General features: G+C 67.2%; 51 protein-coding genes and 2 tRNA genes (1 of these 53 cut by a window edge). 29 read left to right on the plus strand and 24 right to left on the minus strand.

Annotated features, from left to right (window positions below):
• Window positions 1-148 precede the first annotated feature (148 nt).
• From VGR67_13135 to VGR67_13145, 3 genes are all read right to left on the minus strand, one after another.
• Window positions 149-598, minus strand: a complete 450-nt coding sequence (locus tag VGR67_13135; protein HEV8337355.1) for a response regulator — start codon at window positions 596-598, stop codon at window positions 149-151.
• Window positions 599-854: 256 nt separating this feature from the next.
• Window positions 855-930, minus strand: a tRNA-Ala gene (locus tag VGR67_13140).
• Between the two features lie 56 nt (window positions 931-986).
• Entirely contained in the window at window positions 987-2345 is a 1359-nt protein-coding gene (locus VGR67_13145; GenBank protein HEV8337356.1) for an alkaline phosphatase family protein, read from the minus strand.
• Window positions 2346-2411: 66 nt separating this feature from the next.
• Here VGR67_13145 and VGR67_13150 point away from each other — a divergent pair.
• From VGR67_13150 to VGR67_13185, 8 genes are all read left to right on the plus strand, one after another.
• Window positions 2412-2509 (plus strand) — tRNA-Sec (locus VGR67_13150).
• Between the two features lie 164 nt (window positions 2510-2673).
• Window positions 2674-3063, plus strand: a complete 390-nt coding sequence (locus tag VGR67_13155) for a hypothetical protein (protein ID HEV8337357.1) — start codon at window positions 2674-2676, stop codon at window positions 3061-3063.
• 494 nt (window positions 3064-3557) lie between these two features.
• A complete protein-coding gene (locus tag VGR67_13160; GenBank protein ID HEV8337358.1) occupies window positions 3558-4034 on the plus strand; it encodes a tetratricopeptide repeat protein in 477 nt (158 codons plus the stop codon).
• A gap of 87 nt (window positions 4035-4121) precedes the next feature.
• The gene (locus tag VGR67_13165; GenBank protein ID HEV8337359.1) at window positions 4122-4568 is read left to right on the plus strand and encodes a rhodanese-like domain-containing protein; all 447 of its coding nucleotides are present in this window, start codon (window positions 4122-4124) and stop codon (window positions 4566-4568) included.
• Window positions 4565-5548: a glycosyltransferase family 2 protein gene (locus tag VGR67_13170; GenBank protein HEV8337360.1), complete on the plus strand. Its 984-nt coding sequence runs from the start codon at window positions 4565-4567 to the stop codon at window positions 5546-5548. The genes VGR67_13165 and VGR67_13170 overlap by 4 nt, the downstream gene beginning before the upstream one ends.
• A gap of 25 nt (window positions 5549-5573) precedes the next feature.
• Window positions 5574-6332, plus strand: a complete 759-nt coding sequence (locus VGR67_13175; GenBank protein ID HEV8337361.1) for a class I SAM-dependent methyltransferase — start codon at window positions 5574-5576, stop codon at window positions 6330-6332.
• The gene (locus tag VGR67_13180) at window positions 6329-7747 is read left to right on the plus strand and encodes a glycosyltransferase family 39 protein (protein ID HEV8337362.1); all 1419 of its coding nucleotides are present in this window, start codon (window positions 6329-6331) and stop codon (window positions 7745-7747) included. The genes VGR67_13175 and VGR67_13180 overlap by 4 nt, the downstream gene beginning before the upstream one ends.
• On the plus strand, window positions 7744-8763 hold the full coding sequence (locus VGR67_13185) for a hypothetical protein (GenBank protein ID HEV8337363.1): 1020 nt from the start codon (window positions 7744-7746) through the stop codon (window positions 8761-8763). The genes VGR67_13180 and VGR67_13185 overlap by 4 nt, the downstream gene beginning before the upstream one ends.
• A gap of 94 nt (window positions 8764-8857) precedes the next feature.
• Here VGR67_13185 and VGR67_13190 read toward each other — a convergent pair whose 3' ends face one another.
• A complete protein-coding gene (locus VGR67_13190) occupies window positions 8858-10765 on the minus strand; it encodes a S8 family peptidase (protein HEV8337364.1) in 1908 nt (635 codons plus the stop codon).
• Between the two features lie 452 nt (window positions 10766-11217).
• Here VGR67_13190 and VGR67_13195 point away from each other — a divergent pair, with 452 nt between their 5' ends.
• The gene (locus VGR67_13195; protein HEV8337365.1) at window positions 11218-12333 is read left to right on the plus strand and encodes a DUF3187 family protein; all 1116 of its coding nucleotides are present in this window, start codon (window positions 11218-11220) and stop codon (window positions 12331-12333) included.
• 12 nt (window positions 12334-12345) lie between these two features.
• On the opposite strand, the gene VGR67_13200 is transcribed toward VGR67_13195, so the two are convergent.
• Genes VGR67_13200 through VGR67_13210 form a run of 3 tightly spaced genes read right to left on the minus strand, consistent with a single transcriptional unit; the run spans window position 12346 to window position 15363 of the window.
• Window positions 12346-14067: a CRTAC1 family protein gene (locus tag VGR67_13200; protein ID HEV8337366.1), complete on the minus strand. Its 1722-nt coding sequence runs from the start codon at window positions 14065-14067 to the stop codon at window positions 12346-12348.
• Window positions 14045-15160 carry a tetratricopeptide repeat protein gene (locus VGR67_13205; protein HEV8337367.1) on the minus strand — a complete coding sequence of 372 codons (1116 nt, stop codon included), beginning with the start codon at window positions 15158-15160 and terminating at the stop codon, window positions 14045-14047. The genes VGR67_13200 and VGR67_13205 overlap by 23 nt, the downstream gene beginning before the upstream one ends.
• On the minus strand, window positions 15157-15363 hold the full coding sequence (locus VGR67_13210; protein ID HEV8337368.1) for a hypothetical protein: 207 nt from the start codon (window positions 15361-15363) through the stop codon (window positions 15157-15159). The genes VGR67_13205 and VGR67_13210 overlap by 4 nt, the downstream gene beginning before the upstream one ends.
• 195 nt (window positions 15364-15558) lie before the next feature.
• Between VGR67_13210 and VGR67_13215 the strand changes: the two genes are divergently transcribed.
• The 4 genes from VGR67_13215 (at window position 15559) to VGR67_13230 (ending at window position 21069) form a co-directional block, all read left to right on the plus strand.
• Window positions 15559-17478 carry a multiheme c-type cytochrome gene (locus tag VGR67_13215; protein HEV8337369.1) on the plus strand — a complete coding sequence of 640 codons (1920 nt, stop codon included), beginning with the start codon at window positions 15559-15561 and terminating at the stop codon, window positions 17476-17478.
• Window positions 17462-19768 (plus strand): ammonia-forming cytochrome c nitrite reductase subunit c552, encoded by a 2307-nt coding sequence (locus tag VGR67_13220; GenBank protein HEV8337370.1) that lies wholly within the window; start codon window positions 17462-17464, stop codon window positions 19766-19768. Before VGR67_13215 ends, VGR67_13220 begins: the two co-directional genes overlap by 17 nt.
• Before the next feature lie 149 nt (window positions 19769-19917).
• Complete coding sequence (locus VGR67_13225) at window positions 19918-20598, plus strand: hypothetical protein (protein HEV8337371.1); 681 nt, start codon at window positions 19918-19920, stop codon at window positions 20596-20598.
• A 270-nt stretch (window positions 20599-20868) separates the two neighbouring features.
• On the plus strand, window positions 20869-21069 hold the full coding sequence (locus VGR67_13230) for a cold-shock protein (GenBank protein ID HEV8337372.1): 201 nt from the start codon (window positions 20869-20871) through the stop codon (window positions 21067-21069).
• Window positions 21070-21134: 65 nt separating this feature from the next.
• On the opposite strand, the gene VGR67_13235 is transcribed toward VGR67_13230, so the two are convergent.
• Both VGR67_13235 and VGR67_13240 read right to left on the minus strand, forming a co-directional pair.
• The gene (locus tag VGR67_13235) at window positions 21135-21581 is read right to left on the minus strand and encodes a hypothetical protein (GenBank protein HEV8337373.1); all 447 of its coding nucleotides are present in this window, start codon (window positions 21579-21581) and stop codon (window positions 21135-21137) included.
• A 92-nt stretch (window positions 21582-21673) separates the two neighbouring features.
• Window positions 21674-22306, minus strand: coding sequence for a hypothetical protein (locus tag VGR67_13240; GenBank protein HEV8337374.1), 633 nt, complete (start codon window positions 22304-22306; stop codon window positions 21674-21676).
• Window positions 22307-22452: 146 nt separating this feature from the next.
• Between VGR67_13240 and VGR67_13245 the strand changes: the two genes are divergently transcribed.
• Entirely contained in the window at window positions 22453-23034 is a 582-nt protein-coding gene (locus VGR67_13245; GenBank protein HEV8337375.1) for a hypothetical protein, read from the plus strand.
• A gap of 3 nt (window positions 23035-23037) precedes the next feature.
• Here VGR67_13245 and VGR67_13250 read toward each other — a convergent pair whose 3' ends face one another.
• Window positions 23038-23676, minus strand: coding sequence for a DedA family protein (locus VGR67_13250; GenBank protein ID HEV8337376.1), 639 nt, complete (start codon window positions 23674-23676; stop codon window positions 23038-23040).
• Between the two features lie 112 nt (window positions 23677-23788).
• Here VGR67_13250 and VGR67_13255 point away from each other — a divergent pair, with 112 nt between their 5' ends.
• The 6 genes from VGR67_13255 to VGR67_13280 all read left to right on the plus strand — a co-directional run bounded on the left by VGR67_13255 (window position 23789) and on the right by VGR67_13280 (window position 30068).
• Entirely contained in the window at window positions 23789-24124 is a 336-nt protein-coding gene (locus tag VGR67_13255) for a hypothetical protein (protein HEV8337377.1), read from the plus strand.
• Between the two features lie 142 nt (window positions 24125-24266).
• A complete protein-coding gene (locus tag VGR67_13260; GenBank protein HEV8337378.1) occupies window positions 24267-25511 on the plus strand; it encodes a hypothetical protein in 1245 nt (414 codons plus the stop codon).
• An 8-nt stretch (window positions 25512-25519) separates the two neighbouring features.
• A complete protein-coding gene (locus tag VGR67_13265) occupies window positions 25520-26440 on the plus strand; it encodes a metal ABC transporter substrate-binding protein (protein ID HEV8337379.1) in 921 nt (306 codons plus the stop codon).
• Window positions 26437-27339, plus strand: a complete 903-nt coding sequence (locus VGR67_13270) for a metal ABC transporter permease (protein ID HEV8337380.1) — start codon at window positions 26437-26439, stop codon at window positions 27337-27339. The genes VGR67_13265 and VGR67_13270 overlap by 4 nt, the downstream gene beginning before the upstream one ends.
• A 34-nt stretch (window positions 27340-27373) precedes the next feature.
• Entirely contained in the window at window positions 27374-28285 is a 912-nt protein-coding gene (locus tag VGR67_13275; GenBank protein ID HEV8337381.1) for a DMT family transporter, read from the plus strand.
• Between the two features lie 64 nt (window positions 28286-28349).
• Window positions 28350-30068 (plus strand): amidohydrolase, encoded by a 1719-nt coding sequence (locus tag VGR67_13280; GenBank protein ID HEV8337382.1) that lies wholly within the window; start codon window positions 28350-28352, stop codon window positions 30066-30068.
• A 6-nt stretch (window positions 30069-30074) separates the two neighbouring features.
• Here the strand turns inward: VGR67_13280 and VGR67_13285 are convergent, their stop codons facing one another.
• A complete protein-coding gene (locus tag VGR67_13285) occupies window positions 30075-30296 on the minus strand; it encodes a hypothetical protein (GenBank protein ID HEV8337383.1) in 222 nt (73 codons plus the stop codon).
• On the minus strand, window positions 30286-30687 hold the full coding sequence (locus VGR67_13290) for a hypothetical protein (protein HEV8337384.1): 402 nt from the start codon (window positions 30685-30687) through the stop codon (window positions 30286-30288). The genes VGR67_13285 and VGR67_13290 overlap by 11 nt, the downstream gene beginning before the upstream one ends.
• An 87-nt stretch (window positions 30688-30774) precedes the next feature.
• On the opposite strand from VGR67_13290, the gene VGR67_13295 reads away from it, so the two are divergent.
• From VGR67_13295 to VGR67_13305, 3 genes are all read left to right on the plus strand, one after another.
• On the plus strand, window positions 30775-31143 hold the full coding sequence (locus VGR67_13295) for a metallopeptidase family protein (protein ID HEV8337385.1): 369 nt from the start codon (window positions 30775-30777) through the stop codon (window positions 31141-31143).
• 149 nt (window positions 31144-31292) lie between these two features.
• Complete coding sequence (locus VGR67_13300; GenBank protein ID HEV8337386.1) at window positions 31293-32537, plus strand: LeuA family protein; 1245 nt, start codon at window positions 31293-31295, stop codon at window positions 32535-32537.
• On the plus strand, window positions 32534-32968 hold the full coding sequence (locus tag VGR67_13305; protein HEV8337387.1) for a hypothetical protein: 435 nt from the start codon (window positions 32534-32536) through the stop codon (window positions 32966-32968). Before VGR67_13300 ends, VGR67_13305 begins: the two co-directional genes overlap by 4 nt.
• A gap of 18 nt (window positions 32969-32986) precedes the next feature.
• Here VGR67_13305 and VGR67_13310 read toward each other — a convergent pair whose 3' ends face one another.
• A complete protein-coding gene (locus tag VGR67_13310) occupies window positions 32987-33190 on the minus strand; it encodes a hypothetical protein (GenBank protein HEV8337388.1) in 204 nt (67 codons plus the stop codon).
• Between the two features lie 176 nt (window positions 33191-33366).
• Here VGR67_13310 and VGR67_13315 point away from each other — a divergent pair, with 176 nt between their 5' ends.
• The gene (locus VGR67_13315; protein HEV8337389.1) at window positions 33367-34107 is read left to right on the plus strand and encodes an MBL fold metallo-hydrolase; all 741 of its coding nucleotides are present in this window, start codon (window positions 33367-33369) and stop codon (window positions 34105-34107) included.
• Window positions 34108-34118: 11 nt separating this feature from the next.
• Here VGR67_13315 and pruA read toward each other — a convergent pair whose 3' ends face one another.
• Together pruA and VGR67_13325 are read right to left on the minus strand one after the other, a co-directional pair.
• Window positions 34119-35669 (minus strand): L-glutamate gamma-semialdehyde dehydrogenase, encoded by a 1551-nt coding sequence (pruA, locus tag VGR67_13320; GenBank protein HEV8337390.1) that lies wholly within the window; start codon window positions 35667-35669, stop codon window positions 34119-34121.
• Between the two features lie 68 nt (window positions 35670-35737).
• On the minus strand, window positions 35738-36460 hold the full coding sequence (locus VGR67_13325; GenBank protein ID HEV8337391.1) for a hypothetical protein: 723 nt from the start codon (window positions 36458-36460) through the stop codon (window positions 35738-35740).
• A gap of 185 nt (window positions 36461-36645) precedes the next feature.
• Here VGR67_13325 and VGR67_13330 point away from each other — a divergent pair, with 185 nt between their 5' ends.
• Window positions 36646-38679, plus strand: coding sequence for a cation:proton antiporter (locus tag VGR67_13330; GenBank protein ID HEV8337392.1), 2034 nt, complete (start codon window positions 36646-36648; stop codon window positions 38677-38679).
• 25 nt (window positions 38680-38704) lie between these two features.
• Here the strand turns inward: VGR67_13330 and VGR67_13335 are convergent, their stop codons facing one another.
• Entirely contained in the window at window positions 38705-41473 is a 2769-nt protein-coding gene (locus tag VGR67_13335) for an integrin alpha (protein ID HEV8337393.1), read from the minus strand.
• 178 nt (window positions 41474-41651) lie between these two features.
• Window positions 41652-42638 carry a D-2-hydroxyacid dehydrogenase gene (locus VGR67_13340; protein HEV8337394.1) on the minus strand — a complete coding sequence of 329 codons (987 nt, stop codon included), beginning with the start codon at window positions 42636-42638 and terminating at the stop codon, window positions 41652-41654.
• A gap of 73 nt (window positions 42639-42711) precedes the next feature.
• Between VGR67_13340 and uvrA the strand changes: the two genes are divergently transcribed.
• Window positions 42712-45603, plus strand: coding sequence for an excinuclease ABC subunit UvrA (gene uvrA / locus VGR67_13345; protein HEV8337395.1), 2892 nt, complete (start codon window positions 42712-42714; stop codon window positions 45601-45603).
• A 167-nt stretch (window positions 45604-45770) separates the two neighbouring features.
• Here the strand turns inward: uvrA and VGR67_13350 are convergent, their stop codons facing one another.
• Entirely contained in the window at window positions 45771-47930 is a 2160-nt protein-coding gene (locus VGR67_13350) for a GDSL-type esterase/lipase family protein (protein ID HEV8337396.1), read from the minus strand.
• On the minus strand, window positions 47927-48418 hold the full coding sequence (locus tag VGR67_13355; protein ID HEV8337397.1) for a hypothetical protein: 492 nt from the start codon (window positions 48416-48418) through the stop codon (window positions 47927-47929). Before VGR67_13355 ends, VGR67_13350 begins: the two co-directional genes overlap by 4 nt.
• Before the next feature lie 96 nt (window positions 48419-48514).
• Here VGR67_13355 and VGR67_13360 point away from each other — a divergent pair, with 96 nt between their 5' ends.
• Window positions 48515-51217 carry a protein kinase gene (locus VGR67_13360; protein ID HEV8337398.1) on the plus strand — a complete coding sequence of 901 codons (2703 nt, stop codon included), beginning with the start codon at window positions 48515-48517 and terminating at the stop codon, window positions 51215-51217.
• Between the two features lie 135 nt (window positions 51218-51352).
• The gene (locus tag VGR67_13365; protein HEV8337399.1) at window positions 51353-51991 is read left to right on the plus strand and encodes an NAD(P)-binding domain-containing protein; all 639 of its coding nucleotides are present in this window, start codon (window positions 51353-51355) and stop codon (window positions 51989-51991) included.
• Window positions 51992-52010: 19 nt separating this feature from the next.
• Here the strand turns inward: VGR67_13365 and VGR67_13370 are convergent, their stop codons facing one another.
• Together VGR67_13370 and VGR67_13375 are read right to left on the minus strand one after the other, a co-directional pair.
• On the minus strand, window positions 52011-52568 hold the full coding sequence (locus VGR67_13370; protein HEV8337400.1) for a CBS domain-containing protein: 558 nt from the start codon (window positions 52566-52568) through the stop codon (window positions 52011-52013).
• A 360-nt stretch (window positions 52569-52928) separates the two neighbouring features.
• Window positions 52929-53333 (minus strand): hypothetical protein, encoded by a 405-nt coding sequence (locus VGR67_13375; protein ID HEV8337401.1) that lies wholly within the window; start codon window positions 53331-53333, stop codon window positions 52929-52931.
• A 271-nt stretch (window positions 53334-53604) separates the two neighbouring features.
• On the opposite strand from VGR67_13375, the gene VGR67_13380 reads away from it, so the two are divergent.
• Entirely contained in the window at window positions 53605-53961 is a 357-nt protein-coding gene (locus VGR67_13380) for a hypothetical protein (protein HEV8337402.1), read from the plus strand.
• 355 nt (window positions 53962-54316) lie between these two features.
• Here VGR67_13380 and VGR67_13385 read toward each other — a convergent pair whose 3' ends face one another.
• From VGR67_13385 to VGR67_13395, 3 genes are all read right to left on the minus strand, one after another.
• Window positions 54317-54928 carry a YdeI/OmpD-associated family protein gene (locus VGR67_13385; GenBank protein HEV8337403.1) on the minus strand — a complete coding sequence of 204 codons (612 nt, stop codon included), beginning with the start codon at window positions 54926-54928 and terminating at the stop codon, window positions 54317-54319.
• A gap of 88 nt (window positions 54929-55016) precedes the next feature.
• Window positions 55017-55934, minus strand: coding sequence for an ornithine cyclodeaminase family protein (locus tag VGR67_13390; GenBank protein HEV8337404.1), 918 nt, complete (start codon window positions 55932-55934; stop codon window positions 55017-55019).
• A gap of 5 nt (window positions 55935-55939) precedes the next feature.
• On the minus strand, window positions 55940-57082 hold the 3' portion of the coding sequence (locus VGR67_13395; GenBank protein HEV8337405.1) for an amidohydrolase family protein. 879 nt of this gene lie beyond the right edge of the window; the window shows 1143 of its 2022 coding nt (coding positions 880-2022); its start codon lies off the right edge, out of view; the stop codon is at window positions 55940-55942.

Genomic DNA, 57082 nt, shown 5'->3' on the forward strand with positions numbered 1-57082 from the left:
AATCATGTTACATTCGGCCCCCGATCCATCCCGGCTCGCCGCGTTGCGCCTCGCTTGCGTACCGCCTTGGGTACGCGACGCTCTGGCGCGCCTTGCGATCCGGGCGCCTCGGCGACCTCGGTGTTAACATGATTTCCGAAATGCAACACTAGAGGCCGCGCTCCTTGAGAACCCGCATCAGCTCGAGGATGTTGAAGGGCTTCCGGAGGACCATGGCGCCCGTTCGCCGGGTCACACGGCGGAGCTGGTGTTCCCGCGCCTCGCCCGAGATGAAGACCACCCGATCGCGAAAATAGGGATTGAGCTGCAGGACCCGATCGTAGAGGAGCAGACCATCCTCCTCGGGCAGGACGAGATCCACGACGAGACCGTCGAAATTCGCCTCCGCGATGCGCTCCATCGCCTCGTCGGAGTTGAACGCCGTCTCGACCCGGTAGCCGGCGCCCGACAAGACCTCCTGCAATAGTTCCTGGACTCCGGGATCGTCGTCGACCACCAGCAGGCGCCGGGGATTCGCCTCCTCCGGGGCCAGAATTCCTTCCGCATGCTCCACCTGACCCGACAGATGGAGATCGTTGAGACGCGCTCTCGGATCCATTTTCTCCCCCTTCCACGATTCTCGCCTGACGCGATGGCTCAGGCGCACGAAGGTGAATATGGGCCGGAGGAGGATCTTTTCAATTCGAATTCTGAAATCCGCGGAAAGACGGAAGTGCGGTATTTTTGGACACTTGCGAGGTCCGTGCGGGTCCGGCGTGGTTTTCAGCTGGGAGGATGGCGGGATTGCTAGAGAGCGGGAGTTTTCTCCCCGCCGGGCGGCCGATGTGGCCGCCGATTCCGGGGCGAATCGGATTTGGTGGAGCTGACGGGGATCGAACCCGTGACCTCATGACTGCCAGTCATGCGCGCTCCCAGCTGCGCTACAGCCCCATCAGGAAGGGCGCGAGTATAGCCGAAGGCCCCCGGGGGCGCAAGGATTGACCCGGCTACTGGATGTAGCCCAGAGACTTCAGACGCTCGATCACGTTCGAGTCGACCTCCTGGTCCGCCGCCGCGGGGGAAGGAGCCGGGCGCGGCGGGTAGGCGTCGACGTAGGCCGCTTTCCGGCGTTCCGCCCCGAGCTCGGAGAAGGCTCCCGCCAGGATCTTTCCGGGAAGCTGTCGCGAGATCGGCTCGCCGATCAGGGCGAAGACGGTGGGAAGAACGTCGACGAGTGTGGCTCCTTCGATGGTCGCTCCGGGAGCGATGCCGCGTCCGTAGAGGGCGAGGATTCCCTCCAGCCGATGATGGCCCGAGGTCGTCGGCTTGCCGGGGAAGAAGACCGGCTTGAATCCGTGGTCCGAAAGCACGACGAGCGTGGAGTGCTGGTCCATGCGGGACATGAACTCGCCCAGAATCTCGTCGATGTATTCGTAATAGCCCGGAATCACCCCCTTCAAGATCTCAATCTCGGCCGGAGGCGTCGCGTAGGGCTCGTCCTGGGGGTAGGTGAACTTCCAGAAGCGGTGGCTCACGACGTCGATTCCCCCGAAGTACACCGCGAAGAGATCGACGCTGTGGCGGGCGTACAAATGAAGGCCGATGCGGCGGTAGGTCTCGTCGGAGGCGAGACTCCACAGGAATCCCTCGACGCATTCCCGGGCCTCGGGGCTCACCCGCGGGAGCGCGGAGGCGTCGTAGAAGCGCCCGACCAGCGCCCGATCCAAGGCTTCCGGCTTCACCTTCAGGGGCTCGATCTCCCGCATCAGGGAATCGGGAAAGGTCTGCCGGGGGATTCCCTCGACCACGGTCCCCTTCAGCGGACGCCCCGTGGACCAGTTGAAAACGTACGGGAGATAGGAGGTCACCATGTACCCATGGATCGGCTCGGCGGGCCAGGTGGCGAGCCACGCGACGACGCCCGCGGTCCTGCCTCCGTCGCGGTTTCCCAGGATGTTCCAGAAGGCCGGAGCCGACCGCATGTCGGACGTGACCGGCCGGTAGCCGCCGCCGGGAAGCCGCACGATGAAATCGGCGATTCCGTGGCTCGCGGGCGGCAGCCCGGTCGCGATCGTGGTCCAGAGCGCGGGAGAGAGAGTCGGCTCCATGGAGAGCAGCACCCCTGACGCCCCTCCGTCGACCATTTTCCGGAAGTGGGGCATCCGGCCCGCGTCCATCAGCGGCCGGATGACGCGCCAATCGGCCCCATCCACCCCGAAGACGATCACCTTGAAGCGCTCGGAGAGCGGAGGCAGGCCTGGCGAGGACGTTCCCCCCCTCCCCGAACAGCCCGCCGACAGCGCCATCACGACCAGCGCCGCGGCCGCCATCCATCTCGACGATTCGGCCGGTTTTTGAGGAATCACGCGCCTTCCGAAAGGATCCGATCGCTTGTCATTATATCGGTTCCTCGGCTATTGTATCGGGTCCCCGGAAGCGCATCGGTGCTGGTGTGCCGCCTGGACTTCAAATCCAGTGGGACGTGGCGAGAGCCGGGTCCGGTGGGTTCGATTCCCACACGCTTCCGCCAGCGGGTCGACTCCTTAGGTCGGTGATTGAATCGAGACATCCAGCTCAATCTGTTCCCCATTTGATTTCCCTGGAGGTGCCATGAGACGTGGTTGGTTTGCGGTTGTTCTGCTGGCGGCGGTCGCTGTGCTTCCCCAAACGGCCTGGGCGCAAGGATCCAAAAGCGTGGACGGAACGGTCTGGACCAAGCTCAACGCCGACAACAAGGCGCTGTTCACCCTTGGATACTTCACGGGCATTCAGATATTCGCGAAGTTCGCTCCGGGTCCCTGCACCGGCTGCGTCGCCGAGTGCATGGACGAATCCTCCGCCAAGCTCGTGCCGGTCGGCACCGCGATTCCCCAGGTGGTCCAGGTCGTCGATTCGATCTATCAGGATCCCGCCAACGAGGTCATTCCCGTGCAGTGGGCCCTGAAGCTCGCCGCGCAAAAGTCGAAGGGGATTTCGGACGAGGAGTTCAAAAAGGCGCTGGCCGAGGCCCGGCAGGGAAGCGCCCCGGCGGCCCCGGAAGCTCCTCCGGCCGCTCCGCAGCCCGCTCCCGCCCCCAAACCCTGAGACCTGCGCTCCGCTCACCTCAGGCCCAACGCGCGACGGCCGGAGAGACAAGGGTTCGTTCTGCCGGGATCGCCTGGACGGCAACCTCAGAGATCACCGACCAAAGTCGGATTTCCGATCCTGACGCGCCCCTTCCACGCAAGGCTCTCCGAGCCCTGCCTGCACCACTCCAGGATGTAGCCCCGGCAGCGCCGCTGACAACTCCGGAACAGCCTCCCATGAAGCAGCCGGGCGCCCTTCCGGCGCTGCGGAGGAAAAACGCCAAGCGGCTCGCTCGTGGCGCCCGCGCGCCAATCGGCCGAGCGATCCGGCCGTGGATGACACAAAAGGACAGGTCGGTGTCCTCAATCTGCCCGCCGATTCCCTGTTTCCGCTGCGCGGCTGGACATGTCATCGGTGCGTCGACCCAGCCAAGAAAGCAACGCTTGCCGTTGGAACAAAAGGACTTATATTCAAACCAGCCAGTTCCGTTGCGCCTCGCCGCAGGAGACCGGATGTTTGACGCGGAAGGATTGGATCTTCTTCAGCTCGCCAGGAAACAGGTCCTGAAGGGGGACTATGCGGAAGCGCTGCGCAGCTTCCAGCTGGCGCTTCAGCTTCTCGTGTTCGACGGCAACCTCGCGGTCCATCCGCAGTACCTCTCCCATTACGGCGTCGCCCTGGCGGGATCCGCGGGGAAGATTGAAGAAGGACGCCGTCTCTGCGAGCGCTCGATTCAATTGGAGCCCTACGAGCCCGAGCATTACCTCAATCTCGGCGTGGTGCTGCTGATGCGCGGCGACCAGGCCGGCGCGTTGACGGCGTTCTCGCGGGGGCTGGCCGTCCGCTCCGATCATCCCGATCTGCTCGAAAGGATCCGGACGGCCGAGCGCCGGCGCACCGTCCTCTTTCCTGCCCTCCACCGAGATCACGTCCTGAATCGTTGTCTCGGGAAAATCATCGCGGCGCGCCGCCTCACCCGACTCTCCTGATCCGTTCGCCTTCTTCCACCCCGAAGGGGTCCCCGCTATAATGGCGTCCTCCTCCGTGAGTGAGGAAGGCCTCCTTCGGGGTGATCCATGCCGATTCAAAGTGCCTCCGCGGAACGGGCCGCCGAGTTGCTCTCCTCCGAGCAAGGCTATGTCTATCTGGACGTCCGGTCGATCCCGGAGTTCGCGCAGGGACATCCCCGCTCCGCCCGCAACGTCCCCCTCCTGCATGCCGAGCCCGGCTCCCGGCAGCTCGTTCCCAATCCGGACTTCCTGAGAGTGGTGCAGGCCAACTTCCCTCCCGAGTCCCGCCTCCTCCTCGGCTGTCTCTCCGGCGGGCGCTCGCTGAGGGCGGCCGAAATACTCGAGGAAGCCGGATACCAGAATTTGCTGAACGTCCGGTGCGGGTTCGGCGGGGCGCGTGACGACTTCGGGCGAGTGACCGAGCCGGGATGGGAGGCCCTGGGCCTGCCCGTGGAACGTGAAGAGACTCCCGGACGTTCCTATCAGACCCTGCTGCGGCGGGCGGACGCTTGACCGTTTCTTCTTCGGAGCGGCCTCACCTCGCGGCGAGCCGTGCCCTCGCCTCCCACCTGTCGGTCGTCATTCCGGTCTTCAACGAGGAGGAGAACCTGCCGGAGCTGAACCGCCGTCTCCGTGAAACGCTGGAGGGAGCCGGCATTCCCTACCGACTGCTGTTCGTCAATGACGGAAGCCGCGATCGATCTCTCGATTGGCTGCGCGCCCTGTGCACCGCCGACTCGCGCGTCAGGGTCCTTTCCTTCTCGCGGAATTTTGGCCATCAGATCTCGATCAGCGCCGGCATCGCCCATGCCGACGGCGACGCCGTGGTCGTCATGGATGCCGACCTCCAGGATCCTCCCGAAGTGATTCCTCACCTTCTCGAGCGTTGGGCCGAGGGCAGCGACGTTGTCTACGCCGTCCGCAGGAGGAGAAAGGAGGGGGGAGCAAGGCGTGCCGCTTACAAACTTTTCTACCGGATCCTGTGCGGCATCAGCAGCGTCGAGATCCCGCACGACTCGGGCGATTTCTCCCTCATGGACTCGCGGGTGGTGGCGCACCTTCGGAGCTTTCCCGAGCGCAACCGGTTCCTGCGCGGACTGCGGGCGTGGGTCGGATTCCGCCAGACGGAATGGGTTTACGAACGGATGGCCCGGGCTTCCGGCGAGCCGAAATACCGGATCCGCCACCTGGTGAAGCTGGCTCTGGACGGTTTCTTCGCCTTCTCCACCGTCCCGCTCCAGATCGCGACCTACCTCGGGTTCATGGCGGCGGGCCTCGGCTTTCTCTATCTCCTCTTCGCGCTCGCCAGCCGATTCCTCTACAACACCCCGGCGGGCTGGACGTCTCTCGCCGCCATCATCCTATTCCTGGGCGGGACGCAGCTGTTGATCCTGGGTATCCTCGGCGAGTACCTGGGACGGGTCTACGAAGAGGTCAAACAACGCCCTCTCTACATCCTGGACGAGAGGATCGGCTTTCCGGATCAGGGTTGATCCCTTTGTCGTCGAGGAGCGGTCCATGGATCCTTCGATGTACCGGGCGTTCGCGGAGCTGCATGAGCGCCGTCACTGGTGGTTCGTCGGCCGGCGGCGGATCGTGGCCTCGATCCTGGCATCGGTCCTCGGAGATCGCCGCAACCTCGAGATCCTGGACATCGGTTGCGGGACCGGAGGAATGATCCCGCTGTTGAGGCCGTTCGGCCGCGTGACCGCGATCGATCCCTCGGAGGAGGCGATCCTCTACTCGAGCGAGCGCTATTCCGGCCAGGCCATTCTTCGGCGGGTGGATTTCCCAAGGGAGCCGCCGCCGCGGGAGCGTTACGATTTGGTGACCCTTTTCGACGTCCTCGAGCACCTCGACGACGACCGGGAGGCCTTGTCTAAAGCAGCTCGCCTGCTCGGACCCGGAGGACGGCTCATCCTCACCGTTCCGGCGCACCGCTCGCTCTGGTCTCCCCATGACGAAATCAATCAGCATCGCCGGCGTTACGCCCGGGCCGAGCTTCAGGGCCGCATCCGGGAGGCGGGCCTCAGGCTCCTGCGGATGACCTATTTCAATGCCTTGCTGTTGCCGGCCGTCTGGGCCGCGCGCCGCATCCGCCGGGGGGCGGCCCTGGAGGGGGATCGACGCTCCGACTTCAGGATCCAGACGGGCTGGATGAACAACTTCCTGGCTGCGGTGTTCGGTGCGGAGCGCTTCCTCCTACGCGCCTTCGACCTTCCCCTCGGCGTTTCGCTGCTGGCGATCGCCGCCCCCGGAGAGCCTGCGGTCCGATGAAGAAGAGCCATCTCGGAATCATCCTGCTCCTGTCGCTGGCGGTTCGCGTTCCGCTCCTGGTCTTCCAGCACGATGCCTATCTCACCGGCGGGATCACTACCTCGCTCGGGCTGGTCGCGCGGAATCTTCTGGAAGGAAGGGGCCTCTCCGAGACGACGGGGCCGTTCAGCATCCTGCAGCTCTACGACCGCCAGGTCGGCGAGAAAAGGCTGATCGACATCCAGGACTTCCCCGACCCTCCGGACCAGTCGACGAAGCCGCTGATCCAGAGGATGCCCGGTTATCCGTTTCTCCTGGCCGCCCTCTGGAAGGTCACCGGCGAGTACCGCTATCTGCCCGTCCAGATCCTTCAGGTGGGCCTCAGCGCCCTGCTGCCGCTGCTCCTTGCCGGCACGGCCCGCCGCCTGTTCGGCTCCGCGGCCGGGCTCGCCGCGGGGGTGCTGGCCGCGCTGAACGTGCCGGAGGCGCGCCTGTCGCTCGTTCCTCTCTACGATTGGTGGCTCGTGCCCATCGCCGCGCTCTACGCGTGGATTCTGGTGCGCAGCGCGCCGCGCGGCTACCCGGCCCGCGACTTCCTGCTCCTGGGCATGGTGGGGGCGGCCGGCGTCTACCTGAAGCCGACAGTGGCCGCCCTGCCCCTGTTCGTGGTCGCGGCTCTCCTGCCGCGACTCTCGCGCCGTCAGCTGGTTCTGCGCGGCGCCCTGGCGTTCGGGATTCCGCTCCTGGCGTTGCTCCCTTGGGCCGCGCGGAACCACCGCGTCTTCCACCGTCCCATCCTCACGACGACTTTCTTCTGGGCGACGATCTGGGAGGGCTACGGGGAGATCCCGAACCGCTTTGGCGCGGTGCTGGACGACCGGCGAACCTACATGCAGGTCCTCTCCCGGGACAAGCTGCTGGAATACGGGACGCCGGAGTACGACGACTACTTCCGCGCGAAGGTGCTCTCGGTGATGGCTTCCAATCCCGGCTTCGTCGCCGGCCTCTGGGCGCAGCGACTCATCAGAGGCCTTCTGTTCCCCGACAACTCCTGGGGCATTCCATGGGCGGAGGACCTCGAGGCCAGCTACATCTACTTCCAGTCGACCCATGGCGGCGGACCGCTCGCCTATCTCCGGGCCAGGCCCGGGGTCGCCGTGGTGAAAGTGGCCCGGAAGATCTGGGAGCCCTTGCTTCTTGTCCTGGCCCTGCTGACTCTGGGAGCGGATCGGGCACGCTTTAAGGAGTTCCTGCCGCTGGTCGCCATTCCCCTGGCCGGGCTCGCCGCGACGATTCCGCTCCACTTGGAGAGCCGATACTTGCTGCCCGCCACGCAGATCTGGATCCTCTTCGCGGCGGCCCCCGTTGCCGCCTGGCTCGTCCCGGGATCGCCGGGGTCGGGAGGAAGAGCCGAGGCGCCCGAAGCGCCCCCATGATTCCGCGCCGGCTCTCGACCGGGATCGACGCCTACAGGATCTGGTACAAGATCACCTTCCAGAGGGGCCGGATCCTGTCGACCGATCCCGAGGCATGGCGTCGCTACTCCGACCCCGCCGTCTTCTCGTCGGCCGGAGCCTTCTTCTCCTGTGATGGCACCCCGCCCGCGGTCCGGATCTCCGAGGAACCGGTCCGGGCGGGAGCGCGCGTGCGGCGGCTCGAGTTCGCCAGCAAGCGCCCGCTCAGCTTCCCCGAGACGAATCGCGCGGTGGGACATCTCTACACGCCGCTGGAGCGGCCCGACGCGCCGGTCGTCGTCCTGAGCCATGGATGGGCCCACCGGGGCCGGCGCGGCATCGAGCGGCTCTACGTCCGCCCGCTCCTGAGGCGCAACCTGGCCGTGCTGCTTCCGGCGCATCCGCTGCATTACGAGCGGACCCCCCGGGGGACTTACAGCGGCGAGATGATGGTTTCGGGGGACGCCGCGCTGACCGTCGAGGCTTTCCGGCAGGCGGTGACCGACGCCAACGCCGCCGTCAATTATCTGATCGCATCGGGAAGGAGGCGGTGGGGGCTGTTCGGATACTCTCTCGGCGGTTACATCGCCGGACTGCTGGCCGCCGCTCGCCGGGACGCCGCCTTCCTCGTCATCGCCGGCTGCGGCGACTCCGTCATGTCGCCGATCCTGGAGACCCGGTTGGGACGGAACGTCCGGGAAGATCTCTCCCATTCGGGCCTGCTCGATCGCCAGAAGCTGGAGCTGTTCTGGGGAACGATTTCCCCCTCCCGCTGGAGCCCGGCGCTGCCGCTCGACCGGATCCTGCTGGTCGCGGGGCGATACGATCGGATCATGCTCCCCGAATCGGTGGAGCGGCTCTGGCGTGCCTGGAATCGCCCCGCGATCCACTGGCTCCCGCGGGGCCACTACACTCTTCTCGCCGCTCCGGGCGCCTTGCTGCGTCATGCCCTGCCTTTCATGGAGCGCCAGCTTGCGGGAGAGTTTTCCACGGCGTGAGATCGGGAGGGGACGAATCCGGCGCCCGGCTTCGAGTCGCCGGAAACGGGAACGAGACGGCGAAATCATAGCGCCGTCGAAAACGGGCTGAAGATCAGAGATTGCTGGGAAGGTCATCACCGAGGAGCGTGCTCTCGCCGAAGAGAGAGAATCCGCCGCCCCACACGATCGAGTCGGCGCTGATCCCGCCGCCCCACACGATCGAATCGGCGCTCATGCCGCCACCCCACACGATCGAGTCGGCGCTCATGCCGCCGCCCCACACGATCGAGTCGGCGCTCATGCCACCGCCCCACACAATCGAGTCGGCCCTCATGCCGCCGCCCCACACGATCGAGTCGGCCCTCATGCCGCCGCCCCACACAATCGAGTCGGCCCTCATGCCGCCGCCCCACACGATCGAGCTGGCCCCGGCGTTGCCCGGTGCGACGCTTCCGCTGGAGGAGGCCGCGGCGCGGCGGCCCCATACCGTCGCGTCGCCCCAGACGGCGCCGGTGCCGCGCTGCGGATCGGAACCCCAGATTACGTCGCCGCCCCAGACCGCCGCGTCGCCCCAGAGGGTTCCCGGGTCCTGGAAGAGGATTCCGGTCTCCGTCCACGTCGCCTTGGGGGAAAGCGCCGGAAGCAGGGCGACGTCTGCGAGGCCCAGGGCCGTGATGAGATCGGCGAACCCGGCGCCTTCGGAGAAGACGTCGTAGCCCAGGCGCTTCTCGGCCCCCTTCATCAGACGGGCCTTCACCGTGTCCGGGGTGATGAGAGGCTGAGCCTGGATCATCAGCGCCGCCATGCCGGAGACGACGCCCGCCGACATGCTCGAGCCGCTCAGCTCGAAGTAGGGGGAGTCGAGCTGTGCCGCCGCGGGGTCGCTCCGATAGGCGCCCTGCTTTACGCGCAGCGCCGCATAGGCCGTGTCGAGAGCCGAGCCTTCGGCGCGCAGCGAGATGGTCCGGTTGCCCGGCGCCACCAGATCGGGCTTGACGACGTGATCCAGGTAGGTCGGTCCGCGGGAAGTATAAGAAGTCAGAACGTCGTCAGGCCGGACCGCGCTCCGGTAATTGTTGGAGGCTCCCACCGTGATGATCGAGGGATCGTTGCCGGGGCTGTGAATCGTCGCGTAGCCTCCCGTCCCCGAGTTCCCCGCGGCCGCCACCACGACGATGCCGGACCTCCAGGCGAGTTCGACCGCCTGGCAGAGGGGATCGTCGACGTACGATTGCTCCACCGAATGGCCCAGCGACAGGTTCATCACGCGGATGTTGTAGGCAGACCGGTTCAGGACGACCCAGTTGATGCCGGCCAGAACGTCGCTGACCCGGCCGCTTCCATCCGGGCCCAGGACGCGCACCGAGACGAGCTTCGCCTTGGGGGCGATTCCATTGAAACGCCTGAAGGACTGCGAGTCGCTGCTGGCGCTGCCGTCGCCGGCGATGATTCCGGCGACGTGCGTCCCGTGGCCGTAGTAATCCGCGAATCCCTTCTCGTGACCGACCACCTCCACTTCCGCCACCTGGCGGCTGCCGATGTCGGAATGATTGGCGATCCCGGAGTCGACCACCGCCACCGTCACTCCGGCGCCGTTAAGAGAGGACCCGAGAGGCGTGGTCTGGCGCGCCGCCTGGTCGGCGCCCACCGTGACGTAGTTCAGGTCGTTGAAGGATCGGACGATGAAGTCGTAGGAGACGTGGCGGACGTTCCTGCCGCGGGAGAGCGAGCGCAGCGAGCCTGCCGGAACCGATGCCGAATAGGCGCCGAGCTGGCTGAAGCGCCGGCCGGCGCGGACTCCAAGCAACTGCGCCGCGGCGTCGTCCGCCTCATCGGAAGGCTCGGTCGTCGACACGATCACGGGAACCATGTCATCCGGCTCGAGAGCTTCAAGGAGCTTGATCAGCCGCGGGCTCAAGCGCGAATCGTCGGAACTTTCGGCCGCCTGCGCCGCCGGCCAGCTGGCCCAGTCGAAGATCCCTCCCGAAAGGATCAGGACGAGCGCCAGAATGATCGCCATCCTTCGATTTCGTTTGCGAGCCGGCATACAGCCTCCCCTTTTTCTCCGCCGCGCCTATTCGCGCTGCCTAGAGCGCCTTGTCAGACGCCCGTCAGCGCATATCAATGACTGCAACGCGGGTACCAGAGGCGCGTCAGAGGGTTGGCGGCAAACCGAGCCGGTTGATTCGGAAGAGGTTGAGCGTCGCGAGGAAAGGGAACGATGCCTTTCGGACAGCTTCCCGGGAGCGGGCCGCGTGTGGGGGTTTCGCTCCGATTGATCCCGGCCGGCCGCCGGTGCGGCCCGGAACTCTCTCAATCGCTTCAGTTGGATTCGGTGACGGGCTTCTGGGCAGGGATGTCCAATTCCGCTTCAGTTTTCGGAGCCGAGGCCGCGGCGGCGCTCGCCGGACCCGCTCGCCTTTACACCGCCTGAAGGGGCCGGTAAGATGCCGCCCTTGCGGGAGCGTCGTCTTGGCGAGATTCGCAGCGGCGATCGTTCTTCTACTCCTGACGGCATCCCCCGCGCTGGGCGCGCCCGGCATCGGATTGGACGATGCGCCCGCCGCGGAGCGCGGCCCCTTCGAGGAGAGGAACCAGCTTCCCTTCGATCTCCTCTTCCTCGCCTTCCCGGCGCGCGGCGGCCGTACGCTGCTCCCGGGCGAGCAGCAGTTTCTCGTCAGCCAAACCTATTCCAACACCTTGATCGGCTCCGACATCTTCTTCACCGATCTCGACCCCGCCTCCGGCGCGCGCCAGCATCTTTCTCCGATGCTGGTCGCCGCGGCCCAGGCCTCCCATCCCGGACGGAGCCTGTTCTTCTTGGACCTGGAGCATGGCCGCACCGAGCTGCGCTGGCGCGCGGGGGTTTTCCGCTGGCTCGAGCTGGGGGCGGAGGTTCCCTTTCTCTCGTACCGGGGAGGCTCGTTCGACGGACTGATCGAGAGCTATCACCGCCGCCTCGGACTGCCGTCGGGAGGACGCGACCTCTTCGTCCGGGACAGAGTCGGCATCGCGCTGACGTGGGATGATGAAATCTATTTCGCCGGCGCCAGCCCCAGCCTGTTTCAGATCGGCGACGTGTCGCTCTTCGGGAGGATCCCGCTCCGGCAATCGCCGCGCGGCGATCTGGCGCTCTCGGCGGCGGTCAAGCTCCCGACGGGGAACGCCGAGAACCTGGGCGGCAGCGGCGGCGCCGACTACGGGCTCGAGGTGGAAGGCACGGGGAGGTGGGGCCGCCAGCGCCTTCACGGCGCTGCGGGATGGGTGCTGCCGGGAGGCTGGTCGCTGTTCCCGCGCTTCGAGCCGGCGAGGATGTGGAGCCTGTTGGCCGGCTACGAGTTTCTCTCAAAGCGCCGTCTTTCCTGGATTGTCCAGGTGCAGTCTCAGAGCAGCGTCTTCCATGGATGGCGACAAGCCGACCCCGATCTCTCCAGGCCGAGCAGCGAGCTGCTGGTGGGATTGAAGCGATCCGGCCGGAACGAGATCTGGACCTTCGAGGCCGCCGTCATCGAGGGACTGTTCGACCAGAACAACGCGGTCGACATCGGGATCCGGACGGGCGTGTCGCGGCGTTTCCCGGGACGCTGAACCGGCGGGAAGTCAGGGGCTCGCGGCCGCAGGCCGGCCCGGCGCTCCCGGGGGCGGCTCGGTGATCGCCAGGGTTTGATCCGCGGCCACGCCTTGGAGCACCTGGATCGCTCCGGAGGGCCAGCGAATCTCCACGCGGTCGGCTCTTGGCGAGTCACCCAGGCCGAAGTGGAGGATGAGCTCGTTCTGGGAGAGATAAGAAGTCCCGCTCCGGATCTCGTCGATCTGGCGTCTCTTTCCCACCGTCACGACCGCCCGCGCTCCGATGGCGTCCCGGTTCGAGCGCCTCCCGGAAAACCGGAGGCGCAAGAAGTGGCTCCGGTTGCCGCCGTCGTTGCGCAGCAGCGCGGCCGGTGAATCGTGGTTGCTGAGGACGACGTCGAGATCGCCGTCGCCATCCAGGTCGGCCACCGCCATTCCCCTTCCCACCTGTGCGGTGGAGAAATACGGGCCCCTCTCGGGACCGACTTCACGCATCTTTCCGTGGCCCTGGTTCTCGAACAAGAAGGCCCGCTGTTCGTAGCTGAGCGAGTCGTTGAACTGCTTGATGTTGTCGATGATGTGACCGTTCGTCACGAACAGGTCCTGATCGCCGTCGTTGTCGATGTCGAACAGGTTCGTGCCGAAGCCGACGAACGGGATGCTGATCTCGCCGATCCCGGACGGAAAGGTGGCGACCTCGAAGCGCAGCCCGCCAAGATTCCGCCAGAGCTCGTTCGGCTCCCCCGAGAGGTTCGTGACGATGAGGTCGAAGCGGCCGTCGTTGTCGTAGTCGCCGGAATCCACTCCCATCCCGGCCTCGGGCCTGCCGTCCTCGCTGTAGCCGGTGCCCGACTCCAGCGTCACGTCGGTGAACGTGCCGTTCCCGTTGTTTCGGTAGAGGACGCCCGGCACGGAGTCCTTGGCCACGTAGACGTCGAGATCGCCGTCCAAGTCGAGATCGCTCCAGACCACTCCCAGCCCCTTCCCCCAGTGCTCGGTGAGCCCCGCCTTGCGCGTCACCTCGGTGAAGGTGCCGTCGCCGTTGTTGTGATAGAGAGTGTCCGGCACCCCTTCGTAGGCGTCGGGGTGGCAATAAGCCCGGATCTTGCGCACCGGATCGCCGCACCATTTGTTGTGATCCAGGTTGAAGTCGACGTAGTTCGCGACGAACAGGTCGAGGCGCCCGTCGCCGTCGTAATCGGCGAACGCGGCGCTGGTGCTCCACAGGGGGTCGGTGACGCCCGCCTGCTTCGTGACGTCGCGGAACGTGCCGTCCCCGTTGTTCCGGTAGAGGATGTTGGGGCCGAAGTTCGTCACGTACAGATCGATTCGACCGTCGTTGTCGTAATCTCCCGCGGCGCATCCCATTCCATACCCGTACCCGGCGACTCCCGCCTGCCGCGTGACGTCGGCAAAACGCCCTTTCCCGTCGTTCCGATACAGGACGTTGCCGGGGCGCCCGGCTCCGCTCCGGACCGGACCCGATTGCACGAAGTAGAGATCGGGATCTCCGTCCGCGTCATAGTCCAGAACGCACACCCCCGAGCCCATGTCCTCGATCATGTTCTTCTCCGCCGTCGCGCCCGACACGTGACGGAAGGCGATCCCCGAAGCGGCCGCCACCTCCGTGAAAGTCGGCTTGGCCGGCTTGGAGGCGGTGGGTCCGGCCGCCGGACCGGGGCCCGACAGCGCCAGCAGGAAGCAGACGCAAGGAATCGCCGCGCCTCGCCTAGAAACCGGTCTTGTTCTCACCGATCGCCTCCAGCCGGTCGAACGCCTCCCGCTCGCGGCGGCTCTTTTCCTCTTCGCCGCTCTGCTGATAGAGCACGGCCAGGAGGTAGTGCGCCTCGGTCAGCTTCGGGTCGCTCGCCACCGCCTTTTCCAGCGCCGCCCTCGCCTCTTCCGGCCGTTTCATCTTGAGCAGGCATTGCGCCCTCCCCAGCTGGTAGCGGCCCGACTCCGGAGAAATCGCCAGCAGCCGGTCGTATTCCTTGAGCGCCGCGACGTAGTCCGCCGTGAGGAAGAGCTCCCGCGCGTTTCCTTCGGCCGCCCGGTCCTTCGCCTGCCGGTCCCACAGGCGCACGAAGATCTCCTGCTCCCGCGCCGCCTCGGCCTTTTTCCCGCGCCGTGCGTAGACCTTGGCGAGATTGAAATGGGCCTGGCTGTTCTCCGGCGCCAGCGCGATCGCCCTCCCCAGCTCCTCCTCGGCGCGGCCATCGTCCCCGCCGCGCATGAAGCAGAGTCCGAGCATGTAGTGCGCCTCGGCGTGGCCGGGCATCTCCACGAGGAGGCGTCCCAGAAGGCTGCGGGCCTCCGCGTAATCGCCGGCGCGGTAGCGGACCAATCCGAGGTTGTAAAGAGATTGCGGATCTTGCGGATGGCGCTCCAGCACTTCACGGAAGAGCCGGGTCGCCTCCTCGTAGTCTCCCAGCCGCAGGGCGATGCGGGCGAGGCCGAGGCGCGGCTCCGGGGCTTCGGGGTGGATCGCCAGCAGGCGCCGGTACTCCTCCTTCGCCGGGGCGTACTGTCTGGCCTGCGTCAGCGCGGCGCCGAGAAGAGTCGACACGCGGGTGTCGGCCGGAACGAGATCGCGCGCTTTCTGGAAGGAGGAGGCGGCTTCGTGGTATCTCCCCTGCCGGTACTCGCCCACTCCCTCGTTCACCCATCGTGCCGCTTCGGCCGGGAGACCCCAGTCGGGATGGGACGGCGTCGGGGGGCCGGACGGCTTTGCCGGCGCCGTCCGGGTGGCCGGGCTGGAAGCCTCGCGACGGCCGCAGCCGGAAGCCAGGAGTAGACAGATTCCCGCGCCGGCGGCCACGCGCCGCAGCGCTCCTCCGCGGCTCATCGCCCCGTCTCTCCCTTGGCGGCGTCCCCCCGGGAGCCGCGCGAAAGGAGGAGGACCCTCTTGACCACCGGATGTCCGACCGCGACCGCCGCGAGGAGCAGGAGAATCAAGGGGTAGAGAATCGTTCCGACGATCATGGCCGCGGCGCAGAGAGTGAACGACCCGACGACGCTCCATCGTTTCCTTGTTCCACCGGCTCGCATGTCGTTCTCCCCGCGATCAGCTCGGCGAGGATAGCATATCCCGGGAAGGGCTTCGGGACGGCCGCTCCACGTTGACGCTCCTCGGAGGCGACCGTATAATTTTCGCCAGGGTCCGACCCGCGCGCGACGACGGGCGGGAACGGACGGCGGAATGCCGAGGCCTCGCACGGCCCAACCTCTGCATCGAGAACCAGGATGACGACCGGCCCAGGCAGCCCCCAGGGGAAGGGAATCCTGTTTCCTGCCCTTGCCTTGGGGATCCTGCTCCTCGTGGCGCTGGGCGTCTCGCTGGTGTCGGGCCGCGGCGGCTATTCCCTGGGCTCCTCCGGCCGCACCGATTGTCTTCGCTGCCACGCGCGGCCCGCCGATCTGAAAGGCGGAGGCGATCCCGGGCTGGTCGAGCAATGGCGCCGATCGGTGCACTTCCGCCGGGGGGTCGGGTGCGAGGACTGCCACGGAACGGACCACCAGAAGATGATCGAGACGCACGGAGAGGTCTCCGCGGGAAGGTGCGGAGCGTGCCACGCCGACCGGGTCCGCGAGTTCGCGAACCAGGGTCATGCCATCGCCTCGACCATGGCGGAATCGAATGCCCGGTTCCTGGCGCAATCCCCGGAGATGCGGCAGCAGGGGTGCATGGGATGCCACGCCATCGGCAAGCGCTTTGCGGACGGCAGCGTCGGGAAATGCAACGCCTGCCACGTCGGCCACGCCTTCTCCGCCGAGCAGGCCCGTGAGCCGGAAGCCTGCATCACCTGCCACGTCGGGCCCGATCACCCGCAGAACGAATCCTACGAGGAGTCGAAGCACGGAATCGCCTACCGGGCGACGCGGGACGTCAAGCAAGCCCCCACCTGCGCCTCCTGCCACATGCCCGGCGGGACCCATGACGTCACCTTCGGGATGACGCTGGGAGGCGCGGCCTTCGGGGGCGCGCTGGAGGGGGAGAGTCACAAGCTCCCCATGAAGACGCTCAGCCGGGCCGAGTTCGATCGCAAGCGCCGCGAGATGCTCCAGGTCTGCAGCGACTGCCATGCCACCTCCTTCGCGCGCGACTCTCTCGCCGGCGCCGATGCGATCAAGAAGCAGACCGACGCTCTCGTCGACCGGGCGGCGGGGATCGTCGAAGCCGTATGGCGGGCGGGAGCGCTCGATCCCCGTCCGGAAGATCGGCCTTCGAATCCGGTGGAAGGAGCGGTGCTGGTCCTCGGGACCCATCAGCTCTACGAGGAGACCTCCCCCCTGGAGCAGCGTTTCTTCGAGCTCTCCGCTTTCTTCGGGCCGACGACCTGGAAAGGGGCCTATCATCACTCTCCCGACCACACCCACTGGCTGGGGAACATGAAGGCCAAAGAGAGCCTCATCTACATCGAGGCAGAGGCGCGCCGCCTCACGGGGATCTCGTTCGCCAGAACGGAGTCGAATTGGCCCGCTCCGCCCGCACCGGATCTCGCCCGCGCCGCCTCTCCACCGACCCAGACCCGGCCGGCCCAGACGCGGCCCGCCGCGGCCGGCGTTCCGGCCCGTCCGGCGCCGCTCCCGCCGGCCTCGGAGACCCGCTCCCCCACCGATCCGGTCCACCCCGCCGCGCCGTTCTCGCGGACGTTTATCCCCCCTTCGGCTCTCGGAGTGCCCTTCAAGGCGGGCGCGCGGTATCTGGGAGATCGCTACTGCGAGGGATGTCACGCGGACGTCTACGGCTCCTGGCGCAGGACGGAGATGGCCGCCACGTTCGGCGCCCTTTTTCCCGGCGCCGATCGGGAGCCGAAGGTGAAGAGCCTCGGAATCGATCCCGACGCCGACTTCACCCACGATCGCACCTGCTTCCCCTGCCACACGACCGGGTACGGCCAGCCCGGGGGATTCATTTCCCTGGAGAAGACGCCGAGCCGTCTCGGCGTGCAGTGCGAGTCGTGTCATGGCCCGGCGAGCGAATACATGGACCACATGAACGCCCGGAAAGGAGGCGGCAAGGTGGCCAGCCCCGGCCTGGTCCTCGCCGACCAGCGCGTCTGCCTGCAGTGCCACCATCCGTCCGATCCCTGCCCCGATCCCAAGTACGTCTTCGATTACGCCTTGATGAAGACGAAGGGATTGCATGAAATCCACCGCTAATCCCTTCCCGGGGGGGGCGGCCATCCCGCTGCTCGTGGTTCTCTGCCTCGCGCCGGCCGCCTGCCGGAGAGCGGCCCTCGCGCCGGGGCCCGAGGCCACTTACGTCGGCGCGGAGCGTTGCGCGGGATGCCACGCCGAGATCACCGGCCGCTGGAAGGCGACGGCTCACGGCAATCACGCCTTCGTCGCCTCGGACGCCGTGGTCAAAGGGGACTTCAAGCACAAGAACGTCTACGTCTACCGAGGAGTGACCTCCCGGATGTGGACGGCGGACGGAAAGTACTTCATGGAGACGGAGGGGCCGGACGGCGCGCCGCACGCCTACCCGATCGATATCGTCCTCGGATGGCGCCAGACGCAGGTCTACCTGACCCGTTTTCCCGACGGCCGCTACCAGACGCTGCCGACCTACTTCGACGTCAAGGAGAACGCCTGGTTCGACCAGACCGAGGGGGTCGTCCCGAGCGGCGGGAAGAAGCTGACCCCCCGCGACCAGCTCTTCTGGGCGAATCGCGGGCGCACCTGGAATTCCGGTTGCAGCGGCTGCCACGGAAGCCAGGTCGAGAAGAACTACGATCCCCGGTCCAATTCGTATCACACCACCTGGACCGACCTGACGATCAATTGCGAGACCTGCCACGGACCCGGGAGCCTGCATGTCGAGGCCTGGACCCGGGCCGGGACCGGAGGCGAGGTGGACGAGGCGAAAGCGGGACTCGTCAAGCTGGAGGCGCTCACGCCGGAAAGGCAGGTGGAGGTCTGCGCCCGGTGCCACGCCGCCAAAACCCCCATCGCGCGGGGATGGCAGCCCGGCAAACCGCTTCTCGAGTATTTTCAGCCGGCGGTCCCCGGGATGGAGCAGCAGTTCTTCTCCGACGGCCGCAACAAGGGGCTGAACTACGATTACGTCGCCTTCATCCAGAGTCTCTGCTACCGGCAAGGGAACCTGACTTGCACGGGATGCCACGCCGCCCACGGGGCGGGCAATCCGATCGATCTGATCGAGCCGGAGGAGCGGCTGGACCGGGTCTGCGCGCCCTGTCACGCCGACATCGCCGCCGATGCTCCAGCGCACACCCATCACGCCGCCGGGAAGAGGGGAAGTCTCTGCGTCGACTGCCACATGCCCAACGTGGACATCCTGGGGAAGCGCATCCAGGCGCGGGATCATTCCCTCTCCGTTCCCGTCCCCGGGAACACCAAGAATTTCGGGATTCCGAACGCCTGCAATACCTGCCACCGCGATCGCGATCCTGAATGGTCGGCCAAGACCATCCAGGAGTGGTACCGCACCGACCAGCAGGATCGGATCCGTCTGACCGCCGCGTTCTTCTTCGGCTCGCGGAAGGCTCCCGAGGCCGCGCCGGTCCTTCTGGACCTGTTCAGGAATCGTGAAGCCCTCTCCCCGCCCCGCCGCGCCGGGATTCCCGCGATCCTGGCGGAGTACAACGACCCGGCGCTCCTGGCGCCTCTCGTCCCGGCGCTCCTCGATCCCCAGGAGGCGCTTCTCGTGCGCTACAAGGTGGCCGCCGCCATGGCTACGGTCCCCGCGCCGGCCACCGATCAGGCCCTGCTGCGGGCGCTTACCCGGCCGGAGCCGGCGGTCTCGCGGCTCGCCGGGATCGAGCTCGCCCGGCGCGGCGTGAAGCCGCGCGATCCGGCGCTGCGCGCCGCGATCGGCCGAATCGTCAAGGAGCACGAAGAGCAGGTGGAGAAAGTGCGCGCCGACGTCCCCGAGGATCTCGCGAGCCTGGGGGACATCTACGCCAAGCGGGGTGAGGAAGACCGCGCGGTGGAGAAGTACGAAGCGGCGCTGAGGCTGAACTCCGAGCTTCCGGAGGTCCAGATCCGGCTGGGCACCTTGTACGCGCGCCGAAAGGAGGTCGAGCGCGCCGCGGCCTGCTTCCGGGCGGCCGCCGAATTCCTGCCGCGCAGCGGCGTGCCCCTCTTCAACCTCGGGAGTCTCTATCTGCAGACGGGACGGAGCGCCGAGGCGATCCCTCACCTGACGAGGGCTCTCGAAATCGATCCCGGCTATCGGGAGGCCCGCTACAATCTCGCCGTGGCGCAGCTGGAGGACCGGCGCTTCGCCCCCGCGCTGGAAAACCTGAAGCGGCTCGCCCCGAGCCGGCCGGGGGATCCGATGATTCAGTATTATCTCGGCCGCGCCTTCGAGGGTCTGGGGCGCAAGGACGCCGCCGCCGACTCCTACCGCAAAGCGTTGGAAATCGCTCCCGATCTGTCGGACGCGCGAGGAGCGCTGGCGAAGCTGCAGGGGCCGCCGGGGTAGCTCTTCCCGCCCGGCTCGGTCGCGGCGCGCCGTCGGAATTCCGACGTTCCACGCTCGAGACGTCGCGGCCCGTTCCTTTGACAATCCCGGTGTCGGACCCTAGATTTCACGCCGAGTCGGCTCGCATGGCGGGGACCGGAGGATGCGGCGTGAAGTTGGAAAGCGCGGAAAGGGGATGGGAACGCTCTGAACGGGCCGCTCCGGCCGCCGCGTCCGGCGGACTGGTCCGGAGCCTCCTGCAGAAAGTCTTCGGCCGGCGCCGGCGCATCCTCGTTAATCTCCGTTACCAGCTCAAGATGGCCATGATAGGCACGATCGGAATGGGATTCCTGGTCGGCCTGATGATCCTGATCCTGTACCGAATCAACGCGCAGAATTCCCGGGAACTCCTGGAGGTGGCGCCTTTCCTCAAGGAGAGCCTGGCGGTGCGCGACCGCAACCAGCTCCTGGTGATGCTCGCGGGCGGAATCGTTTTCATGGCCGGCGTGTTCCTCGTCGAGATCCTCGAATCCCACAAGACGGCCGGGGTCATCCACAACGTGCGAAGACGGCTGGAGGAGGTGCGCTCCGGCCGCTTCAGCGCGCGCGTCAAGCTTCGCAAGCACGACAACTTTCCGGAGCTTGCGGAATCGTTCAACGACATGGTCTCGGTCATCCGCTCCCGGACCGAAGGGGATCTCGCCACGCTCGGCCGGATGGCGTCGCTCGCCGCCGACCTGCTCCGCGAGGAGGTCCGCGGCAATCGCGAGGGACTCCGCCAGATTGCCCACACGCTCCGGCAGTCGCTGGAAGACGCCCGGCGCCACAAATCGGAGCTGCTGCGGCCCTGATCTCGTCGCCGCGAGCTCCTCCAGCTGAACTCTTCCGGGCGGCGTTACGAATGAACGCAGATTGTTGTTGACTTCTCGGGACGGCGACGGTATGCTACAGCTCGTGTCTGCGAGGAGTTACCCGGCTTGAATGGCAAATAACCACGAAAGCGCTTCTCGGCTTTGGTGGTTTTTTTTTGCCTTGAGACGGGCTTCAGCCACGGCGGTGCGATAGCCGCCTCGAACCAAGGCAAGGCCTTGTATCTTAGTCGAAAGGAGGTAGTTACAGTAGTGCCCAAAGGAAAAGTGAAGTGGTTCAACAACGCCAAAGGGTACGGCTTCATCCAGCAGGAAGACGGAAGCGACATCTTCGTCCATTTTTCTGCCATCAAGGGTGAGGGGTACAAGACCCTCGAAGAGGGTCAGGTGGTGGAATTCGACATCACTCAGGGACCGAAAGGTCTCCAGGCGGAGAACGTCGTTAAGGCCTAAGCTCCTTTCGACTTTTGCTCCAATTGAACCCCGGCGGACGCCCGCCGGGGTTTTTTATTGTCTTTTTATTGTGCCGGAGCGGCGTCCACGGAGGGACCCGGGTCGTGCAGATCGGGGTGCTTCTTGAAATAACGCTGGATGACCCATTCGGGCGTCTTCGCCGCCTCGCCCGCTCCGAACTTGCTTTCGAACACCCCGTCACCGTCCGTGTCGACGATCGCGTAGACGTCGGTGGGCTTCCCGTCCTTCCCCTTGATGTGGAACTGGCAGGCGAAGACCTCCCCTTCGATCTCCAGGGTCTCGAAGACCACGTCCTGATCCTTCTTCTTGTAGATCTTCATCAAGGTCTCCTTCCCGGCGATGCGGCCGGTGGCGTCCACGGGTCGGATCGCCTTCTTCTCGGCGCGGGCCGGATTGGGAAAGAGCCAGCCGCCCTTCTTGATCTGCGCCGCCGCCAGGGGAAGGGATCCGACGGCCGCCACGAGCAGCAGGGAAAACGCTCTTCTCATCATAATCCGACGCTTTTTCCTCACGGGTGCGCCATCCTAGCATGAGGCTTGGAGATCGTCCAAAATCGCGGCTTCCGTGGCAACGCTCCGGAGCGTCAGGCCTCCAGATCGCCGTCGGGGCTGGAGTTGGCGAGGATGGTCTTGTAATAAGGAAGGAGCCGTTCCTCGTAGACCGCGATGAGCTTGTCCAGTAGCTCGACGGGATTCTCGCTGTAGACGACCTGAGCCCCCGTATTCTTCTGGATGAAGGAGATGATCGTCTCGATTCGATCGGTGATGCCGCCCGTCCCCTTGAGAACCCCGATGACCTTCGCTTCGTCGAAAGCGATGGCGAACTCTCCCAGCGTCCCGGATCGGCCGCCCATGAAGACGACCATGTCGCAGGAGCGGATGTTCTCGATCTCCCGGCCCATCAGACCGCTTCCCGTATAGATGATGGCGTCGTACCCGTGATAGGGAGAGGCGTACTTCATGGCGTGCTCTTCGAAATTCAGGGCGGGCGAGATCCCGACCACCAACCCTCCCGATTCCTTGGCGCCGAGGACCGCCTGGTGAGGAAGGCCGGGACAGGCGCCGGTAATCAGGACGCAGCCGCGGCGGGCGATCTCCTGGCCCATGCGGTAGGCCTTCTGGAGGATCTCCCGGCTGATGTCTCCGCCGGCGGAGCCCATCACGCCCACGGTGATCCTGAGGAGCGTGTGGACCGGGTCGTCTTTGCTTGCGCTCATCGGGCGCGGAGTCTAGCACAGCGGGTGGCGCGCGCCAAGACGAGGAGCTTCGACCGGCCGGGGATCAGTCCGGGTTTGACCCTGCCCGGGAGCGGCTCTTATAATGCGCCGCCACGGGGACGTCCCCGCAACTTCGGACAATCTCGATGAAGCTTCGCTTCCTACGCTCGGCCGGAATCGCCGCCGCCGTGTTCGCCGCTCTCGCCGCCGGCGGCTGTTCGCCGGGGACCGGGGCCTTCACGCTTCCCGACGATCCCCTCGTAGGCCGGCCGGCGCCCCCCTTCGTCTTCCACAACGTGCACCAACGCCCCTTTCCGTCGCTGAACTTCGCGGGCAAGACGCTGGTGCTCATTTTCGTCCGGGCGGGGCAGCCCGAGGTCCAGTCGCTGCTCCTGGAGATGGAAAGGATGCACCGGGAGCCGGAGTTCACCGCGGTCCAGTTCGTGGCCATCGCCCCGGAGCAGGATCCGATCACCCAGCCCTTTTGGATCGGACTGCGCAACACCCTGCCTCTGGCGCTCGACTACACCGACACGGCCGGACGTTACGGGGCGGGATCGCTCCCGATGATCGTGGTCCGCGATTTCCGGGAGATCATCCGCCTGAGGCTGGACGGCTTTACGGGAAAGGACTTCCGCCCGAAAATCGCGGCCGTTCGCAAGACCGTCCGGGAATCCGAGAACTTCCGGACGCAACCCTCTTCCGCCTCCCCCTCCCCCACTCCCTGAGCCTCAATCCTTCGCGCTCTTGCCCGGGTCGACTCCAAGGCGCCGGCGGGCGAGCGCGCGAAGCGCCAGAGCGATCGCCGCGAGGCCCAGGAGGAGCAGGACCGTCGTCCGCGCTCTCACCAGGTGAATCAGGGCGGTCTCAAGATGCGGTCCGGAGAGATGGCCGATCAGGAGGAAGAGCGGCACGCTGATGACCGCTCCCGCGAAATCGTAGAGGAGGAATCTCGCCCGCGACATCTCCATAATGCCGGAGGTGACGAACACCGGTCCGCGAAGCCCGGAGACGAACCTGGCGAAAAAGACCATCTTCTCCCCGTGACGATCGAACTTGCCCCGGATCCAGCGGTATCTCTTTTCGGTGAGCACCCGGGAGAAGCGCTTCTGCTTCCAGATCCTCGGGCCCAGGAGCCTCCCCAGGGAGTGCCCCAGAAAGTCCCCCGTCAGGACTCCGAGGATCCCCACTGCCACGGCCGGCACGGGATGAAGCAGGCTGCGGTTGATGAGATAGCCCGCGGCCAGCAGGGTGAGGTCCTCCGGCAGCGGGATTCCCAGGGCGGAGACTACCAGCATGAGGTAGATCCCCAGATAGACGAGCTCCGGACCCCATTCCTGGATTCTGTCGGCGACGGTCAGGAAATCCAAGGCTGGTTTGACTCGGAGGGAGTCTTCTCCCACAATGTCAGGGTTGGTTTTGGACTATAGCATAATCAGGGAGCGGTCGATGGCGTGCTTCGCCGCGCGGAGTTCGAGCTCGATGATCGGGCGGGCAACCGCCGCGATCGCGCTGTTCTCGCTGCTCCTGCTGACCCTGACCTCGGATCTTCACGTCCATCCTGGCTCGAAATCCTGGATTCCCTCCGGCGGCCCGATGCGGATGGAATCGTCGTCCACCTCGTCTCCGGCGCTGCCGGGCCGGGCCTCCCCCTGCCTTGCCTGTCTTCACTCGCGCGCCCACTCACTCGGTCCCTGCGAGAGTGTCTTCGAGGAGAAGCCGGTCTCGATCTCCCTGAACCGTCCACCGAACCCGCTTCCGCCTCCCCCGGCCCCCACGGTTCCCCGGACGGAGCCCCGCGCCCCTCCCGCCTGCTGACTCAGCCGACCATCGCTGGGAAGACGCTCCGGCATCAGCCTTGCCGGCGCGATCCCGAACTTTCCTGAACGGCGAGTATCCAGGACCGTCCCGCGCTCCCCGAGCCATGGGAACCGCGTTTAGGGACGAATGGGAGACAGTCATGATGAGGCGTTCATTCCGGGGCTTGGCGGCGACGTGGGTCGTCCTCTCGGCGCTCGCCCCGGCCGTAGCCCAGGATCAGCCACCTCCCGCCTCCGCGGAGGAGGTCCGTATCCTTCGTCAGGAGATCGCAACCCTGAAGAGCCAGGTCGAGGCCCTCACGGCGCAGCTCGCGGCGCTCGGGCCGCCTTCGGCGGCGGCGCCGGCCGCGCCGCCGGGGGGATCGGCGCCGCCGGTCCCGGAGCCCCCCCCCGCCGTGGCGGCGCCCTCGCAGACCTCGAACTACTTCAACCCCAGCATCGCCGCCATCGGCAACTTTCTCGGAGTCGGCGGCTCGAATCACACCGAGAACCTCCCGAGCATGAGCCTGCGGGAAAGCGAGGTCTCCTTGCAGGCCGTCGTCGATCCCTACGCGCGCGCCGACTTCTTTCTGTCCTTCGGGGAGGAGGGGGTCGAAGTCGAGGAAGGGTTCGCGACCTTCACGACGCTTCCGGGAGGGTTCTTGGCCAAAGTGGGCCGGATGCGCCCCTCCTTCGGCAAGATCAACACCCTGCACCTGCACGTGCTGCCGTGGGCGGATGAGCCCTTGACCATCGTCAATTTCCTCGGCGGCGACGAAGGCTGGGTGGGGACCGGCGTGTCGGTCGCCCGGATGATTCCCTTGCCCGGGGACATTTTCTCCGAAGTGACGCTGCAGGCGTTCCGGGGAGAAGCGGAGGGCCTCTTCGAAGCTCCGAGCCGCGGGGATCTCGCCTACAACGGCCACTATCGCGTCTTCAGCGATTTGACCGAAGCGGCGAATCTCGACGTGGGCCTCTCCTACGCTCAGGGACCGAACGGCCTCACCGAGCGCTCCGACACCCGCCTGGAGGGGATCGATGCCACCTTCCGGTGGAAGCCGCTCCGAACCGCGACTTACCGCTCGGCGAGCGTCCGGGGGGAGTACGTGCGGAGCCGCCAGGAGCAGCTCTCCGGAGCGGAGATCGCGGACGGCTGGTTCCTCTCCGCCGAATACCAGCTCGCGAAGCGCTGGTTCGCCGGCGCGCGGGTCGAGCGCGCCGACCGCGCCGACGACGCGGCGCTCCAGGACCGCGGCCTCGCGGCGATCCTGACTTTCTGGCCGAGCGAGTTCTCGCAGCTGCGCGGCGAGCTGCGCCGGCGGACGTACGCCGGCGGCGAGACCGCGAACGAGGCGCTCCTTCAAATCCAGTTCGCCATCGGCGCCCACGGCGCCCATCCCTTCTGAGAGACCCCATGAAACGACTCGTGGCATTGCTCGTGATTCTCTTCGCGCCCGCGTTCGCCGGCTCGAGTTCTGCGAAAGTTCGGATCGTCTCGACCCTCGACGACTTCTCCTCCATCGCCGAGTCGATCGGCGGCGTTCTCGTCGAGGCCGATTCCCTCGCCAAGGGGTATCAGGATCCGCATTTCGTCGACGCCAAACCCTCTTTCATCCTGAAGCTCTCCCGGGCCGATCTGCTGATCGTCGCCGGGCTCGAGCTGGAGATCGGCTACCTTCCGCCGCTGATCGACCAGAGCCGGAACGGGCGCATCCATCCCGGCAATCCCGGCTATCTGGACGTGTCGAACGGTTGCGAGATCCTCCAGCGGCCGACCGGCCAGGTGACGCGCGCCATGGGCGACGTGCACCCGTTCGGCAATCCCCACTACTGGCTCGATCCCGACAACGGGCGGACCATCGCGCGCTCGATCGCCGCGAAGCTCGCGGAGCTCGATTCGGGCAATCGGGCCGCTTACGAGAAGAACCTCGCCGCGTTCGAGGCGAAGCTCGGCGAGAAGGACCGGGAGTGGCAGGCGAAGCTGGCTCCCTTCGCCGGAGCCGAGATCGTCACCTTCCACAATTCGTGGCCGAACTTCGCCAAGCACTTCCGCCTGAACGTCGCGGGGAACATCGAGCCCAAGCCGGGAATCCCGCCGACCCCCAGCCACACCCTCGAGATCATCAACCTGATCAAGAGCCGGAGCATCCGCGCGATCCTGGTGGAGCCCTATTTCGACCTGAAGACCCCCAAGTTCGTCGCCGGCAAGACGGGAGCCACCGTCCTGGTCTTCTATCCCTCGGTCGGAGGCACTCCCGAGATCAAGGATTATTTCGCCGTCTTCGACGCCGACGTCGGGGCGCTTGCCAAGGTCCTGGGAGGCAAAGACCGATGAGCCTGACGGAGCTTCTCCTTCCGGCTTTCGTCGCCAGCCTGATCCTGACCGGAATCCACGCCTACCTGGGCGTTCACGTCGTCGAGCGGGGCGTGATCTTCGTCGACCTGTCGCTCGCGCAGATCGCGGCGCTGGGCACCACCGTGGCCTACCTGATGGGCCACGACCTCCACTCGGGGACCGCCTACTTCTACTCCCTGGGATTCACGTTCCTGGGAGCCGCCGTCTTCTCGTTCTCGCGCGTGCACCGCAAGACCCGGATCCCCCAGGAAGCGGTCATCGGGATCGTGTACGCCGTGTCCGCCGCCGTGGCGATCCTGGTCATGTCGAAGGCCACTCAGGAGACCGAGCACCTCAAGGAGATGCTCGTCGGCAACATCCTCTCGGTGACCTGGCCGGAGCTGCTCAAGACGGCGATCCTGTACGCGCTGGTCGGGGTGTTCCACTACATCTTCCGCAAGCGGTTCCTCCTGATCTCGCTCGACGAGGCCGAGGCCGAGCGGCGGGGCTGGAACATCCGCTTCTGGGATTTTCTCTTCTACGTCTCCTTCGGCTTCGTCGTCACCTCGTCGGTTGCCATCGCCGGGGTCCTGCTGGTCTTCTGCTTCCTGATCGTCCCTTCGGTCGCGGCCATGCTCTTCTCCGAGAAGCTGGGGACGCGCCTCGCCCTCGGATGGACCATGGGAGCGCTCGTCTCGGGCGGGGGGGTGGCGCTCTCCTACGCGCTCGACGTTCCTACCGGGGCGACGATCGTGGCGACCTTCGGCGTGGCCCTCCTCCTCGTGGCGGGACTGTGGGCGGTGCTACGACGGACGCAGGGGGCCGCGCTCGCGGCGAGCCGGGCCGACACGTTTCCCGGCCGGGATGAGGCCGGCCCCGCGGCGCCGGCCGGCGGTTGAGCCGTGGGTCCAAGGTTGGTAGGATGCGCGCTCTATGCGCGCCCATCTGCCGCCCCGGGGTAGGGATCGGACGCCCTCTTCACCCATGGCGGCGTATCTCGCCATCGCGGCCGCCACGATTCTCTGGAGCGTGAACTATTCCTTCGCGAAGATGGCGGTCCTCGAGATCGACCCCTTCGCGGTGGCGTTCGTCCGCGTCCTCGTGGCCACGCCTCTCTTCTTCATGGCGCTCGCCTGGCAGGGACAGCCGATCCTGCCGACGGTCGCGGAGCTGCGGGCCGCCCTGCCGCTGGGCGTAACCGGCGTCCTCGCCAACCAGATCTTCTTCATCACCGGAATCCGGCGGACGACTCCCGCCCACTCCGCCCTCGTCGTCTCGCTCCTCCCGGTGGCAGCGCTCCTTCTCGCGGCCTTCCTTCTCGGGGAGAAGCTCACGCCCCTGAAAGTCACGGGCGTCCTGGTGGCCTTCGCCGGGATCTTCCTGATCAGCATCCGGGACGGATGGAGCTTCTCGCGCGACACGCTCGGCGGGGACCTGCTCACCCTGTGCGGCGTGTGCGCCTTCGCGTACTACACGGTGGCCGGCAAGAAAGTCATTCCCCGGATCGGCGTCCTCAGGACGACCGCCCTTTGCTTCTTGATCGGAGGCGCGCTGATGCTCCCGCTGGTGATCTCCCGGGCGCTTCATCAGGACTGGGGGAGCGTCTCGCCGCGCGGCTGGGGAGCGCTGGCCTACGTGGTTTTCGCGGCGACGTTTCTCTGCTATCTGCTCTACTATGGAGCCCTTTCCCGTATCGAGTCGGGCAAGGTGGCCGCCTTCACCTACCTCCAACCGGTCCTTGCCGGAATCACTTCCTATCTGATTCTCGACGAATCGATTCAAGGCCATTTCGTCCTCGGGGGGATCGCGGTGCTCACCGGCGTGTATCTGACCGAGCGGGGATGACCGTTCCGGGTGGACTCACCAGGACGCGTTCGCTATGATGGGCGCTCTCTGCGGAGCGCTCTTCGTGAATTTTCCCGTCCGAACTGCGTGCGTCTTCCTGGCCGTCCTGGCGATCGCCCTGTCCGGATGCGCGCCGAGCGAAAGGAAGGAGTCCTTGAAAAAGGCCGACCTCATCCTGGTGAACGGCCGGATCCACACTCTCGATCCGGCGATCCCGGATTCCACCGCCGTCGCGATCTCCGGGGATCGGATCGAAAGAGTCGGCCCGGACGCCGAGATCGTCAAGCTCGCGGGGCCCGGCTCGAAGAAGCTGGACCTGCAGGGCCGCGCGGTCATCCCAGGGCTGATCGACGCGCACGTCCATCTCATGCGCACCGGGGAAAGCCTCGCGGAGTTGGATCTGCGCGGACTCGGCTCCGCCGCGGAGGCGGCGGCGAAGGTCGCGGAGGCCGCCGCGCGCACGGCGCCGGGAGACTGGATCCAGGGATCCGGCTGGGATCAGAACCATTGGCAGCCCCCCGAATTCCCCACCACCTCGGTCCTCGACGCGGTCTCTGCGAGCAATCCGGTGGTCCTGCGCCGCGTGGACGGCCATGCCCTCTGGGTGAACCAAGCCGCGCTGGATGCCGCCGGCATCACGCGCGGCACCTCGGATCCGAAAGGGGGAAGGCTGCTAAGGGATCGGGCGACGGGGAAGCCGACCGGGGTACTGCTCGACGACGCCATGCCTCTCGTGCTCGACAAGGTTCCCACGCCGAGCAAGGAGACGAAGCAGAAATGGATCGAGGAGGCCGGGAGGAAGTTCCTCGCCGCGGGGGTCACGTCCGTTCACGACGCCGGCGTGGAGCCCGAGGACATCGATCTCTACAAGATGATGGTGGAGGGGGGCAGGCTCCCGGTGCGCGTCTATGCCATGCTCGGAGGATCGAACCGGAAGCTGCCCGATTACTTCGCCATCGCGCCGATCCACGGCTACGGCGACCGGCGCTTCACGTTCCGCGCGCTGAAGCTCGGCGTCGACGGCGCGCTCGGCTCCCGCGGCGCCGCGCTTCTCGCTCCCTACTCGGACGATCCGAAAAACGGAGGGCTGATCACGATGCCCGCCGAGCAGCTCGAGCAGATCTCCCGGGAAGCGCTGCGGCGCGGCTACCAGGTCTGCGTGCACGCGATCGGCGATCGGGCCAACCGGATGGTCCTGGACGCGTTTCAGGGCGCCCTCAGCCTGGTGCCGTCGGCCGACCCCCGGTTCCGGATCGAGCACGCCCAAATCCTCTCCGCCGATGACCTCCCGCGGCTCGGCCGCCTCGGCATCATCGCCTCGATGCAACCCGTCCACGCCACGTCCGACATGCCGTGGGTCCCGGCGCGCCTGGGGCCGGACCGGATCGCCGGGGCCTACGCCTGGCGCTCGCTGCTCGAATCCTCCGCCCGGCTCGCCTTCGGCTCCGATGCCCCCTGGGACAGCCGTAACCCCTTCGACGGACTGTTCGCGGCGGTGACCCGCCAGGATCATTCCCTGAAGCCCGAGGGAGGATGGCTTCCCGAGCAGCGGATCTCGCGCCGGGCGGCGCTCGAGGCCTTCACGATCGGCGGCGCCTATGCGGCCTTCGAAGAGAAGGAGAAAGGGACGATCACGCCCGGGAAGCTGGCCGATCTCGTGGTGCTGGATCGCGACTACTTCGAAGTGCCCGAAGCGGAGATCTGGAAGCTGGCTCCGGAGATTACCATTCTGGGAGGGAAGGCGGTCTACACGCGCTCGGGGACGGCCGGGGACGCTCGCTGAGCGGCGCTAAGGTTTTCGGGAGGAAGCCTGGCGTGCCGCCAGGCGGGCCTTCGTGGCGGCGATCTGCTTCTCGAGCTCGTCGATCTCCCGCTGCCGGCGGTCGACCTCCGGCTGCATTTCCCTTCGGACTTCCTGTCTCGCCGCCTCCAGGGCCTCCTCCTCGCTCGTCCGGCATCCGGTGAGGAGAAGGGCGACCGAGGCGAGTGCCGCGAGTCGCCTACCGGCCATCGCCGCCCGCGCCTTCATGCCCGGCTTCCGCGGCGTTGAGGCGCCGCAGCTCCTGCTTCAGGGAGGCGATGCTGCGGTCCATCGCCTCGAGGCTCTTCTGGATGGCCCGCCGGGTCTCTCCGCGCGCCTTTTCCAGGGCCGGCTTGCTGACTTGAACGCCGCGGTACCAGATCTTCTGGCTTTCGTGGCCGACCACTTTCCCCGCGGCCGCGGCGCTCCGGCCCACCTGCTTTCCGGCCTGACCGATCGCTTTGCCCATTTTCTTGAAGGAGCCTTTGACGGAGTCGTCTGCCGCGTAGGCCGAGAGCGCGGTGGTCGAGAGCAGGAGGGCGAGGAGGACGAGCAAGGTGACGATGGCGATGCGACGCGCGCCGGGATGGTGCTTTTCCATCGGAGTGCCTCCGGCATAGAATCGTGCCGTCCCCGGGTCAACCGGCCCGGATCGTCCGATGAGCTATTCTAACAAAAAAGGAGCGCCGTGCGACGCGAGGCATTTCGCCGCCTGGTCTCCGAGGCGCTGGGGAACCTGCCCGAGGAGTTCCTGGCCAGGATGGACAACGTCGAGGTGGTGGTGGAGCGCCGGCCCACCGCCGGGCAGGAAGCCGCGGGCGGCGAGGGAGAGGACGAGGGGTTGTTGATGGGGCTCTACGAAGGGGTTCCTCTCCCCTCCCGGACGAGCGCCTACGGAGGCGTCCTGCCCGATCGCATCACGCTTTTTCAGGAGAACATCGAGGCGGTCTGCGACACCGACGAGGAAATCGTGGAGGAGATCCGCAAGACCGTCCTGCACGAGGTCGCCCATCACTTCGGAATCGACGACGAGCGTCTCCACGAGCTTGATTACTGAACTTTGGTCCGCGTGATCCGCCGGAAAACGCCCGCCTTGCATTTTCATTGACAGGCGGGCGGCGCCGCCCCTATAATTTTCTATCCCCGAACGCACAAGCGGCGCCCATTCGAGCCATCCATCAAGAGCGCCTGCCCACCGGGAACAGGATGCCGAGCCAGCCCGAAATCGATCGCGACGCTTTGATATTCGACTGGAATCCCGAAGGGGGAGCCCCGCTCTCCCGGCCGGTCGAGCTGGACGATGAAACGCTCCGCGACGGCATCCAGGGACCGTCGGTCACCGACCCCTCGATCGAAGAGAAGAAGGAGCTCCTGGTCCTGATGGACGCCTTGGGAATCGACACCGCCGACGTCGGCCTTCCGGGGGCCGGGCCGCGGGCCGTGGAGGACGTGACGGCCTTGGTCTCCTTCCTGCGGGACTCGAAACTGAGGCTGAAGCCCAATTGCGCGGCGCGGACGATGATCCGGGACGTGGAGCCGATCGCGCGCATCACCCAGAAGACCGGCGTCCCCATCGAAGCCTGCCTGTTCATCGGCTCTTCCCCCATTCGCCAGTATTCGGAGGATTGGACTCTGGACACCCTCCTGAAACACACCCGCGAGTCGGTCACCTTCGCGGTGGCCGAGGGACTTCCGGTGATGTACGTGACGGAAGACACGACGCGCGCCCATCCCGAGGCGCTCCGGGCCCTCTACACCGAGGCGATCGCTTGCGGGGCGCGCCGAGTCTGCGTCTGCGACACGGTGGGACACATCCTGCCCGAGGGCGTCGACCGACTGGTGCGCTTCGTCCGGGGGCTCGTCGAGAGCGCCGGAGCGCCGATCAAGGTGGACTGGCACGGACACCGGGACCGCGGCCTGGCGGTGGTGAACACCCTCGCGGCCATTCGCGCCGGAGCGGATCGCGTCCACGGCTGCGCCCTCGGCGTCGGCGAGCGCGCCGGGAACACGCCCATCGACCTGGTGCTCGTGAACCTGAAGCTCCTGGGATGGATCGACCGCGACCTGACGCGCCTGCGCGAGTACTGCGAGAAGGCGGCCCAGGCGTTGCGGATCACGATCCCCCGGAACTATCCGGTGATCGGGGCGGACGCGTTCGAGACGGGGACGGGAGTGCACGCCGCCGCGCTGATCAAGGCCTTCCGGAAGGGCGACCGCTGGCTCGCGGACCGCGTCTATTCCGGCGTGCCCGCCGAAGAGTTCGGGATGAAGCAGAGGATCCGCGTCGGCCCCATGTCGGGGCGTTCCAACGTCACGTTCTGGCTCGAGGAGCACGGCATGGAACCGCATCCGGAGGTGGTCGAGCGCATCTTCACGGCCGCCAAGCAGTCGAACCGACTTCTGGACGACCAGGAAATCGCGGCGCTCGCCCGCGGGGAGGAGGAGCCGTGACGCACCGCAAAGCGAGGCTGGGCGACGTCCTCGACGACTTCTGCCCGCGTTGTCGTCTCCTGATGAACCATGGCGTGGTGGGCCTGGTCGAGGGAGAGGTGAAAAAAGTCCGCTGCCTCACCTGCTTTTCGGAACACCCTTACCGCCACGGCCGGGCGGGCCGGCCGCAAAATCGAGAGAAGCGAGAGATGAAGAAACTGTTCGATCAGGTCCTGAAGAGCAAGGCGCCCGCGGCCGGACCGGGGGAATTCAGCCATCGCCCGCCGGTCACCGGACGGCGCGTCCGGATCGCCCGGCCGGAAGACCCGGAGCACCGCCCGCACCGATCCAAGGCCGTCGATCCCCCGGCCGCCACGCTTCCGCCTCCCCCCAAGGGGAAGAACAAGGTGGCTTCGTGGCGGAAGGCCTGGGAAGACAGGCTGAAGAAATAGCGGGAGGCGCGCCGGAAGCTAGTTCTCTTCCTCCGTCGAGTTCTCGATCTCTTCCCAGGAAAGCAGCCCCTCATCGACGAGCGTTCCCAGGGCGTCCAGGAAGTCCTCCGACCCGCCGCCTTCCGGGGCCCGGTGGATCGCCTCCGTCACCTCGGCGCAAATCTGGTCGGGGGTCAGAGAGCGGAACCGCTGGAGCGTCTCAGGGTCGAACTTGATCGGCATGGGGTTCTCCCTCGGCCGCACGGCCCGTAAGACCGGGAACGGTGTCGACTGGGAAACGGGGCTGTTTGGGAATCTGCTTCGCAAGCCTATGACTTCTGCGGGTCCCCGTCAAGCCCTTGGATGACAGCCGGCAGGTCCTCTGACATAATCGCCGCGGATCGATGGAGCACGGAACGATGGCGGCCGAGCCCGAACAACTCTATTTCAGGCAGCTTCTCGCGGGGCGCGATTTCGCGCCGGGCGATCCGGTCGCCTCCCAGATGGTCAATTTCGCCTATCTGATCGGCGATCGCGTGACGCGGGAATGCGTCGTCGTGGATCCCGCCTGGGACGTCGGCGCTCTCGTGGACGTCGCGCGCCGCGACGACATGCGAATCGTCGGGGCCCTCGGGAGCCATTATCACCCCGATCATCTGGGCGGGGAGATGATGGGCTACGTAGTGGAAGGGGCGAGACGCCTCCTGGAGATTGTGGGCGTCAAGATCCACGTCCACGCCTGCGAGGTGCCCTGGGTCGAACAGGTCACCGGCCTGTCGCGCTCGGATCTGCAGCCTCATTCCGGCGGAGACGTCCTGACGGTGGGGAAGATCCCCGTCGAGTTCCTCCACACGCCCGGGCACACCGAGGGGAGCACCTGTTTCCTGGTGGCGGGCGAGCGGCTGGTGGCGGGAGACACTCTGTTCGTCGGGGCTTGCGGAAGGGTCGATCTTCCGGGAAGCGACCCCGAGGAGATGTACCGGAGCCTCACCCAGCGCCTGGCGAAGCTTCCCGACGACGTCGTCCTCTATCCGGGACACGACTATGGGGCGCGCCCGACTTCCACGCTAGGCGAGGAGCGGCGCAGCAACTACTCTCTGAAGGTCCCGACCCTGGAGCAATGGTTTCGGATGATGGGAGGCGGATCCCGTCGCGTCTGAAGTCGCCGGGCCTATTCGATCTGCTCCGAGATCGCCTTGGCCTGGAGAAAAAGCAGAAGATAGTCCCGGCCCCCCGCCTTGGAATCGGTCCCCGACATGTTGAAGCCGCCGAAAGGGTGGACTCCCACCAGGGCGCCGGTGCACTTGCGGTTGAGATACAGGTTTCCGACGTGCAGGAGGTCGCGCGCCTCCTCCAGCCGCGCGCGGTTCTTCGAGTAGATCGAGCCGGTCAGGCCGTACTCCGTGCCGTTCGCGATCCGCACGGCGTCCTCGTAGCTGTCGGCCGGAATCACCGAGAGCACGGGGCCGAAGATCTCCTCCTGCGCGATGCGGGCGTCGGGCTTCACGTCCGCGAACACCGTCGGCCGGATGAAATATCCTTCTCCAACCGGCTTATCCCCGCCGCACATCAGGCGGCCTTCCCGCTTGCCCGTCTCGATGTACTCGAAGATCTTCCGCGCGGCCCCCGCGTTGATGACCGGCCCCACCTGGACCTCCGGAGAGAGGACCGGGCCCACGGTCAGGGCGCGCGTCTTCTCGACGACGCGCCGCAGCACTTCGTCGTAGACCGAGCGCACCAGGATCGCCCGCGAGCAGGCGGAGCATTTCTGTCCTTGAAAGCCGAAGGCCGACGAGACGATCCCGGCGGCCGCCTTCTCGAGATCGGCCGTCTCGTCCACCAGGATGAAATCCTTGCCCCCCATCTCGGCCACCACGCGCTTGATCCAGATCTGCCCGCCGCGGGGCTTCGCGGCCAGCTCGTTGATGCGCAGCCCCACCTCTTTGGATCCGGTGAAGGCGATGAACCGGGTCCGGGGATGCTCCACGAGGAAGTCGCCGATCTCGCCGCCCCTCCCCGGGAGGAAATTCACGACGCCGGGCGGCATCCCCGCCTCCTCCAGCGCTTCGACGAAGCGCCAGGCGATGGCCGGCGCGTCGCTGGACGGCTTGAGGATCACGGTGTTTCCGGTCACCGCCGCCGCCACCGTCATTCCCGCCATGATCGCCAGGGGAAAGTTCCAGGGGGGGAGGACCAGTCCGGCGCCCAGCGCCAGGTATCGCAGCTCGTTCCTCTCCGCCGGGATCCTCGTCAGCGGCTGCTCCGCGGCGTAGCGCAGCGCCTCCCGGGCGTAGAACTCGCAGAAGTCGACGGCCTCCGCGGTGTCGGCGTCCGCCTCGATCCACGACTTGCCCGTCTCGAGGACCATCCAGGCGGAAAAATCGTGCTTCCTCTCCCGCAGGAGGCCCGCGGTTCGGAACAGCACCTCGGCGCGGCGCGCCGGCGGCTCCCGCCGCCACGACTCGTAGCGCTTCTCGGCGGCCTCGAGCGCCTGGCCCGCTTCGCGAAGGGTGGCCGCCTGGAAGCGCCCGACGATCTGGGAGGGGTTAGACGGATTGATCGAGTCGAAAGTCTTTCCGGATCGGACCCTCTCCCCGCCAATGACGAGAGGGTGCTCGCGGCCCAGATCCTTCTGGGCCCGCTCCAGGGCCGAGCGGAAGCCTTCACGGTTTTCCGGGCGGGAGAAATCGGTCAGCGGCTCGTTCTTGAACTCCGCGGCCATCTCGGACTCCTAAGGAAATCGCGATCATGCGGTGATTCTAGCATCGGCCGCGCCGGGGCCGCAAAGCCTCACCCCTCGCCCCCCGGCGCCGACTCGATCGCCTCCCGGATCGCGGCCTGCCCCCGCCGGAGCACCGGCTCCCCGTGGGACACGAGGAGGATCTCCACGGGAAGATTCCCGAGGCGCCGGACCGACTCGACGTAGGGTCCCGCGTACCGGGCCCGGCCTTCCGGCGTCGGCTCCGCCCAGGATCGCGGGGCCAGGCGGACGCGTCCCCCTCCGGCGCCAATCAAGGCGTCGGCGAGTACCAGGGCGCGGCGCGCCGGAATCTCGTAGGCCACTTCGGGAATCTCCGGTCCGGGAATCTCGTGACCGCGCAGGCCGCCGGGAAGCCGCTCGCCGCTCCGAAAGAGCCTGTCCGGCGCGAGGCTCAAGCGCGGCCGAGCCTCTTCCGGCGCCCAGATCGATGCGCCGGCGCCGCGCCGGTAGCGCTCCCGGATTTCGGCGGCGCTGCGCTGATGGTAGGAGCCGGTGAGCAGGATCGCCACGGCGCGGCCGCGGCGCGCCACGTCCCGGTCCAGCGCTTTCCAGAACGCGGCGGCCTCGGGCGTTCCCGCCGGCGGCGCGAGCGGATCGAAGAGGAGGATTCCTTCCGGAGAGTCTTCGGGGGCTTCATAATAGACGCAAGCCACGTCGCGCTCCCATCCTCCCGGCCCCCCCTTCTCGGGGCGCCACTCGGGATGAGGGGCCGTCCACCTCCAGAGTCCCGACTCGATCTTCTCCGCCTGCATCGCCGCCTCCTTTCCAGCCGTCCCGGAAGTTGATCCTGCATGGCGCGCCCGCCGGAGCTCCCGGATCCTCGGAGCTCCGCGCCCCGATCCGATGCGCTTCCCGCCCGGCGCGATGGCGGAAGGCGAGCGCGGTTGTGCTAGGCTACCCCCGGATTCGGCGCCCGCGGGCCCCGATGGGGGAACGGATGGCCCAACTTCCGCTGCTCTGGGACCTGCTCGTCATCTTCGCCCTCTCCGTGGCGGTGGTCTTCGTCTTCCAGAAGCTCCGCCAGCCCGTCATCGTCGGGTTCCTGGCGACCGGCGTCATCTTCGGCCCTCACGGCGTCGGGCTCATCCGCCACAGCGACGAGGTGGAAACGCTCGCCGAGATTGGCGTCATTCTCCTTCTCTTCACCATCGGAATCGAGTTTTCTTTCACGCGCCTGTCGCGGATGCGGCGCGAGATGCTCCTCGGAGGCTCCATCCAGGTCTTCGGGACGGCGCTCCTCGCCTTCCTGGCCAGCCTTCCCTTCCAGCTCCACTGGACCGAATCGCTGGTTCTCGGCTTCTTGATCGCCTTCTCGAGCACCGCGATCGTCCTGCGGGTCTTCGCCGAGCGCGGCGAGATGATGACGCCGCAGGCGAAGCTCACGCTGGGGATCCTAATCTTCCAGGATTTCTGCGTGGTGCCGGTGATGCTCCTACTGCCAATCCTGGCGGATTGGGAGCATGCGACCGCCCTCAAGCTCGCCCAGGTCCTCGGCGTCTCCCTCCTCGCCGTCGGCGCGATCGTCCTGGCGGCCCGCTTCGCCATCCCGCCGTTCCTCCGCCTGGTGGTCGCGACCCGCAGCCGGGAGGTGTTTCTGATCGCCGTGATCCTGGTCGTCCTGGGGACCGCCTTCGCCAGCTCGGTCGCGGGCCTTTCCCTGGCGCTGGGGGCGTTCATCGCCGGGCTGGTCGTTTCCGAATCGGAGTACGGGCTCCAGGTCCTTGCCGACGTCCTCCCGTTCCGCGACTCGCTCAACTGTCTCTTCTTCGTCTCCATCGGCATGCTCATGGACGCGAAGTTCTTCCTGCACAACTGGGGGGCGCTGACCCTGTTCCTGCTCCTGCTCCTCGGCGTGAAGTTCCTCATCGTCACCCCGCTGGCCGGATTCCTCGGCTACCCCCTGCGGGTCGCGACGCAGGCCGGCGTGGCGCTGGCGCAGACCGGGGAGTTCTCGTTCGTCCTGGCGCTGGTCGCCCGCGAGCAGGGGCTCCTCTCGGACGCGGTCTACCAGACTTTCCTCGCCGGAAGCGTCCTGTCGATGCTCCTGTCACCCTTTCTGATTCGTCTCTCCTCGCTGGCGGGGGAGCGTCTGGAGGGAATCCCCGATCTCCGGCGCTTTTTCCCCGGAAAGGTCTCGGCCGATCTGGAGTCTCAGATTTACTCGGCCGAAGCGCGGCCGATCCTCATCGTCGGCTTCGGCCTTAACGGGCGAAACCTGGCGAAGGTCCTCAAGCGGATGGAGATTCCCTACCGGGTGCTGGAGCTGAACGCCGACAGCGTGAAGCAGGCGGCGCGCCAGGGAGAGCCGATCGTCTACGGCGACTCCACCAGCCGGGAGGTCCTCAAGAAGATCGGGATTCGATCGGCGCGGGCGATGGTGGTCGCCATCTCCGACGCGGCCGCCACGCAGAGGACGGTGCAGCTGGCGCGCGCCCTCAACCCGAATGTCCCCATCCTGGTCCGCACGAAGTACGTGATGGAGATCGATCCCCTCTACAAGCTGGGCGCCGACGAAGTGATTCCTGAGGAGTTCGAGGCGTCGGTGGAGGTGTGCAACCGGACCCTGCGGCGAGTCGGCATCCCGGGAAACCTGATCGCCCGCGAGCTGCGGGAGATTCGGGAGGAGCGTTACGGCATGTTCCGCGAGACGCAGCGCCGGCCCACGCACGTGGAGGACCTTCCCGAGGGAATTCTCGGCGCGAACGTCGAAACCCACACCCTCCTGCCGGGAGCCTGGGCCGTCGGCCGGACGCTGCGCGAGCTGGAGCTGAGGGCGGTGACCGGAGCCTCGGTCATCGCCTTGATGCAGGACGGCCGGGTCCAGTCGAGCCCCGATCCCGACGGCTCGCTCGCCGAGCGCGACACGCTGGTGCTGATGGGAAATGGAGAGCAGATCGCCCTGGCCTGCCACCTGCTCGACCAGGGGCCGGAGGGCTCTCCGGTGCGGGAAAAGAGTCCCGCCGCCTCCTGACGCCTCCGGCGATTCCCCGCCGGGCCTAGCGCCTCGCCCCGCTCCCCCCATCGAATTTGCCGGAACCGGCCTCCCGCGGCACAGGCGTCCGCGAAGGTTCCGCGACCGCTTCGGAGCGCGACACCGGGACGATCACGGCGGCGCCCGCCAGCGAGACGTTCCCCGACGCGTCGGAGATTCGGTAGACGATCGTGTAGGTGCGCCCGTCTCCCGCCTCGGATCGTTCCGCTCGGAGCAGCAGGTCGAAATCGGCGGTCCCGAGGGAGGCCCCCTGGATGTCGCCGACGGTGGCTCCGTCCGCCAGGCCGGCGGCGTCGTCGGGCTCGTCGCTCGACACGCTCATCAGAAGCGCGCGGGCGCCGCCGCAAGCGTCGGTCGCCTCGACGGCGGCATGGATGACGGCCATCCGGTGGTTCGGCGGCCAGAGCAGGGAGGGAGTGAGCCGTAGGGTCGCCGCCGGAGGTTGCGTGTCGACGATCGACACGCTCGCGGTCGCGAGCGCCTCGGCGCCGCCGCGATCGACCGCGCGCAGCGTGATCGCGTGGGCGCCGAGGCCCAGGATCACCTGGATCGTCTCGCCCGTCCCCAACGAGGTCTGTCCCGACTGACCGTAATTCTCGAGCCATTCGAAGGACCGGATGTCGTCGTGGGTCCCCGGGCTCGAGTCGGGATCGGCCGAGCCCGATCCGTCCAGCGTGATGGCCGTCCCCGCGGCGGAAGCGCACTCCGCCCGCGACGGCACCGCCACGTGCGCCACGGGAGGACGGTTCGCCGGTACGCCGGCGTAGACGAACGCCCGGCCGGGGCCGCGGCCATCGGTGGGAGCGCCGAGCACGACGTCCGCAAAGCCGTCTCCATTCACGTCCCCGGCCCCGGCGACCGCCTGGCCGAGCATTTCGAAGGAGCTTTCACCGTCGAGGATGAGCGACGTGGGCGACTGCGGACCCGCCGCGGAGCCGCGGTAGAGATAGCCTCGGCCGACCGACTCCTCCTCGAGGCTCCGATCGAAATCGGGCTCGCCCACGAGGAGGTCGTCGAATCCGTCCCCGTCCACGTCGCCCGCCCCGGAGGCGCACGTTCCGAAATGCGCCAGCAGGTGCGCGCCGACCGCCGTCCAGGCCGGCATCGCAGCCACTCCCGAGGGGGAGCCCAGGTAGACCTGCGCGACTCCCTGCTCTCCTCCGAAGCCGTTGAAGCCGCCGATCAGGACGTCGGCGTGGCCGTCCCCGTTCACGTCGCCCGCCGCCGCCACGGCCGAGCCGAGGAACGCGAAGCGGTTGACGAGGTTGGAGGTCCAGGCCGGCTCGGCGCCGAGGCCCGTCGCGGAGCCCCGGTAGACCAGAGCCTTCCCGGCATTGGGCCGATCGAGCGGCTCCGGATAGTCGTAGCCGGGCTCTCCGATGATCACGTCGTCGTAGCCGTCGCCGTCGACGTCCCCCGCCGGGGCGACGGCGTACCCGAATGCCGAGCCGGGCTGGTCGCCTTGCGCGATCCAGGACGGCGAAGACGCGGGACCGGAGGGCGATCCTCCGAACAGAAACACCTTTCCGGGAGCGTCCCCTCCCAGGGAGGAGCCGGTCGAGCCGATCAGGATGTCGCCGAAGCCGTCGCCGTCGACGTCCCCGGCAGCCGCCACCGACAATCCGGCCCCCGCCGCCGTCGCCGCGGGATCGGAGCTCCAGTCGGGCGAGACGGCAAGGCCGGCAGGCGAGCCCAGGAAGACGAACGCGCGGCTCACCCCCGAGACAATGACATCGTCCAGGCCGTCTCCATTGACGTCGCCGGCGCCCGCGATCCTTCCGGCAAAACCGTAACCGATCTCGTCCCCTTCCGCGACCCAGGCGGCGATCGTCTCGATACCCGCGGGACCTCCCCGGTAGAGATAGGCGCGCCCGAAGCGGAAATCGCCGTTGTCATGATAGGGCGCGCCAACGAGCAGGTCTCCGTACCCGTCGCCGTCGACATCGCCCGCCGCCGCGACCCATTGCCCGAACCGGTCCCCCGATGCCGAGCCTGATAGAACCGCGCTCGGAGAGGTGAAGAGCGGATCGACCTGAAGAGGATAGAGGGCCTCTTCATCGTCGATCCGGATCGACATCCGGAGGCCGTCCAGGACGATCTCGGCCGGAACCACGGCGCCGGTCGCGTCGGTCACTCTCAGGCGTGAGTATTTCAAGGCCGGCTCGCCCACCGAGTTCCGGAAGAGAATCGCGCCTCCTCCCTCGACCGGGGCCGCTCCTCCTCCCTTCGCCAGCGTCATCTCGAGGAGAACCGGAAGTCCCGTCCCCCGGCCCGGCGGGGGCCGGAAGACGGAGAATCCTTGCTCGATTCCTTCCTCCCCGCTCACGTACCACTCCGTCACCCCTTCGCGCCGTATCTCGAAACGATTCCCCTTCGATCCTGCCCTTCCGGGCCCCAGCGCGGCGACCGAGTCCTGTCTCCCGAATCCCGAAACCCGCAGGCGGAGCTTCCAGCCGACGTCCTGGCGGGAGGGGGCCGAGATCTCCACTCCCCGATCGCTCCCCCGGAGAAGCAGGCCGCCGCCGGAGCGCGCCCAGAACCCTCGATCCTTGAGCTGGCGGAAATTGCGGTCCATGGCGCTCCGGGAGGCCGTTTCCTCCCCGGAGTCGCCGCCGATTCGGGCAGCGCGATCGGGCGCCCGCGATGCCGAAAGGATCGGCCCGCCGGCCAGAGGCGCTCCGAAGAGAGGCTCCTTCCGGTCGGCCGGCCGGGCCGGGGTGACGAGAGTCAGAAGGAGCGGGATGAGGCTCGCGAAAGTCCGCAAACGGAGCAAGGGGGGGCTTCTCCTTGGTGACCGAGCGGCTTTCCGGGGCCGTCGATCGCCGGACCGGGGCCTGAACGATACGCTGAAAGCGGCTCCCCGGCAACGTCACATTTCGTTAGAAGCCCCTCCCCGCAAGGCTTACAGAACCGTAAGCCGCCGGTGCCGGCGCCGCGATCCAAGGGCGGCGTCAATAGCCGGCGTGCTTGTCCACTTCATGGAGGAGCGACTCCCCCCTCAGGTACCGGCCGAGGTTCACGATGAAGATCGACGTCGCCCGGTCCAGGTAGTGCGGGTGAAGCCCGCCGATGTGCGGGGTGAGCAGGACGTTGGGAAGCCGGTGGAGGGGCGAAGTGGCGGGCAGGGGCTCCTCGGCGAAGACGTCGAGGCCGGCGGCCGCGATCCGCCCCGACTCGAGGGCCCGGACGAGGGCGTCTTCGCGGATCAGCCCGCCGCGCGCGATGTTGATCAGAAGAGCTCCAGGCTTCATGCCGGCGAGCGCTTCGTCGTCCAGCATCCCAGCGGTCTGCGGCGTGAGCGGCAGGGCGATCACCAGAACGTCGGCGGAGGCCAGGAACTCCCTTCGGTGGGACGGGCCGAACAGGCGGTCGCAGAGGCCTTCACCGCCGGTCCGGTTGCGCCGCAGCGCGTGAATCTTCATGCCGAAGCCCCGGGCTCTCCGGGCGAGCTCCTCGCCGATGCTCCCGTACCCCAAGATCCCGAGCGTCCTCCCGTCCAGCTCCACGGGCATCGGGTTTCCTTGGAAGTAGCGCTCCCGGTTCCAGGCTCCCGACCCGGCCTCGCGCAGGGCGACGGCGAGCCCGCGCGAGAACGCGAGGATCATTCCCATCGCGTGATCCGCCAGGGCGGCCGACGACACGCCCCGCGAGCAGGTGACGCGCACGCCGCTGCGCACCAGGGCCGGATGCAGGACCTCGTCGACGCCCGCGGAGGGAGTGTGCAGCCACCGGAGCCGCAGGGCCGCGGCGAAGTGCCGCTCGGGGAGGCTCCAGGTGTAAAGCACCTCCGATCCGGCCAGGTGCTCGAGCGACTCCTCCTTGCTCCTCGCCGAGATCACCCGGACTTGCGGGAACTTCTCGGCCAGGAGCCGCGGATACCGCTCGTCGAGGCTCCAGACGCGATGCGGGGAGGCGAGATAGATGAGCACGTCGATCATCGCGCGGATTCTAGCAGAAGGGCCGTCCGACCTGCGTTTGACACTCCGAAGGAGCGGATGCTATAAACTTCGGATGAGCCAGGATCAAATCGTCATCAAGGGTGCTTCCGAGCACAACCTGAAGCACATCGACCTCGTCATCCCCCGCAACCGGCTCGTGGTGATTACCGGCCTCTCCGGCTCGGGAAAATCCTCGCTCGCCTTCGACACGATCTACGCCGAGGGGCAGCGCCGCTACGTCGAGTCGCTGTCGGCCTACGCGCGGCAGTTCCTGGAGCAGATGGAGAAGCCGGACGTCGAGCTCATCGAAGGGCTCTCGCCGGCCATCTCGATCGAGCAGAAGACGACCAGCCGCAACCCCCGATCGACCGTCGGCACCGTCACGGAGATCTACGACTACCTGCGCCTCCTGTTCGCCCGGGTCGGCGTCCCTCACTGCCATCGGTGTGGCCGGGCGATCGCCTCGCAGACCGTCCAGCAGATCGTCGATCAGGTCCTGGCGATGCCCGCCGGCTCGCGCCTCCAGGTTCTCGCCCCGATCGTCCGGGGACGCAAGGGGGAGTACCGGAAGGATCTCCAGGCGATGATGAAGAAGGGCTTCGTCCGCGCCCGCGTCGACGGCAAGATCGTCGAGCTATCCGACGACATCGACCTCGACAAGAAGCGCAAGCACAGCATCGAGATCGTCGTCGACCGGCTGGTGCTGAAGGACGACGTCAAGACGCGCCTCACCGACTCCATGGAAACCGCCCTCCAGCTCTCCGGAGGTCTCGCCATGGTCAACGTGGCGGAAGGGGGCCCGGATCTGCTGTTCTCGGAAAGGCTGGCCTGCAGCCACTGCGGCATCTCGGTTCCCGACCTGGCCCCGCGGGCCTTCTCCTTCAACTCGCCCTACGGCGCCTGCCCCGAGTGCGGCGGGCTCGGCGCCCGGATGGAGATCGATCCCGCCCGTCTTATTCCCAACCCGTCCAAGTCGATCCTGGAGGGATGTGTGGAGTGGACCTTCGGCTTCTCCACCTCCATGCTCAAGATGGCGGCCGTGGCGCTCGCCAAGATCCACAAGTTCGACCCGCGCGCGCCCTGGGAGCGCCTCTCCCGGAAAGTGCAGGACCTGCTTCTCCACGGCACGGGCGGGAAAGAGCTCGACTTCGAGTACGTCGAGCACCGCAATCGCTACTACTTCCGTCGCCCCTACGAAGGGGTGATCCCGAACCTGATGCGGCGCTACCGGGAGACGACCTCGCCCGGAATCCGGGAGGCGATCGAGCAATACATGTCGCTCCATCCCTGCACCGTCTGCCGCGGCGAGCGGCTGCGGCCCGAAAGCCTCGCCGTGCGGGTGGCGGGCTTGCGGATCGTCGATTTCACCCACCTCACGATCCAGCAGGCGCTGAAGACGTTCGCCGCGCTGCCCCTCACCGAGAAAGAGGAGTTCATCGCCCATCGGATCCTCAAGGAGATTCGCGAGCGGCTCGGGTTCCTGGACAACGTCGGGCTCGGCTATCTCACCCTGGACCGTACCGCCGCGACCCTCTCCGGAGGCGAAGGCCAGCGGATCCGGCTGGCGACCCAGATCGGCTCACGCCTCACCGGCGTGCTCTACGTCCTGGACGAGCCTTCGATCGGCCTGCATCAGCGCGACAACCGCAAGCTCCTCGACACCCTCGGCTCCATGCGGGATCTCGGCAACACCGTGATCGTCGTCGAGCACGACGAGGAGACGATCCGCTCGGCCGATCACGTGATCGACCTCGGCCCGGGGGCCGGGGCGGCGGGGGGCCGGGTGGTCGCCCAGGGCTCTCCGGCCGACATCGAGCGCTCTCCCGACTCGCTCACCGGGAAGTACCTTTCCGGGGAGCTGAGCATCGAGATCCCCGGGCGCCGGCGGCCGCCCACCGGGAGATTCCTCGCGGTGGAAGGGGCGGCCGAGAACAACCTCAAGTCGCTCGACGTCCGGTTCCCGCTCGGCCTGCTCACCGCCGTCACCGGCGTCTCGGGATCGGGCAAGAGCACGCTGGTGAACGAGGTGCTCTACAAGGCGCTGTCGAAGCAGCTCTACCGGACGCTGGATCGGCCTGGGAAGCACCGCCGCCTGGTCGGCGCCGAGCAGATCGACAAGGTGATCGATATCGACCAGTCCCCCATCGGGCGCACCCCGCGCTCCAACCCGGCCACCTACACCGGCCTGTTCACGCCGATCCGGGAGCTGTTCTCCGAGGTTCCGGAGTCGCGGGCCCGCGGCTACCGGCCGGGCCGCTACTCCTTCAACGTCAAAGGGGGGCGTTGCGAGGCCTGCGAGGGGGACGGCATCATCAAGATCGAGATGCACTTCCTGCCCGACCTCTACGTCACCTGCGAGGAATGCAAGGGACACCGTTACAATCGCGAGACTCTGGAGATCCGGTACAAGGGGAAGAACATCGCCGAGGTCCTGGAGATGTCGGTCTCCGACGCTCTCGCCTTCTTCAAGAACGTCCCGGCCGTCGCCGGCAAGCTCCGGACGCTGGAGGCGGTCGGCCTCGGCTACATCAAGCTGGGGCAATCGGCCACCACCCTCTCGGGCGGAGAGGCGCAGCGGATCAAGCTCTCCAAGGAGCTCTCGAAGCGCAGCACCGGCCGCACCTTCTACGTGCTCGACGAACCGACCACGGGGCTCCACTTCGACGACATCAAGAAGCTCCTTCGAGTCCTCAATTCCCTGGTCGAAGGGGGGAACACCGTGGTCGTCATCGAGCACAACCTCGACGTGATCAAGACGGCCGATCACCTGATCGATCTCGGGCCGGAAGGCGGCGATCTGGGGGGCCGCATCATCGCCGAAGGGACGCCGGAGGAGGTCGCCCGCGTCGCCGGGTCCGCCACCGGCAGGTTCCTCCGCCGGGTGCTTTCGCCCGAGAGCCGCCGTCCGGCGTCCGGTCCCGAAGCGCGCGTCGCCGAGCCCGGAGCCCTCTCCGGTCCCCGCTGATCCTTCGCCGACTCTCGCCTTCCCGGCGGCTGCCAAGGGGCGCCGCACGCTGCCGCGATCTCCCGCGCCCCGCGCTTCAGGTGAGGGAGCGCGCCAGAATCACCGCGACCCTTCGAGCGCGGCTTCGGCCGGTGACGGCCGGGCCGGTCGGGAAGGTCTCCATCGGCTCAGCGGCAGATCGATTGCGAGCGGTCTATTTCCGTCCCGTCGGAGCGGAAGCCGGAGGGGGACTCGACGTCGTCGACGTGGGCGGTGACGAGGAGGTAGAGGTCGGCGCCGGGCTGGCCCGACGGAGGAATCAGGATCGAGAGGCGGCCCGGCCCGGCGCTCTGGACGGGAGCGTCGCAAAGGGGGCCGGCCGGCGCGCCGGCGCCGTGATCGTAGGCCCCCGCGGGGAGCGTCGAAAGCCGTCCCATATAGAGGTTGTAGCGCTGTGCCCCCGCGACGGCCGCGAAAGAGACGAGCAGGGATCCGTCGGCAAGCCGTTCCACCTTCAAGGCCTCGGCGCCGCCCCCTCCGTTCCCCCCCGCGCCGGACACCTCCGGAGGTCTCGTCTTCTCCCAGCCGTACAGATCCAGCCAGGCGGCATCCAGCTCCACCTGATAGCCGTCATTGCCGGACGTGCCCGCCACGGGAGCCGAGGCGACCCGGATCGTGGTTCCGGGAAGCTCGTCATGGGTCAGCGCGGGCCATTGATATTCAGCCGCGCCGGGCGGGAGCGTGGGATTCTTCGTCAGCAGGGCGCTCACTTCCCGGAACAACGCGACGTTCGGGAGGGCGAGGAGCTTCTCGGCGGGAAAGTCGGAGTTTTCCGGGGGCTGGTTCGGACCGCCGCCTCCCACGATCGGCGTGAAGAAGTTCCAGTTCATGGGGGAGTAGCTGAACCCCGGCGGCGGCCGGAACTGCCCGGTGACCGAGGCCTCCATGCGATAGAAGTCGTCCCCCACCGCGCCGGTCGTGCGATAGCGGACTCCCGCGAGCACCCGCACGATTTGAATCTCGTCGTACCAGTCGGGGAACCCGGAGAGCCGGAACTCTTCGCCGCCGGCGCCCAGGGTGATCTGGGCGGCTGCGCCTCCGTCCTGATCGGACGTCGCGGCGGCGGCATCGATCGCCGTCGCCCCGCCCAGAGTCTGCCAGACCGTCGGAAAGAGCCGGCGCACGCGGCGGAGGTACCCGTAGTCCGCGCCCGCGATCGAGGTCCGTCCCAGCGCATCCTTGGGGCCGAGATTCACGCCTCCCACGGATTCCCAGAGCTTCTCGCGGACGATGCTGTAGCCGGCGTTGTTGGGATGGATGTTGTCCAGATGGAAGATGTCCCGGCAGATCTTCCCTTCGAATCCGGAGCAGCCCCCCTGCTGGTCCTCGTGCGCAAATTCCGCCGCCGCCTCGGCGATCGAGACGCGGCGCGACTGCCCCCAGGCGAGATCCCGCAGGATCCGGTCGACGATCGGCAGCCACGCTCGATGAAAGTCGCTGCTGTTACCGGTCGAGCAGTTGTAGGCCAGGTTGTCGTAGAGGCTGTTCAGGACGATGTCAGCTCCCGGCACCTGCGAGCTCAGGACCGAGAGGATCTCCTGCAGGTTCTGCCGGGCGTCCAGGACCTCCGCGACGGCCCGGTTGATCTGGGCCTGAGTCGGATTGGCGGGCGGATCGACGTCGAGCAGATCGTTGCCGATCGCCGAGATCGTGATGAGCTGCGGCTGCGCCTCGATCGCGCGGAAGACGTTGTTCATGTTGTTCGTCTCGTCGACCAGGAGGTCGTCCGTGGTCTCGCCGAGCTGCGCCGCCTGGTCGAGGGTGGAAGTCGCCGCCGGGAAGGCGCACAGCAGCCGCGATTGCACCTGTTGGGTGTACCAGAAGGCTCCGGAGGAGGAGCAGAAGTTGAAGTTCCGCGCGATGCTGTCCCCCATCGCCGTGATGCGGAAGGTCCCGCTCTGGAGACGCGCGATCCCCTGGTCGAGCTTGGCGAAGCGGGGCTGACCGACCGGCGCCGTGTAGCCGGGAGTCGAAGGGGGAAAGCCGTCGGAGCGCGCCGGGCCGAGGCGCCATTCCGGGGGATCCAGCGGCTGCAGGACGTAGCATCCGCTGCCTGGTGAGAAGAGATACGCTCCCGCGGCGTCGGTCGGGATCGTGGTGTCGGTCACGGGTCCGGCGTCCTTCTTCCCCGCCAGCCGGAACGCGACTCCGGGAAGCGGCGGCTCTCCGGGGTCCTGGACGCCGTTGCCGTTCCGGTCCTCGAAGGCATGCCCGGATACCGTCTGAGCGAGAGCGGGAAGCGCCACGCAGGCGAGCAGCGCCGCCGCCGTGAGCCGGCTCCGCCTCACCGCTCCCTCTCGAAACGGCGGTGCAGCTCGTAGGAGCCCCCGGATCCGTCGGGTCCGACGGCGCGAATCGTCACCGTGCCCAGGAGGACGGCACCGGCCTCGGAGAGTCGGTACTCCTCGATGATTTCGTAGACTTCTTCGTCCGGCGAAGCAGCTCTCGTCCGGCAGACGGCTCTCACCCGATCATTCTCTGGGGCGATCACCATCTGCCGGATCTCGAGCGGGCGCGGGCCATGCTCGGTCAGCAGCGCCGGCCACGGCAGCGCGCTCGCAGCGTCGTTCCCCGCCCAGATCCGGCCGGTCAGACGGCCGCCGCTCACGAAGAACTCGAGGCGCACCGGCGCCTCCGCGGTGGCGAGGTTCGCCTTGCCTGACCCGTAGACCTGCTCCGCCAGCTTCCAACGCCCCGCCACCGTGGGAATGGGCAATCCGGCGAGGCAGAGCAAAGCTCCGGCGGCGAGAGCGCCGCGCAACTTCCTCGAAGTCATGGAAATCTCCGTCAAAGCACGAGGATGATACCTCCGCGGGGCTGGAAGAGTCGAGGCTCGTTCCGCATGCTCTCTGGAATATAATGCTCGGCCATCATGCGGCTCGCTCCCGGTTTTCGCCTCGGCCCCTACGAAATCCTCTCCCTCGCCGGCGCGGGCGGAATGGGCGAGGTCTACCGCGCGCTGGACATGAGGCTGGCGCGGGAGATAGCTCTCAAGGTGTTGCCCGAAGCTTTCGCGCGCGATCCCGAGCGCCTATCGCGGTTCGAGCGGGAAGCGCGGGTTCTCGCGTCGCTCAATCACCCCGGCATCGGAATCATCCACGGCCTCGAGAACATCGACGGAGTGCGGTTTCTGGTTCTGGAGCTGATTCCCGGCGAGACCCTGCAGGAGCGCCTGTCGCGGGGAGCCCTGCCGGCCGATGAGGCCCTGAATCTCGGCCGCCAAATCGCCGCAGCGCTGGAGGCGGCCCATGACAAGGGAGTGACCCACCGGGATCTCAAGCCCGCCAACGTCAAGCTTCCCGCGGAAGACAAGATCAAACTGCTCGATTTCGGCCTCGCGAAGGCCTTCAGCGAAGCGCTTCCTTCACGGGACGCAACGCTCTCCCCGACGATCACCAGCGGCGGAACGCGCCACGGCGTCATTCTCGGGACGGCCGCCTACATGAGCCCGGAGCAAGCGCGGGGGAAACCGACGGATCGCCGTACCGACATCTGGGCTTTCGGCTGCGTCCTCTATGAGATGCTCTCCGGCTTCAGGCCGTTCGCCGGCGAGACCGTCTCCGACACCATCGCCCGGATCCTGGAGCGCGAGCCCGACTGGAAGGCGCTTCCCCCCGCCACGCCGCCGAGGATTCGGAGCCTCCTCGGACGCTGCCTCCGAAAGGACGCCGACCGGCGGCTTCACGACATCGCCGACGGCCGCATCGAGATCGAGGACGCCCTGGCCGAGCCTCCCGGAACGAAAGCGGCAATCTCCCCGCTCGGCACGGAGCGGCACCGGAGGAAGTGGGTGACCTGGGGGGCAGCGGCTGTGACCATCGCGCTGCTCTCCTCCCTGACGACGGCAGTCCTTCTCCGGAAGGGCTCAGGCGGCTCATCCGACCGCCTTCGGCTTTCGGAGGTCGCCCGCCTCACGCACGATCCCGGGCTTTCGGAATGGCCCACCTGGTCCCCTGACGGCAGCCTGTTGGCGTTCGCTTCGAACCGCGGTGGCAATTTCGAGATTTACGTGCGCCGCGTGGACGGCGGGCAGGAAGTCAACGTCACGAACGATCCCTCGGAGGATTTTCAACCGGCGTTCTCGCCCGACGGCAAGTCGCTGGCGTTCGTTTCCACACGCTCCTCGCGCAGCAGCATGATCAAGATCGGCGGATTCCTTTCCTACGAGTTCCGGAAGTTCGGCGGCGATCTTTGGGTCGTTCCGGCGCTAGGCGGATCCGCCCGGCGCATCGCCCGGGACGCCAATACGCCGGCCTGGCATCCCGAGGGGACGAAGATCGCCTACGTCAGCGGCCTGGAGGGGCACCGCTCGATCCTTCAGGTCGCGGCGGATGGCGGCGAGCCGCAGGCTCTGCTCCCGGGAGCCGCCTCGCGCTGGGAGATCGTCCGTCTTCTCTATTCGCCGAGCGGCCGGTGGGTCTATTTCTCCACCTTCGATCCGGAGCGCGTGCTGGTCCTGTCCACCGCCGGCGGCGCGCCGCGCGAGATCGCTAAAGGGGCGCATCCCGCCTGGGACGGGCAGCGGCTGCTGTTCGCGAGCCGCGACCTGCGCGGCGGGACGCGCCTGCAGGCCGTGCCGATCGACGAGGCGCGCGGCGCGCCGCGCGGGGAGCCCCAGACGGTCGGCCTCATGACCGGGACCCTTCGCGATCTCGCGCTTCCTCGTGACGGGCGGCGTCTCGCCGTGACCGAGCTGGAAGGGGCGATGAACCTGACACTCCTGCCGCTTTCCGGCGACGGCGCTTCGGCTGGAGGACCGGAGCTGCCGCTCAGCCAGGGCCAGGTGGTGGACGGCCGCCCCTCGTTCTCCCCCGACGGCCGCTGGATCGCTTTCACCAGCGATCGCCTCGGCAAGCAGGAGCCGTGGCTCCTGCATCGCGAGTTCCGCAAGCTGGAGCGCCTCCAATTCCCCGGCGAAGACCTCGGCTCCCTCGGCATCCGCTGGTTCCCGGACAGCCGCGAGTTAATCACGACGCGGATGTTCGACGTCGCCGCCGGCCTGAGCTACTCGATCTGGCGCGCCGCGGTCGATGGAAGCCGATTCGAGGAGATTCTTCCCCCGATGTCCTGGGCGACGGAGGTCTCGCTCTCGCGCGACGGAGGGACGATGGTCTACACGAACCGGGATGCCGGGGGAAGCCAGCTCTACCTGTTCGATCTCGCCACGCGCCGGTCGACGCCGCTCACCTCCACGCCGGGCGACAAGGCGGATGCGGTTTTCTCACCCGACGGACGCTTCGTCGCCTTCACCTCCAACGTCACAGGGGCCAGCCAGGTCTATCGCGTGCCGATCGCGGGGGGTGCGCCGGAGAGGATGACGTCCGGCGACGAACGGATGCGCCATCTTTTCTACTCGCCCGACGGCCGCTGGCTCTACGTCCAGCCCAGCCACCGGAACATCTGGCGCCTGCCGGCCGCCGGAGGAGCGCTGCAGCAGGTGACGCGCTTTCCGGAATCGGACCTCTTCCTCGAAGAGCCCGCCATCTCTCCCGACGCCCGGATGCTCGCCTACTGCCGCAACCACAGCGCGTCGTCGCTCTGGCTGCTGACCCTCGCGACGCCGCCCGCGCGCTGAGCCCCGTGGCGGGGGCTCCCTCGGGAGGCCGCCCTCCGGGTTCCTCCGTTTTGCGACCGGGCAGTCCGGGAATAGGATGGCGGGCATCCCGGCGATTTCGACGCAGTGACTTCATTCACTGCACAGGAGGCTCGCATGAAAATCGGCATTCTCGGATCGGGCGAGGTGGCCCGGACGCTGGCGGGCGGCTTTCTCAAGCATGGCCACGAAGTGATGATGGGAACGCGGTCGCCGGCGAAGCTCGTGGACTGGGCCAGGGAGAATCCGGCCGGGCGGGTCGGCAGGTTCGCCGAAGCGGCCCGCTTCGGGGAGGCCATTGTCCTGGCAGTGAAGGGGACGGCGGCAGCCGACGCGCTGCGCGCCGCCGAGCCGCCGAACCTGGCCGGCAAGCCGGTCATCGACGCGACCAACCCGATTGCCGAGGCGCCGCCCGTCGCCGGCGTTCTGCGGTTCTTCACGACCCTCGAGGACTCCTTGATGGAGCGGCTCCAGCGCGAGTTCGACGGCGCCCGCTTCGTCAAGGCCTTCAACTCCGTCGGCAGCGCCCTGATGGTGAATCCGCAGCTCCGAGGCGGACCGCCGACGATGTTCGTCTGCGGGAACGACGAGACGGCGAAGAAGATCGTCTACGGAATCCTGGAGCAGTTCGGCTGGGAAGCCTGTGATCTAGGCGGCGCGGAGGCGGCCCGCGCCATCGAGCCGCTGTGCATCCTCTGGTGCATCCCCGGCTTCCTGCGCAACGATTGGCGGCACGCTTTCAAGCTGCTCGCCTAGCCCCGCGGCTACCCGCCGCTCAGTCGGCGTTCGATTGCGAAATCTTCCGGATGACGTCGGCCGTCTTTTGCGGCTCGTTCAGGCGCGTGGCCAGATCGGCCTGGGCGATGATCCCGACGATGCGGTCGTCCGCGTCGACGACGGGGATGCGGCGCAGCTGATTCTCGCCCATCGCCTCGAGGGCCTTCTGGACGTCGTCGTCGGCGCGGCACGTCACCAGGCGGCGGGTCATGACTTCATCGATCTTCGTCGTCAGCACGTCACGCCCTTCCGCCACCATCTTCACCGCCAGGTCGCGGTCGGTGACCATGCCGATCAGTCGGCGGCTTTGCTCGCTTTCGACGATCGGCACCGGACCGACGTCCTCCCGCTTCATGATCTGAGCGACCTTGCTCGCCAGATCGCCCGGCATGCAAACCACTGGATTCTTGGTCATCACTTCATGGCATTTCCTCATGCTGGTCTCCTTGAGATTCTGCAGATTCTGCAGGGTCGTGGCTTGAAATCCCGGCCGTGGCTTGCCATTTTTTCCGCTCCTCAAGCCCGGGCCGGCGGGGAAGATATCTTCTTCTTTCATCCCGCCTTCTGAATCCTCTCCGAGACGATTCTCGGCCAGCATACGGTCGGGACCCATGGGGCATAACCCTACCTTAACTATCTCCTCACGGTCTCCCGCGGCCGGGAACGGCTCCGAGGGCAGGGTAGGGTTTGACCTTATGGGCCGCCGGCGTTTTCCGGCTGATACTCGCCGAGTGTGAAGCGAGGACCACGGCGAAAGGAGAGACTCGATGAGCAATATGGGGCTGCTGTTATTGATCGTCGTTCTCCTGTTGTTGTTCGGAGGCGGCGGCTATTACTGGAGTCGGCGGTGGTAGGTGTTCGCCGCGAGAACGCGGGGCCTCCCGGGCAGCGCACGGCAGGCCCCGTTCCCGGGGAGTTACTTCAGCTTCTCGCCCTTGAAGGTGTAGGTCCAGACCTCGCCGTTCAACTTCGTCCAGATCCGCTTCCCTTCGATGGTGTTCTCATGAATCGTCCCGGTCCACACCGAGGTGCCCTCCGTCGGGCTCGACTGTTCCGTCTTGAAGGTCCACTCCTTCTTGTCGGACTTCTCGACAGTATAGGGAGAAGCGTCGAACGCTCCGAGCGAGTCGGTGAGGGTCACCTTTCCGTCGGCGAACGTCATCGTGGGCTTGAACTCCTCCGCCCCCTTCCCTTTGGCCATGTCGTCCGGATGGGCATGCAGCTTCCAGCTCGTGCCGTCCAGGACCGCGACTTGATGGCCCGCCATCGCGGCGGTCGAGGCAAGAATCATAAATGCCGCAAGCCAAGCGGGATTCCTCATGCAAACCTCCTTCGGATCGAAAGTCGGTGCGGTGACCGCGCGGGGTTGTCGGCCGCCGCCCCGGCAGGATTCGGGGTTCAGGCATGCACGATACGGCAGGCACCTCCGAACGACGATGGGGTCTATACCCCATGGCGTTCACGCTCGCCAGTCGGAGCCGCGCCCTTTGAACCGGTTCTCAGGCCCGATCAACGGGCGGAGGAGTCCCTCCGCCCTCACGTCCCGGCGTCCCATGGAGCGGGACTCGTACGCTCATGATTTGGAGGAAACAATGAAAGCTCGGACTCTTCTCCTGGTGCTGGCACTCGGAATACTCATGGCGGCCCCGGCGCACGCGGGAATCCAATCCGTCGGCAGCCCGGCCGCGGCGGCGCTCCAGACGCTCCGGTTCGATCCCGCCGGCGCCTGGAACTCCCCGTTCACGCTGGCGTCGATGCAGCAGCAGCCGGCCAGCGATCCCCCCAAGAGCGTCGACGTCGACATCGACGTCAACCGCCACGAAGGCAGAGCTTGGTACCTGAATCCGGTGTGGATGGCGATTGGCGGCCTCGGCTTGGCCCTGGTCATCATCTTGATCGTGATGGCCGCGCGGGGAGGAAGCGGAGGAACGACGGTGGTCCGGAGCTGACGGCCCGATTACCGGCCTGAGGACGTCCGCTTCCCAAGGGAAGCGATCGACGCCAACTCGGGAAGATCGGGATCGGCGTCGCGCCAGGCTCGCCGCGCGGCGTCGAGCGCTCGATCGGCCCCGTTTGGATCGCCCTGGTGCCGCAGAACGAGCGCCAGGGCGAGGTGGCTTCCACCGTAGGCCGCGTCATGGTCGAGCCTCTGCTTCGCCGTGTACTCGGCCAGATCCCAGCGGATCTTCCGTCCCGGCCGGAACCGGAGAAGCCATGAAGACCGTCACGGCCAGGATCGTCGCGACAACGGTTCGGATCATGGCGCGTCCTCCGTTTCCCGAGAGGCATCGAGCGGCCCGGCCGTCACTTCTGGAGATACTTCCAGTTTCGGACTTTTCCTTCGGCCATCCAGGCGACGGCGGTCTCCAGCCGGCGCCGGCGCGTCGCCTCGGTCTTCGCCTCCGTCATCCACTCCACGTATTCCCGCCGGTGGCTCGGGCTGAAGCCTTCGAAGATCGTCCGAGCCTTGCGATTCTTGCTCAGGGCCACCTGAAGGTCTTCAGGGACCCGCAGCGAGCGCCCGCTTTTGGGCTTCGGGCGCGGCAGCTTCACCCCGGCGTCGTTCAGCGCGACGGCGTCCTTGACGTACCGCCTCAGCGCCTTCTCGCCGGGCAGGTCCGATAACGACGTGATCCGGCCGAATTCCCCCATCGCCGTCTCCCGGATCGCGGCGCGGCCCTTGTGCTTCTCCGCCAACAGCGTCCCCTTCCAGAAGCCGAAGGCGCAATGCTGCTTGAAGGAGGCCATGCTGCAGAGGATCCCCTTGTGCATGAAATGGGGAAAGCCCCATTTCAACGTCTCGTCCACCTCGGGACAGGCGGCATGCACGACCTCGCGAAGATGATTCAGGATGGGGCGGGCGAAAACGGCTGACTTCTCGATGTAGGCGTCGACGCGCGGATCCTTTCGTCCCATAGGGCGCTCCCTCTCCGATCGATGTGGGTCCGACCTCTCCGCGTGGTGCTCGGCTCGACTCGTCAAGCAGGCTGCCCCGGGCGCAGGCTCAAGACGCCCGTCCGGTTTGCGCCGCGAGCGCTTTCCGATGGACCAGATCGGCGGCGGCCACGTCTTCCACGGCGACCCCGACCGATTTGAACAAGGTGATCTCCTGATCGGAGCCGCGCCCCGGCCGGGTCCCGGCGAGGACCTCACCGATCTCGGCGAAGACGCTCCCGGCGGCGATGACGTCGCCCGACTCCCGTCCCGCCGCTTCCCGCGATTCGACGTAGAGGCGGGCGGCGCGCAGCGCGGCGTCGTCCAGCTCCCTCCAGTCGGGTCGGCAGGCGCCCACCGCGTTGACGTGCGCCCCGGGGGAGAGCCAATCGCCGCGCAGGACGGGCTGCGTCGAGCTGGTCGCCACGACGACCACCTCCGCGCCGCGGACCGCCTCCTCCGCCGTCGGCGTGGCGCGGATGCCGTGGCGCGCCATGAATGCGGCGCCGCTCCGGGGGCTCCACACCCGGACGTCCCGGAACTCCCGGATCAAGCGCAGCGCCTCAAGGTGGCTGCCCGCCTGGACTCCGGCTCCCAGAAGCGCCAGGACGGAGGCCCCGGGACGGGCCAGGCACCGCGTGGCGACGGCGGAGACCGCCGCGGTGCGCATCTCGGTGATGAGGCGGCCGTCGATCACAACGAGCGGCTCCCCCGTCTCGGGCCGGAAAAGCAGAATCACCGCGTGATGCGTCGGGATGCCGCGATTCCCTGGATAGAACGTGACGAGCTTGGCGCCGAGGGCGCCATGATAGGCGGGCATGCTTCCCAGGAATCCGGCGTGCTCGGCGACGTGCAGCACCGTCCGCAACGGCTGCACCGCCCTGCCGCCGGAGAGGCCGGACAGGGCGCGCTCCATGGCGGGAATCAGATCCTCCATTCGGAGCAACCGGCGCACGGCCTCTTCATCGACGATCATCGGAAGGATCATCGGCGTCACTTTCCCTCCGCCACGCCGAGCGCCTGGTAGAGCGCTGAAGACTGGTACACGACCCCGTCCTTCACGACGGTCTTCACCCGCCGGAGGTCGCCGACGCGCCGGGAGGGATCCCCGTCGATGAGAATCACGTCGGCGAACTTGCCGGGCGCGATCGATCCATACCAGAAATCCCGGTGCATGACCCGGGCGGCGCCCAGCGTCGCAATCTGCAGGACCCGCGGTGCCGGAATGCCCGCCTGCTCGTAGAGCTCCAGCTCCCGGAGCAGGGAAAAACCGGCGAGCGAGTCGGTGCCCGCGACGATGCGAACGCGAGCGTCGTCCAAGGCTTTGGCCATCCTCAACATTTGGCGGAAGGAATCCTGATAGCGCCGGTCCATGCCCTCCGGGACCGCCAGCCCTCCGTAGAAGAAGCCTCTGCGGATCTGCGAGGGCACCCGGTCGGCGACCTCCGCGAATCCCGGCGCGACCTTCCCCGGACGGGCCGTGAACATCCCTTCGAAGACGTTGAGCGTCGGATCCACGACCGTCTGGCGCTCCCGGAGCAGGCGGATCAATGCCTTCACCGGTGAGGAGTCGACGTCGATTCCAGCGCCGCGCGCCGCGACGGCCGTGAAGCGAGCCGGCGTGCGGGTGTCCTTCACGTCCGGCATGAAATTCAGGAAGATGAAATTCATGTGCTGGATCTCGTCGGCGCCGGCGCGCACGAACTGCTGGGCGTTCATGAACGCCGGCACGTGTCCGCTGACACGCAGCCCGCGACGTTTGGCCATCACGACGATCGGCGAAACCAGCGCCGGCTTGATCGAGCTGTAGATCTTGATCTGGGCGTAGCCGAGCGTGGCGTATCGATCGATCGCCTCCCGAGCCTCCGCCTCCGAATCGGCGAAGACCTTCGTCGGCGCGGCGTAGGGGCCCCGTCCGTCCAGAATTCCGGCCATCAGCACGCGCGGCCCGATTTCGGTGCCGTGGTCGAACCGTTCGCGCAATGCGAGGAGACGCTCGCCGTCGTTGCCGAGATCGCGCACCGAGGTCACGCCCGCCCCCAGGTGGAGCAGACCGTCGTTCGGCTGCAGATGAACGTGCATGTCCCACAGACCGGGCAGGAGAGTTCGGCCGGCCGCGTCGACCACCTCGGCGCC

The organism is Candidatus Polarisedimenticolia bacterium (assembly GCA_036004685.1).
GTDB lineage: Bacteria > Acidobacteriota > Polarisedimenticolia > Gp22-AA2 > AA152 > DASYRE01.

Excerpts from the sequence above, each read along its gene's own strand:
- VGR67_13240 (HEV8337374.1), bottom strand. The coding sequence starts at position 22,306 with ATGAGCGCAAGCAAAGACGACCCGGTCCACACGCTCCTCAGGATCACC.
- pruA (HEV8337390.1), bottom strand. The coding sequence starts at position 35,669 with ATGGCCGCGGAGTTCAAGAACGAGCCGCTGACCGATTTCTCCCGCCCG.
- VGR67_13315 (HEV8337389.1), top strand. The coding sequence starts at position 33,367 with ATGGCGGCCGAGCCCGAACAACTCTATTTCAGGCAGCTTCTCGCGGGG.
- VGR67_13260 (HEV8337378.1), top strand. The coding sequence starts at position 24,267 with ATGATGAGGCGTTCATTCCGGGGCTTGGCGGCGACGTGGGTCGTCCTC.
- VGR67_13385 (HEV8337403.1), bottom strand. The coding sequence starts at position 54,928 with ATGGGACGAAAGGATCCGCGCGTCGACGCCTACATCGAGAAGTCAGCC.
- VGR67_13285 (HEV8337383.1), bottom strand. The coding sequence starts at position 30,296 with ATGGCCGGTAGGCGACTCGCGGCACTCGCCTCGGTCGCCCTTCTCCTC.
- VGR67_13160 (HEV8337358.1), top strand. The coding sequence starts at position 3,558 with ATGTTTGACGCGGAAGGATTGGATCTTCTTCAGCTCGCCAGGAAACAG.
- VGR67_13175 (HEV8337361.1), top strand. The coding sequence starts at position 5,574 with ATGGATCCTTCGATGTACCGGGCGTTCGCGGAGCTGCATGAGCGCCGT.
- VGR67_13325 (HEV8337391.1), bottom strand. The coding sequence starts at position 36,460 with ATGCAGGCGGAGAAGATCGAGTCGGGACTCTGGAGGTGGACGGCCCCT.
- VGR67_13340 (HEV8337394.1), bottom strand. The coding sequence starts at position 42,638 with ATGATCGACGTGCTCATCTATCTCGCCTCCCCGCATCGCGTCTGGAGC.
- VGR67_13330 (HEV8337392.1), top strand. The coding sequence starts at position 36,646 with ATGGCCCAACTTCCGCTGCTCTGGGACCTGCTCGTCATCTTCGCCCTC.
- VGR67_13275 (HEV8337381.1), top strand. The coding sequence starts at position 27,374 with ATGCGCGCCCATCTGCCGCCCCGGGGTAGGGATCGGACGCCCTCTTCA.
- VGR67_13355 (HEV8337397.1), bottom strand. The coding sequence starts at position 48,418 with ATGACTTCGAGGAAGTTGCGCGGCGCTCTCGCCGCCGGAGCTTTGCTC.
- VGR67_13220 (HEV8337370.1), top strand. The coding sequence starts at position 17,462 with ATGAAATCCACCGCTAATCCCTTCCCGGGGGGGGCGGCCATCCCGCTG.
- VGR67_13365 (HEV8337399.1), top strand. The coding sequence starts at position 51,353 with ATGAAAATCGGCATTCTCGGATCGGGCGAGGTGGCCCGGACGCTGGCG.
- VGR67_13370 (HEV8337400.1), bottom strand. The coding sequence starts at position 52,568 with ATGAAAGAAGAAGATATCTTCCCCGCCGGCCCGGGCTTGAGGAGCGGA.
- VGR67_13360 (HEV8337398.1), top strand. The coding sequence starts at position 48,515 with ATGCGGCTCGCTCCCGGTTTTCGCCTCGGCCCCTACGAAATCCTCTCC.
- VGR67_13205 (HEV8337367.1), bottom strand. The coding sequence starts at position 15,160 with ATGAGCCGCGGAGGAGCGCTGCGGCGCGTGGCCGCCGGCGCGGGAATC.
- VGR67_13135 (HEV8337355.1), bottom strand. The coding sequence starts at position 598 with ATGGATCCGAGAGCGCGTCTCAACGATCTCCATCTGTCGGGTCAGGTG.
- VGR67_13245 (HEV8337375.1), top strand. The coding sequence starts at position 22,453 with ATGAAGCTTCGCTTCCTACGCTCGGCCGGAATCGCCGCCGCCGTGTTC.
- VGR67_13375 (HEV8337401.1), bottom strand. The coding sequence starts at position 53,333 with ATGAGGAATCCCGCTTGGCTTGCGGCATTTATGATTCTTGCCTCGACC.
- VGR67_13235 (HEV8337373.1), bottom strand. The coding sequence starts at position 21,581 with ATGATGAGAAGAGCGTTTTCCCTGCTGCTCGTGGCGGCCGTCGGATCC.
- VGR67_13380 (HEV8337402.1), top strand. The coding sequence starts at position 53,605 with ATGAAAGCTCGGACTCTTCTCCTGGTGCTGGCACTCGGAATACTCATG.
- VGR67_13300 (HEV8337386.1), top strand. The coding sequence starts at position 31,293 with ATGCCGAGCCAGCCCGAAATCGATCGCGACGCTTTGATATTCGACTGG.
- VGR67_13390 (HEV8337404.1), bottom strand. The coding sequence starts at position 55,934 with ATGATCCTTCCGATGATCGTCGATGAAGAGGCCGTGCGCCGGTTGCTC.
- VGR67_13180 (HEV8337362.1), top strand. The coding sequence starts at position 6,329 with ATGAAGAAGAGCCATCTCGGAATCATCCTGCTCCTGTCGCTGGCGGTT.
- VGR67_13265 (HEV8337379.1), top strand. The coding sequence starts at position 25,520 with ATGAAACGACTCGTGGCATTGCTCGTGATTCTCTTCGCGCCCGCGTTC.
- VGR67_13270 (HEV8337380.1), top strand. The coding sequence starts at position 26,437 with ATGAGCCTGACGGAGCTTCTCCTTCCGGCTTTCGTCGCCAGCCTGATC.
- VGR67_13255 (HEV8337377.1), top strand. The coding sequence starts at position 23,789 with ATGATCGGGCGGGCAACCGCCGCGATCGCGCTGTTCTCGCTGCTCCTG.
- VGR67_13190 (HEV8337364.1), bottom strand. The coding sequence starts at position 10,765 with ATGGCGATCATTCTGGCGCTCGTCCTGATCCTTTCGGGAGGGATCTTC.
- VGR67_13310 (HEV8337388.1), bottom strand. The coding sequence starts at position 33,190 with ATGCCGATCAAGTTCGACCCTGAGACGCTCCAGCGGTTCCGCTCTCTG.
- VGR67_13165 (HEV8337359.1), top strand. The coding sequence starts at position 4,122 with ATGCCGATTCAAAGTGCCTCCGCGGAACGGGCCGCCGAGTTGCTCTCC.
- VGR67_13185 (HEV8337363.1), top strand. The coding sequence starts at position 7,744 with ATGATTCCGCGCCGGCTCTCGACCGGGATCGACGCCTACAGGATCTGG.
- uvrA (HEV8337395.1), top strand. The coding sequence starts at position 42,712 with ATGAGCCAGGATCAAATCGTCATCAAGGGTGCTTCCGAGCACAACCTG.
- VGR67_13290 (HEV8337384.1), bottom strand. The coding sequence starts at position 30,687 with ATGGAAAAGCACCATCCCGGCGCGCGTCGCATCGCCATCGTCACCTTG.
- VGR67_13210 (HEV8337368.1), bottom strand. The coding sequence starts at position 15,363 with ATGCGAGCCGGTGGAACAAGGAAACGATGGAGCGTCGTCGGGTCGTTC.
- VGR67_13215 (HEV8337369.1), top strand. The coding sequence starts at position 15,559 with ATGACGACCGGCCCAGGCAGCCCCCAGGGGAAGGGAATCCTGTTTCCT.